This window comes from Paenibacillus marchantiophytorum (assembly GCF_014640555.1).
Lineage (GTDB): Bacteria > Bacillota > Bacilli > Paenibacillales > NBRC-103111 > Paenibacillus_E > Paenibacillus_E marchantiophytorum.
In genome coordinates this window covers 173015-230685 of the sequence record NZ_BMHE01000005.1, presented here as the reverse complement: position 1 = coordinate 230685, position 57671 = coordinate 173015, and the positions used below count along the sequence as shown (strand labels likewise).

The window sequence follows — 57671 nt, the reverse complement described above, 5'->3', positions numbered from 1 at the left end:
GTAAAGTTAAAGAATGAGAGGAAGTATATGTGGAATATTCTCGTAACAGGTTCAACTGGATTTGTAGGAGCAAATTTAGTTAGAGAATTAGTTGAACAGCCTAACACTAATGTTTCAATAATCATAAGAAAAAGCTCCGATATCTGGCGAATTAAAGACATTATGCATAAATTTCATAAAATATTTAATTCAGACTTAGATGATACAAAACACGTGGAGGAAGCATTTGTGGAAATAAATCCTGACTATGTCTATCATGTTGCGACATATGGAGGATTTCCAGGCCAAGTGGATACTCAGCAAACCATTAAATCAAATTTGATTGCAACAATGACTCTTATAGACCTCTCAGTAAAATATGATGTGAAGCAATTTATTAACACGGGGAGTTCCTCAGAGTATGGAATAAAAGATGCACCTATGAAAGAATCTGACTACTGTGAACCAGTTAATTTTTATGGTATAACGAAACTTGCCGCAACAAATTATTGCAGTATGATTGGAAGACAGCAAACGAACCTGAAAACATGTACTTTGAGGCTTTTCTCACCATACGGGGATTATGAAGATGACTCAAGATTATATCCAAGTATTAAGAGCTCATTGATGAAAAACGAATCGCCACGGTTATCAAGACCTTATTCCGTTAGAGATTTCATCCCAATTTCTAATGTAATTAATATTTATCTTGAAATTCTGAAAGTCAATTACCAATCTGGTGATATAATAAATGTAGGATCCGGCAAGCAGTCTAACATTGAGGATTTTTATTATCAGATTGCAAAAGAACTAGATAAAGAAAATATCATACCAATATGGGGCGAGGCTACATCTAGAGCAAATGAACCTAAGTCGTGGGTTGCAGATATTTCTAAATTAAAATCGTTAATTTCGATTGATTAAAGAGGGATTATATGAACGATATATCAAAAAACATAAGAAAATCGATATTGCACATGGTACATTATTCAAAATCATCTCATGTTGGTACATGCTTATCCATGGTAGATATTCTAGCTGTGTTATATTTCAAGTTTTTGAGAATTGATCCTACAAATCCTAAATTAGAAGGCAGAGATAAATTTATTCTTAGTAAAGGTCATGGAGGAGCTGCTTTATATGCTACGCTAGCAGAACGGGGCTTCTTTCCAAAGGAATATTTAAATAAATATTATGTTGATGATGGTATCTTACCTGGGCATTTGGATATGACAGCTGTGCCTGGAATTGAAAGTTCAGCAGGTTCATTAGGACATGGTTTGTCAATTGGGATTGGCATGGCTTATGCTAATAGAAGTAGCAATATTGCAGGTGAAGTAATTGTTTTATTAGGAGACGGAGAATGTAACGAAGGATCCGTCTGGGAAGGGATTATGTATGCTTCATCTGCCAATTTAACTAATTTAACAGCTATTGTTGATTACAATAAGCTTCAAAGTTTTGGAAGAACGAATGAGGTTGTAAATCAAGAAAACATGTCAAAACGATGGGAATCTTTTGGCTGGCATGTGATTGAAATTGATGGACATAATCATGAAGCGATTGAGCAAGGTTTAAATCATAAAGCATTAAAACCTAAAGTTATTATAGCACATACAATTAAAGGTAAAGGCGTTTCATATATGGAAGATAGGTTAGAATGGCATTACAAATCTCCGAGTGATGAGCAGTTAAAAATGGCTTTAAAGGAATTGGGAGAATAGTATGAGAAATACTTTTATTGATACTCTAGTGGAAGAAGCAAAATTGAACGAAAATATTTATATAATAACACCCGATTTAGGATTTTCCGTATTGGAAAGGTTCGGTGAACTATTTCCTGACAGGCTTATAAATGTTGGGATAGCTGAACAGAATGCGGTTGGTATAGCAGCTGGGTTAGCTTTGTCTGGTAAAATTGTTTATGTTTATAGTATCGTTCCTTTTGTTACAATGCGATGTTTTGAACAAGTACGTGTTGATGTTGCATATATGATGACTAACGTAAGACTAGTTGGAGTGGGAGCTGGTCTTTCTTATGGTCCAGCAGGGGCTACTCATCATTCAATTGAAGATATAGCTATTATGAGAGCACTGCCTAATATGACCGTATGTTGCCCAGGAGATCCAATTGAAGTTAGAGAGATTATTAGACAAAGCGTGACCTATCAAGGACCGATGTATATTCGTTTAGGAAAAAACGGCGAACCCAAAATTCATAATGAACAGACACGTGTTCAAATTGGTAAAGCAATTGAAGTTGTTGCGGGAAAAGATGTAGCGATTCTAACAACAAGTAATATGCTTGAAGCTGGATCTGATATAGTAAAAAAATTAGATATTGAATATGGAAAAAGTGCTACTTTAATAAGTGTAGCAACAATTAAGCCTCTAGATTTAGAAGTTATTACTAGGTTAATTAATACAAGTATTCCAATAATCACTTTAGAAGAGCATAACATTATAGGCGGGTTAGGAAGTGCTGTTTCAGAAGTAATTGCAGAAAGTGGAAAAGCGGTTCCTTTTAAAAGGTTTGGTATCAAGGATGAATATTCCCACTATGTAGGAAGTCATTCTTATTTGCGAGAAAAATTTATTTTTGATTCAGGTTTTTTAGATGCAATCTTAGCACTGATTCAAGATAATGAGGTGATGCAATAATGAAACTTATAAGCATTGTTACACCTTGCTATAATGAACAAGATAATGTTGAAGAATTATACAAACAAGTAAAAGCAGTTTTTGATAATTTTTCTGATTATGAATATGAGCATATATTTATTGATAATGCATCGAAAGATAAAACGGTATCTATTTTGAAGAAACTTGCATCAACTGATCCAAATGTCAAAATTATTGTAAATTCTAGGAATTTCGGACATATTCGATCTCCTTATCATGCTTTGCTCCAAGCAACTGGTGAAGCTGTAATACTATTAGTTGCTGATTTACAAGATCCTCCGACAATGATTAAAGATTTTCTCGTGAAATGGGAAGAAGGTTATAAAGTTGTACTTGGGGTTAAGTCTCAAAGCGAAGAATCATCTATCATGTTTGCAATACGAAAAATGTATTACAATTTTATAAATCGTGTTTCCGAAATAGATCTAACGAAAAATAATACTGGATTTGGATTGTACGATAAAAAAGTCATTGAAATATTAAGGGGTATTGATGATCCTTACCCATATTTCAGAGGTCTCATATCTGATATTGGTTTTGAGAGTTATAAAATAGAATATATTCAACCTGTAAGAAAGAGAGGAATAACTAAAAATAATTTCTATACTTTGTATGATATTGCAATGTTAGGTATAACTAATCATTCAAAAGTTCCGTTACGCTTAGCTGCAATGCTTGGATTTGCTATGTCAGCAATTAGTTTACTTGTAGCAATTATTTATTTTTTGGCCAAAATGTTTTTTTGGAATTATTTCTCTGTAGGTGTTGCTCCACTCGTAATCGGTCTTTTTTTCTTTTCATCTGTGCAATTATTTTTTATAGGTATTATTGGCGAATACATTGGTTCTATTCATACTCAGGTTTTAAAACGGCCGCTAGTAATTGAGAAAGAAAGAATAAATTTCGAGAAGAATCAACTTAATTTATTGTATAATTTAGCAAAAAATGAGGTAGCGATATCAACATCAGATTAAAAAGTAATTTATTTTGGAGGTCATATGAAAGGTATTATTTTAGCAGGGGGAACAGGTTCTCGACTGTTCCCATTAACAAAAGTAACAAACAAACATTTACTTCCTGTCGGTAAGTACCCTATGATCTTCCACGCTGTGGCCAAGCTTAAAGAAGCTGATATCAACGATATTCTCATCGTCACTGGCAAAGAGCATATGGGCGACGTAGTGAATCTATTGGGGAGCGGCCGAGAGATGGGGGTAACTTTCACGTATAAGGTTCAGGATGAAGCTGGTGGTATTGCTCAAGCACTAGATCTCGCTGAACACTTTGTAGGAAATGATCAGATGGTCGTTATTTTAGGTGATAACATATTTGAAGAAAGTATCGTTCCATTTGTAAACAACTTTAGGGTTCAACACAATGGGGCGAAAATCCTTATTCAAGAAGTTCAAGACCCACAAAGATATGGTGTTCCAGAGTTGCAGGGAGACAAGATTATCTCTATTGAAGAAAAGCCTAAACAACCTAAAAGCAGCTACGCGGTAACTGGGATCTATATGTATGACAGTTCTGTATTTAAGATAGTTAAGACACTGAAGCCATCAGGACGCGGCGAGCTTGAGATCACAGATGTTAATAACGCATACATTGAAAAAAATGAACTGACTTACGATGTTCTTCAAGGTTGGTGGACCGATGCAGGTACACATGCTTCATTATCAAAAGCCAATGGATTGGCGAAAGATTTGTATTTCGGAGATGATTTTGGAAAACTCAAACTGTAAGAGGTGTAAAAACCGATGAACATCTTAACAACTAAGCTAGAAGGACTATTCATTATAGAACCCGATGTCCACGGTGACAATCGGGGCTTTTTTATGGAAAGCTATAGCAGTGCAAAGTTTGCAGAACTAGGCATTGATTTCCCTTTCATTCAAGACAATCATTCTTTATCCGTGGAAACAGGTGTGTTGCGGGGGCTGCATTATCAGTTGAATCCCAAGGCACAGACGAAGCTTGTTCGAGTAACTGCTGGTGCAATTTACGATGTAGCGGTAGACATCCGCAAAGAATCCTCCACGTTTGGTCAATGGGTGGGAGTTATCCTTAGTGAAGCCAACAAGCGGCAACTCCTTGTTCCTCAAGGTTTTGCACATGGTTTTTATACGATTGTGCCTAATACGCAAGTTCTCTATAAAGTAGATGAGTATTACTCACCTGAACACGATAGGGGCATACTTTGGAGTGATCCTGCGCTTGGAATTGATTGGCCAACATCTAAGCCTATTCTTTCCGACAAAGATCAAAAGCACCCGCTCCTCAAGGATGCGGAAATAAACTTTTACATGGGAGCTATACAATCATGAGAGTGCTAATCACTGGCGGGGCCGGCTTTATAGGCAGCAACTTCGTACATTATATGCTTGACCGATATCCGAACTATCAAATCATTAATCTCGATGCTCTGACTTACGCGGGAAATTTAGAGAACCTAACATCCATTCAGGAAAATAGCCAGTACACTTTCATTAAAGGTGACATCACAAATGAAGAGTTAGTAAGCAGCATTTTCGCTCAGGGAATCGATAGGGTCGTTCATTTCGCTGCTGAATCCCATGTGGACCGTAGCATCCTTGAGCCGGATATTTTTGTGAAAACCAATGTCTTAGGTACACAAGTTTTACTGGAAGCAGCTAGAAAGCATGCAGTTAAGAAGTTTGTTCATGTGTCCACAGATGAAGTCTACGGCTCACTTGGCGAGACTGGCTTTTTTACGGAAGAAACACCTTTAGCACCGAATAGTCCGTACTCAGCTAGCAAAGCGGGATCTGACCTTTTGGTACGTGCTTACCATGAGACATTTGGATTGCCAATCAATATCACTCGTTGTTCAAATAACTACGGACCTTATCAATTTCCTGAGAAGTTAATTCCGTTAATGATTGCGAATGCTTTAAACGATAAATCTCTCCCTGTTTACGGTGACGGCCTTAATATTAGAGATTGGTTATATGTCGAGGATCATTGCAGCGCGATCGATCTTGTTTTGCATAAAGGCGTTAATGGAGAAGTTTATAACATCGGTGGAAATAACGAGAGAACCAACATTCAAATCATACAAACGATTCTTCGGGAGCTGGGTAAACCAGAGTCATTGATGCAATTCGTAAAAGATCGTCCAGGGCATGACCGCCGCTATGGGATTGATGCAACGAAGATTACGAATGAGCTTGGATGGAAGCCTAAGCATAATTTTGAAACAGGCATACATGAAACTATTCGGTGGTATTTGGAAAATCAGGATTGGTGGAAACGAATTCAGACGGGTGAGTATCAAAAGTATTTTAATGAACAATATGGGGCACGACTAGGTACTAAATAATGATAATATTAGTAACTGGAGCAAACGGCCAGCTAGGACAAGATGTTGTTAGATCACTTGGAGCTGATCACGAAGTTCATGGTTATGGAAGAGATCAACTAGATATTACGAATGAGAGTCAATGCATAGAGGTCATTATGGCCTTAAGACCTGATGTTGTTATTCATAGTGCGGCTTATACAGCGGTTGATCTTGCAGAAACAGAAGTAGAGAAAGTTTACATGGTTAATGCAGATGGAACGAAGAATCTTGTTCTAGCGGCTGAGGCTCTTGGGGCGAAGTTCTGCTATATTAGCACGGACTATGTTTTTGACGGTATATCTGTTACCCCCTACAAAGAAGACGATCTGACTAACCCGCAAAGTGTCTACGGGAAGTCCAAAAGGGCCGGTGAACAGCATGTAGAATCGCTGTCCTCGAAGTATTTTATCGTGAGAACTTCTTGGGTATATGGCATTTATGGGGCTAATTTTGTAAAAACAATGTTGAATCTGGTGAAGACCAGGGATTCATTGAAAGTTGTTAGTGATCAGTTCGGATCACCGACTTATACGGTCGATCTTGCTTTGTTTCTTGGTCAGCTTGTGCAAACGGAGAAGTACGGAATTTATCATGCATCTAACTCTGGGGTATGTTCGTGGTATAATTTTGCATGCGCTATTTTTGAAGAGAGCGGTTCGAAGGTAACGGTTGATCCTTGCTCGACGGAAGAATTTCCACGGCCAGCTCCAAGACCAAGAAATTCGGCTATGGCACATGGAGCGATTCTTGCTAATGGATTTGATGACTTACGGCCTTGGCGAGAAGGACTTAAAGCATTTTTGAAGGAGCAAGGTGAGAGCAAGGATGAAAACGGTTAGTGTTCATATTGTTACATACAATAGCTCCGAGCATATCGACGATTGTTTGCAAGCGGTATTAAATCAATATTATCCGATTAAAGAAATCGTAGTGATTGATAATGCCTCTAAAGACAGCACATTATACGAATTAGAAAAATGGTTCCAAAATTGTACGCTTATTCGTAATGCCATTAACAATGGATTTGCTGGTGGTCATAATCAGGCAATACGAATGACGGACTCCGATTTTTGTCTTATTTTGAATCCTGATGTGGTTCTCGATACAGACTATATTCGAAGAACCATAGAGATATTGACTATGAATCAACAAGCCGGCGCTGCCACAGGAAAACTACTTTTCAAAGCAGATCCAACCCAAATAGATAGCACAGGGCTCATCATTAACAAAGCACGCAGAGCCTTTGACCGCGGAGCGCATCAGTCGAGCGATCAGTTTATGCAAGCAGAAGAAGTATTCGGCGTGTCAGGAGCCGCGGCGATGTATTCACGCGAAATGATTAATGACATTAGTTTAAATGGAGAGTTTTTTGATGAGGATTTTTTTGCGTATAAGGAAGATGTGGAAGTGGCTTGGCGGGCGCAGTTGCTAGGTTGGAAAGCTTACTATGAACCTTCTGCAATCGCTTATCACGAAAGAGGCTGGAAGGAAGGCGGACGGAGCAGCAAACCGCTTTTTGTTAGACGTTTATCCTATATAAATCGTTATAAAATGATGATGAAAAATGATCGGATTTCGATGATTCTAAAACATATCATTTCATTGTTAGTTTATGAATTTCTCAGTTTTGGTTTTGCTCTCTTACGTGAGCCTAAGCTTTTGGGTGCATGGTCTAGTTTCTTTCATTCATTTAAGGAGCTTCGGCAAAAAAGGGCCTTAATTAGAAGTAAGCAAAAAACCACAATTTCAGAAATCAGTCGATGGTTTCGGAATAAATAAAGGCACTTACCCAAACTCGGTAGGTGCCTTTACTCTATTTTGCGCTTATCTTCCCCGCGGATATACTTGGCAATCGTCAACACCCGTCTTTCCTTATCGTAAATAATTGTTCCTTCTTGAACAGCTTTGCGATATTGGGATCGGGCAAGATAATTAAGAGCTTTAATTTCATCAGGATCTCTGGGTTTCATTCGTTTCATTGTCCAGCCTTGGTCTCTGGTTTTTCCGCGAAAGACGTTAACTGCGTAATCTACATCTGGTCGACCTTCAGCAATCTTGGATTGTATGTCGCTTAGTGAGATTTTTCGCACGGAGACACCTCCAGTTCTTATTCTAATTATATCCTAGAAAAATTGTATTTAACATACAGCAATGACTAAAAACCTTATTCCGATTAAATTAACGGAAAATAATTAAAATTTCACCACATTAATTCTCCCATGTTATAATCAAAGTAACGAAATCAATTTAAATGAGGTTTTCAAGTGGATTTAAGTATTATTGTACTAAATTATAAAACACGTGAACTGACGCTAGCTTGTTTAGAATCTGTTTTTTCGTCGTCTACATCATACAACTACGAAATCATCCTAATCGACAACGCATCCAACGACAGCATCATCCAAGCCATCAACGAGCAATACCCGCAGGTCGTCACTATCGCCAACACAGACAACGTCGGCTTCTCCAAAGCCAACAATCAAGGCATCCGAGTCGCCAAAGGACGCTACGTCCTGCTCTTGAACTCCGATACCATCGTTCAACCAGACACGATGGACACGATGCTCCATTTCATGGACGAGAACCCACCTGTAGGAGCCAGCGGCTGCAAAATCGTCCTGCCAGACGGTTCCCTAGACAAAGCCTGCAAGCGGGGCTTCCCGACGCCCTCAGCATCCTTCTACTATGCGTTTGGCTTCTCGAAGTTATTTCCCAAGAAGCCGCGCTTCAACCAGTACCAGCTCGGTTACTTGAATCCGGATGAGGAATATCCCATCGATTCGCTCGTTGGAGCCTTCATGTTGATTCGCCGCGAAGCGATTGAGCAGGTTGGCATGCTGGATGAGGAATTTTTTATGTATGGTGAGGATATAGATTGGTGTTATAGAATTAAACAAGCGGGCTGGGTGAATTACTACTATCCGCGCACTCACATTGTTCACCACAAAGGCGCCAGCAGTCGTAGGAAGCCTTTTAAAATCATATATGAGTTCCATAGGGCAATGATCCTGTTTCACAATAAGCATTATCGACAGAAGTATTCCTGGTTGACCAATGCCATCGTCTATTTAGGCGTCGGCTTGAAATTTGTTCTATCTTTAGCACGAAATAAACTGCGTCCTGCGAGGTGATGTCCATTGATTCGACAGAGTCAAGGTTTTTTGACCCAACTTTATGCACTGGCCGATTTCATATGTATTCAGCTCGTGTTTTTACTTTCCTGGTGGCTTAAGTTCAGAAGCGGATGGATTCCATTCGATCCTCCACTGCCATTCAAGCATTATTTGATGTGGAGCATAAGCTACGCCATAATTGCTATTGTGATCAGTTATATGGTGAACTTTTATACACCCAAAAGAAGGAAGCAGTTTTCCTTCGAGGTTTTGAAAATTATTCAGGTGCATGCCATCAGTTTATTATTGCTATTAAGTGTTCTGTTTATTTTAAAAGAGGTCGACGTTTCCCGTTCTTATCTGTTATTGTTCCTAGTTAACAATATTCTTTGCATCAGCTTCTACCGTTATATGATCAAGGTTTCGCTGAAGCGCGTCCGGCAAAAAGGCTACAACAAGCAGTTCATTCTTATTCTCGGTGCGGGATCCCTGGGCCGCCAATTTTACTCGAAGCTCAAGCAGCATCCGGAGTTAGGATATGAAGTTGTCGGTTTCCTTGATGATTATCAGGAGAAACATGATTTAACATACCAGAGCTATAAGCCAATTATAGGGAAAATTGATGATCTGGAATCCATTCTGAATGATCTCATCATCGACGAAGTAATTATCGCTCTACCTTTGGATGCTCACCGCAAGTTCGGCAGCATTATTAATGTTTGTGAGAAAATCGGTGTCAAAACGCTTATTATTCCGGATTTTTATGATTTCTTGCCGTCTAGGCCTTATTTTGATAATTTTGCGGATATGCCGCTGATTAATGTGCGTGATATTCCATTGGATGAATTCAGGAATCGGTTGTTTAAGCGGGCTTTTGATATTATTTTTGCTTCCGTGGCCATTCTTATTACGATGCCGGTGATGCTGGCCTCTATTATTGCGATTAAGCTGACTTCGGCTGGGCCGATTATTTTTAAGCAGGAGCGCGTTGGACTCAATCGCAGACGTTTTATGATGTACAAGTTCCGCAGTATGAACGTGCTCGCAGAGAGTGCCTCGAATACGGAATGGACGGTTGAAAACGACCCGCGTCGCACGAAGGTAGGAACGTTCCTGCGCAAAACAAGTCTGGATGAGCTGCCACAGTTTTTTAATGTGCTTTTTGGGCATATGAGTGTTGTGGGACCGAGGCCGGAGCGTCCTTATTTTGTGGAACAGTTCAAGGAAGAGGTTCCTAAGTACATGGTGAAGCATCATATTCGTCCGGGGATCACCGGATGGGCGCAGAGCAATGGGCTGCGTGGTGACACGTCGATCGAAGAACGGATTAAGCATGATATTTTCTACATTGAAAATTGGACTTTTTTATTCGATATTAAAATTATTTGGAGAACGATCATTAACGGGTTTATCAATAAGAACGCCTATTAAAAATTTTTTCCAAGCAACCGCATGATTCGCCAACATCTTCCCCATACTAATGCATATACTTAAGTATGCGGGGAGGTTATGGTATGTTCGATCATGAAGACGCTTACCAAGAAGACCATTTGTCGGTCGGCAAAGGCTTGATTGTTGGTGTGCTGTTCGGCTCCCTGATCTGGGTCGGCATAATTGCAGGCATCGTGTATATGTGGTAAATCAGGTTTGATTCATAAAAGAGGCTGCTGGTGCTGTGAAAAGCTCCTGGCAGTCTTTTTGGTTTGGATGGGGTGTCTGTCCGAGACAGTTTGAGCGGAGGACGCATATGTTGGCAATAGAGGTGATTAAGCGAATGAAGGTTGTACCTACGAAACTGGATGGGCTGCTTATTGTTGAACCAGATGTATATGGGGATCATCGGGGTTTTTTTATGGAAAGTTATCATCGATTGAAAATGGCCGAGCAAGGAATCGACATTGCTTTTGTCCAAGATAATCATTCTTTGTCGAAGGATGTAGGCGTGCTGCGGGGGCTTCATTATCAGTTAAATCCAAGGGCACAAACGAAGCTGATCCGAGTTGTGAGCGGGGCGATCTATGATGTGGCGGTTGATATTCGTAAAAGCTCCGCTACGTTCGGCCAGTGGGTAGGGGTCGTGCTAAGTGAGGAGAATAAGCGGCAGTTGCTTGTTCCTCAAGGGTTTGCTCATGGTTTTTGCACGATCGAGCCTCAAACGCAGGTGCTGTATAAAGTGGATGAGTATTACTCTCCGGAAAATGATCGGGGTATCCTGTGGAGCGACCCGGCGATTGGTATTGATTGGCCCACGGCTCATCCGATTTTGTCGGATAAGGACGGGAAGCACCCGCTTCTGAAGGATGCGGACATTAATTTCTAGCATGGATTTGAGCGAAATCTAAGCTATAATGAAAGAAGAAAACTTCTTATGGCTTGGAGGTTGTGTCATGGCTGAATTGACAGATCGTGAGTTCCTAAGCGCTATGCTCGGAAGGATCAATGAGATAGGTGCAGATGTGAAGGTCATCAGAGATCGATTGGACAGCATGGATCGGCGCATGAGTAATATGGAAGAGCGTATGTCTTCTATGGAAAAATGTCTGGAAAGGATAGTCAAATAAAAGGCGACATTGGCAAGCAGCCGTTGTCGCCTTTTTATTATGAGATGGGGACTGATGATTTAGCAGGCTTTGAATTCATAGCGTTTTTGAGCCCTGCAACTAGCTGTTTTTCAGCCAGACTGTATACGATGTAACACAAGGGAATGGTCAGTGCCACCACAAGTAAAGCAGTAAAGAAGAAGCCGATATAGTCCACTAGATGTGTAGCAACACTTAATTTCATTAGAATGGAAATGAAAATGAGATGCGTAAGCAAGATTGTATACGAAGCATTTCCCAATTTATTTAAATGCTGTACCCAGGTTGGAAGCTGTGATTTTTCTGGTATGGATGAAGCGCCTAGTAGCACTAGCACAGCTGGGATAATGTAGAACAGGTAATTATGATACATGATGAGATTGTACATGTTGTTGACCCATATGAAGAAGAAACCCAATGCCCCTACAATAATGAAAAATGTATAGTACCTAGTTTTATGATGCTGTACCCATTTGGCCAGTAGGCAGCCTGCAATGAATTCCAAATTAACTTCGCTAAAAATAAAATTTAAATACACATGACGATCCATATCGGCACCAAGGATAGGAACGTGGAAGACATGACAGATTGTTAATAGCAGCCATAAGCCTGCAAAGATTTTTGCGGGCTTTTTGCCAATGGCCATGAGAAAACTGAAAATCACATAAAAGAGAACAAAATAGCTTAACGACCAAGCGACAGGTAGAACAGGCCCGTGTGTTTGAGGCAGAAGCAGGAGCGATTTGATGATTGTATCTTTGTAGGTTTCATAGCCATAACCAAAACTAGGCACCACAAAATAAACGGGTAAGACGATGAGTGTAATTAACCAGTAGAAAGGATAAATGCGGATTAGTCGATTCGTCAAAAAGGGAATAACGGTCATTTTAGTTCCGATTTTATGTCCATATGTATGATAGAGCAGAAATCCTGTGAGCAGGAAAAAGAAGTCAACACCACCGGATCGCCCGATGCCGCTGATTCCCAGAAAATCGTAGTGAAAGTACTTGAATGACATGGCTGATGTATGGAACAGCAAGACAAAAAAGGCCGCCGCTCCTCGTGAGGCTTGAAGTACAATTCTTTGATTTGGATTCAAAAATAAACTCCTCCGGTTCATAGATACTTACCTTTACAGTCCATCGTGCCAGAAAAGTGTGAATAAATAATGTACACAAGCTGAATGAGCGCTGAAAATGCTAAATATTTCATCGGTCCGACTAAATTTAGCCAAGCCCCAACTCGTCTGCATAATCGGCCAAGTCCCCTCATATGCATGTACTATGTTGATGTTAATCATGAGTGAGGGGATGATCGAATGCGCCGGGTCACATGGATGGTAGCAGTGGTGATGTGCTTAGCATTGGTTCTCGCAGGATGCGGGATGGGCAAGAAAGATGCAGGATCTATCGTAAAGGATTTGGATCATGTGATCAGTAAAGCGAACAGCTATCAGGCTTCTGGTAGCATGATACTGAACACAGGGCAGCAGCCGCAGGAGTATCAGGTTGAGGTGGCTTACTCGCCTGATCATTTTTACCGGATTTCGCTAACGAATGCGACGAAGGATGTCACACAGATTGTGCTTCGTAATGAGGAAGGTGTGTTCGTACTAACACCGCATTTGAAGAAAAGCTTCCGATTCCAAAGCGATTGGCCGGAGAATCAAGGACAAGTGTACTTGTTCCAATCTTTGGCGAAGAGCATTATCGCCGATAAGGATCGTCAGTTTACAACGGACAATGATGCTTATGTGTTCGATGTAGCGGCCAATTATCAGAATGAGCAGCTGTCCCGCCAGAAAATTTGGCTGAATAAGAAAACATTAGCGCCTAAGCAGGTTCAAGTTTCGGATGCGAACCAAAATGTGCTGGTGCAGGTGAGTTTCTCGCATTTTGAGTTCGACGCCAAGTTCGATAAGGATTATTTCCAAATGGAGCGCAATATGACCAGCTGGAATATGAGCACACTGCCAACGATGGCAGATGTGGCCTTATCGGATGCGAATCATCCGGCAACTGGTGAGAAGTCTGTCACAGACAAAAACTTGACTGCTACTGGCGGCCAATCCGATCAAGCAGCAGGTCAAAATGGTCAGAAGGCAACGACTAAAGCGGATACGACGAAGTCGAATGCCGCGGCGAGCAAACCGCAAACGATCGGTATCATTGAGCCGTCCTATTTGCCCAAAGATGTGGTGAAGCAGGACATCACGGATATGAAGTTAGGTGAGGATGCTGCTGTCCTTTTGAGATATAAAGGGAAGTATAGCTTCAGTATTGTTGAAGTAAGGCCGCAAGCCAAGTCCGTATCTTTGCAACCTGGCGATATTGTGGATCTAGGATTCACGATCGGTGTGATCACAGGGGACGCGAAGAAGACGCTCACTTGGACGAATGATGGGGTTGAGTTCCGCTTATCCACAGGTGATCTGCCTACGAGTGAAATGATTAAAGTCGCGATGACGACTGAGGGTCAGTCTGGGAAATAGAAGTGTATTCAAAAAGGGAAGCACTGTTCAATTAGGGCAGGTGTCTTCCCTTATTTTAATTGGTAAGAACAAGAAGATTTAACCAACTCCCCCTAATGGGAGTTTTTTTGGTATAATGTAATTTTGAGTAAACCGGTATTGGAGTGTCTTTGATGAAAAAAACAACGGATTTAACATGGGAAGAAGAAGTGCAATTCTGGCAAGATGAGTTAGATTTGTTCAACAACGAATTGACGAATGAAGGTAAATTAAAACAAGAAACGATTCGGAAGCATTTGCGTAACATCGATTTCCTGACGACGGAGTTTTTCATCCGCTATGAATTTGATTACGAGTCGTTAACGGGTGAAGCAATTGTAGAATTCCTGGGCTATTTCTATATCAGTAAAATGATGAATAGCTCAAAATCTGATATTATCAGCTATCTGCCGTCTATCAAAAAGTGGGCGCAATTCCTTAAGGCAAATGGAAGAATATCACCAGACCAATGTGCAGAAGTGCTGGAGGTTTGCAAACATAAGGCCTACTTTACAGAACGATTTGACCAATACATGGATGCTCATAGTGAAGCAAAGCTATTCAAATGGTCTCAATCCAATGATATTGCGGCTTATTTAAATCGAGAAGAAGCAGTAGCACCAGTGAAGCTTCAATTAGTAAAGCCTATTGCAGTTAACCAAAAGCTGCTCGGGCTTTGGACGGATGGGACTATCGCAGTTCCCAAAATTGTTAGTGATTTTCAAGCTTTTTTGGCGATGCTGCAAACGACGAAAAACACGAAGTTAACGACAGCCCGCAAGCATTTGCCGCGGAGCTTCTGGAAAGAGATTGATGAAGAGCTGAATTGGCAGCTGTTCTACAAACCGACACTGAATCAAGATCAGATGCCGTTGTTTCAGTTTTTTTTCTATGTGGCGGTGGAACTGGGGTTGCTAGATGATAGCAAGCAGAAAGCTTCGACAACCCACCAACTTTCAAGTTATCTGGCTCTAACAGAGCAGGAGCAGACGGCAGTCCTCTTGGATACACTTTGGAACAAAGTGCAGTGGGTGAATTTGCAAGAAACGAATGAAGCGGGTAGTCCTATATACCAGACAGGCAGAAAAGGGATCGCAAGTGTTTTGGCAGACTGGGCAGTAGGTCAGGATCAGAATGTTGACCAAGAGTGGAAACGGCACACAAGATCCGGCAAAATCGTTGAATACGGTGCTGATTTGTTCTTGATGTGTCTGGTGTCTATTTTGACACGTTTTGATTTGCTCACAGCGACGTTTCCGGCGGAATCGGAAATTAAGTACGCATTTCAAAGAACACCGATTGTCATGGCAACAACGGAGGCAGGCAACCGGGTGTTCCGTCATTTTGCTGGAAAAGAAGCCACAGAACCGAAGAAAACGCCCCTCATCGGAAGCCTTCCTCTGGCTGCTGCGCCTCAGGCTATCCCCGTTACAAACAAAATCGGCCGGAATGATCCATGCCCGTGCGGTAGCGGGAAGAAATACAAGAAGTGCTGTCTGTAATCAGCTGAAAGCAAGGTTGACAGTTTTTTGTGATTCGGATTAACATAGGTTTATTAGTTTGACTGGTATGAAATGAGGGAGGGGGGAGTCCTGCTCGGAAGGAGCGGGCCTTCCCTTGTCCATTGCATTTGGAAAAAAGAGGTGAACGCTAGTGGATGCTTTTTATCGTCCTACGTGGGTTGAAATTTCTTTGGATGCTCTGCGAAGCAACATTGAAGGTTTTCAGAAGGTACTGCCGGCAGGAATGAAACAGATGGCAGTCGTTAAAGCGGATGCATACGGACACGGGGCAGTTGAAGTATCCAAAGAGGTTATCGCGGCCGGTGTGGATTACTTAGGTGTGGCGTTTTTTGATGAAGCGCTCGAGCTAAGGAATGCCGGTATTACAGCGCCGATTCTGGTTCTAGGGTATACGCCGCCAGAAGGGGTGGAGAAAGCCCGCGAACTGGATGTAACGATTGCTGTTTATAGTCATGATGTTCTCAAAGAGCTGCAGGAACAACAGAATCAGAAGAAGCTGAAAATCCATATTAAACTGGACACGGGTATGGGTCGGCTTGGCTTGCATACGGAAGCGGATGCGATACCTTTTATCGAGGAAGCTTTGACGCTGACCAATGTGGAAGTTGAAGGGTTGTTCACTCATTACGCGAATGCGGATGAGGTGGATAAAACGTATACATGGGAGCAATACCGCCGTTTTGAGCGGATTGTGAGTTATTTTACGGATAAAGGTGTAGCATTTCCTTATATTCATGCTGGGAATAGCGCGGCCGCGATTGATTTGCCGGGATTAACGTATTCCATGGTACGGCTCGGAATTTCGATGTATGGGTTGTACCCGTCAGAAGATGTGGACCAAACCAAAATTGCGTTAAAACCTGTGCTAAGTCTCAAAACGGGGATTGTTCATCTCAAAACGCTGCCCCCTGGTTCGGGTGTAAGTTATGGGACGATTTATCATACGCAAGGTGAAGAGCGCATTGGAACGCTGCCGATCGGCTATGCGGATGGTTATTCACGTATGCTGTCGGGCAAAGCCGAGGTTCTGGTTCGCGGAAAAAGGGTTCCGATTGTAGGCAGAATTTGTATGGATCAATGTATGATTCATGTCTCTGACGTGCCAGATGTGCAAGCGCTCGATGAGGTTGTACTCATTGGAGAGCAGGATGGAGAGCGTATTTCCGTGGAGGATGTGGCGCTTCAGCTGGGGACGATTAATTATGAAGTTATTTGTATGATTTCGCATCGGGTTGCTCGCGTGTATGTGCGCGGCGGGGAACGTGTGGATGCTATTAATCCTTTAATGCGGCATCGCTATTAAGGATCGTGCATAATTTACCATGTAAAATTTATCGTTCATTTAGAGGATTTTTGAAATAGGGTCACGAATACTAGGTGTAAGATTCTTATATCCAGTGATGTAACATATTTGATATACTGGGTGCATATATCTATTGTATAAATTGGTTATCAAGATGACATACTGGTAATATTGTCTTTGTATCGTTTCTGGGGGTGCGAGAGTGTGAGCAATGCGCATAATACGAAAAGGATCATGATTAGTTTGCCTGACAATCTGTTGCAGGAAGTGGACGGAATTGTCGAGAAGGAGAATTCCAATCGCAGCGAATTTATTCGCCAGGCAATGAAGCTGTATTTAATTGAACGCAAAAAGCGCAGTCTACGCGAATCCATGCAGCGTGGGTATATGGAGATGGCAAAAATAAATCTCAGCATGGCATCTGAAGCTTTTCAAGCGGAGGAAGAAGCGGACGGTACGCTTGATCGCTTAGTAAGCGGGGTGTAAGCAGTGATTGTGAAACGTGGCGATGTATTTTTCGCAGATCTTTCGCCGGTAGTAGGGTCGGAGCAGGGAGGAGTTCGTCCTGTTCTAGTGATCCAAAATGATATCGGCAACCGCTTTAGCCCCACCGTGATTGTTGCAGCGATTACAGCTCAAATCCAGAAGGCTAAGCTTCCCACGCATGTGGAAATCGATGCGGAGACGCACGGTTTCGATCGAGACTCGGTGATTCTGCTTGAACAAATCAGAACGATCGATAAGCAACGGCTTACGGACAAAATTACGCATTTGGACGAAGAAACGATGCGGAAGGTTGACGACGCTTTGCAAATTAGTGTGGGACTGATAGAATTTTGAATAAGATCTGGAACGGACGAGGGCGGTAATTTCCCCTCGTTTTTTGGTTTGTACATACATAGGGATAGAAGTGAGGAATGACAGTGACCTTGAATGCCGAAGAGACGATGAAAAGTAAAGACGTTAAGAACAAGTACGAAGAAGACGCGAAGGAGAAGCTTGTTCTCTCTGAAGAAAAGAAAGCAGAGATTCGGGAACGAATCCTGAAACAAATCTCTGCTGAGTTGCAGCTTCCTACTGGCAAAGTGAAGACGACGATGGAGCTGCTTGATGAAGGGAATACGATTCCTTTTATTGCTCGTTACCGCAAAGAGATGACAGGCGAGCTGGATGAAAATCAACTGCGAGATATCGAAGATCGTTTGCAGTACTTGCGCAACTTAGAAGATCGTAAGATTGAAGTTGTCCGTTTGATTGATGAGCAGGGCAAGCTGACTGATGAACTGCGCAAATCGATTGAAGGCGCTGCAAAGCTGCAGGAAATCGAAGATCTGTACAGACCGTTCCGTCAGAAGCGCAAGACGAGAGCCAGTGTTGCCAAAGAGCGCGGCTTGGAGCCGTTAGCGGAGTGGATTTGGAAGCAGCCGCGTCAAGGCTCGCTAGAGCAAGAAGCAGAGCGCTACATAGATGCCGAGAAGCAGGTAGGAAGCATTGCTGACGCTATTCAAGGCGCGATGGACATTCTGGCGGAGAATATCGCGGATGATGCCAAAATTCGTGCATGGGTGCGCAGATACACGCAGGATCAGGCTATTATGCGAACCGAGGCTAAGGATGCGAAGCAGGAAACTGTTTATGAAATGTACTATGCGTATCAGGAGCCTATCAAACGTCTGCCGCCTCACCGGATTCTCGCAATTAATCGTGGGGAGCGGGAGGAAGTTCTGAGGGTTGGACTTGATATTGCGGCTGATAAAATTCATGACTTTATGTCGCGTCAAGTTATTAGAGGACAGTCGGTTGTGCAAGATGTGCTTCGTGCTGTGGTTGAAGATGCGTATAAAAGGCTGCTGGCTCCTTCGATCGAACGCGAAGTTCGCGGAGAAATGACAGAGGCGGGCGAGGAGCAAGCGATTAAGATTTTCGCGGAAAATCTGCGTAATCTGCTGCTCCAAGCACCGGTCAAAGGGCACGTGGTTCTCGGTGTCGATCCGGCTTACCGGACAGGCTGTAAGCTGGCCGTCATCGATGACACCGGTAAAATGCTTGAAATCGCCGTGACCTACCCGACGCCACCGAATAATAAGGTGGCGGAGGCGAAGGCGAAGTTCAAGCAGATGATCAGCAAACACGGCGTGAGTCTGATCGTGATCGGGAATGGAACGGCTTCCCGTGAAACGGAGCAGTTTGTTGCGGAGCTGATTGGCGAGATCAAGGAGCAGAAGCTGAAGTACTTGATCGTGAGCGAAGCGGGGGCGAGCGTATACTCCGCGTCGAAGCTGGCGCAGACGGAGTTCCCTGAGCTCGACGTCGCCGAGCGCAGCGCGATCTCGATTGCGCGGAGGCTGCAGGACCCGCTCGCGGAGCTTGTGAAGATCGAGCCGAAAGCAATCGGCGTTGGGCAGTACCAGCATGACGTTTCGCAGAAACGTCTGGACGAGAACTTGAAGGCCGTCGTTGAGTCGGCCGTTAACCATGTCGGCGTGGACCTCAACACCGCGTCCCCGTCACTGCTCTCGTATGTGTCCGGCGTGAACGCGACACTGGCGAAGAACATCGTCAAGTATCGCGAGGAGAACGGCAAGTTCAGCTCCCGACAGGAGCTGTCGAAGGTTCCGCGCCTTGGCGCGAAAACCTTCGAGCAGTGTGTCGGGTTCATGCGGATCGCGGGCGGGCGGAACCTGCTCGACAACACCCCGATCCATCCGGAGTCTTACGACGTGGTGGATCGGCTGTTCAAGGAGCTGCGCCTGGAACTGGCGCAGCTGGGCTCACAGCAGCTGCTATCGCTGCTGCAGACGCTGGAGCCAGCGGAACTGGCTCCTAAGCTGGGCGTAGGTGTCCCGACGCTACGGGACATCCTAGACAGCCTGCAGCGGCCTGGGCGAGATCCGCGGGAAGAAGTACCCGCGCCGATCTTCCGCACCGATGTGCTGCAGCTCGAAGACCTTGTGCCGGGTATGGAATTAACCGGCACGGTCCGGAACGTTATCGACTTCGGCGCTTTCGTCGATATCGGTATCAAGAACGATGGGCTCGTGCACATCTCCCAGCTTAAAAATGGCTTCGTCAAACATCCGATGGATGTTGTCTCCGTTGGCGACATCGTACAAGTCTGGGTACTCAGCGTGGATGAGAAAAAAGGTCGCGTCGGCTTGACCATGAAGAAGCCTCAACAATAAGATCTAGGAGCAGTTGGCAGCATAGCATGCCAGCTGCTTTTTTATTAGTCTGGGAACGACGATGCGTTATTTGTGACAAATCGGCCATTTTAACGGTTTCGAGGACCGTAGACCTCCACATCATCCTCTCTTAAATTACTCTTCCGTCAACCCCACATCATCCTCTCTTAAATTACTCTTCCGTCAACCCCACATCATCCTCTCCTAAATTACTCTTCCGTCAACTCCACATCATCCTCTCCAAAGTTACTCATCCGCAATTTCCACATCACCCTCCCCAAAAGTATGTGTCTTACTCCTGCTCCGGCCGCACATCCTTGATCGCATAAACCATGGTACTCCGATGGCCGGCGACAAAGGAGAGTGCGCCTTCCATCGCTAGCTGTTTGAGCCAATTTCTAGCGATACGGATACTAACGTTGCATTCGGCAGCGACATCCAGTAAGCGGATTTTTCCATTGCGACGCTGGGCTAGTTGAAGGATCAGCTGTTTTCTGGACGTCCATAAATCCGATTCTTGCTTAGCTGATGGTAGGTGTCTCTTCCAGGCATGCAGCGCAATTACAGAATTCCTTGGGATGGAATGAGCTTTCTTTTGCATAAACAGTTGTCGCTGCTCAATCAGCTCAGGTCCGCTTAGCCATTGGTTTGCCACTTGATGAATCAAGCCGAATTCTTTTAATTGCTTTAACCAGTTTCTTGTTTTACGATGCATACTATCGCCTCCTAGTGTTGAAATACGAAAAAGCACACCGAACCGCAGAAATTTCCTGCTGGATCGAGTGTGCTTCACTCTAAAAAGTATACCAATAATTTACAGTATATAGGGCTCATTTCGAATATGCAACTATTATTTAACAAATGTTTACTTTTTATCAATTCGAAAGGCAAAAAAGCCAGCACCCGCAATCGCAGATACCAGCTCCTTTATCAAAATTTACGTTTGCCCGGTCCGTCCGTCGATTGGGTGTCAGGCCACTCCTCTTGTGAGCGGCGGGTGCGGTAAAAGTACCAGCTATCATTCAGCAATCGGATTTGTCTGCGGTTTTTATTCTGGAAGGCCCGCATTAATTGATTACAGAGCCATTGCGGCATGTGCCCATCCCCTTCCTCGCTATGTACTAATAGCATATGAAGGTTTGCTCGATAGGGTGCAGGTCCTCCTGCATGCGGAGCTCTATTACTTGGGCTTTTTTTGGAGGTTAGCCTTCGAATTCATCTTCATACCATTGTTCCAGCTGCGCTTGAAGGGCGCGGATCTCTGTTAGTAAGGAAATAAGCGGGTAGGATTTTTCTTGAATGCCAGCGAAGGATTTTTCTAAGCCATTGATGTAATCCAAGCCTTGAGTAAATGTGTGCGCTGTACCGACCAGTTCCAAGTCATCGCATTCTGCAATAACGCGTGGAAGCTGGGGGACTTCTTGAGCGGTTAGTTTCTCTAATTCTTTGTGCAGCCTTTGATTGAGTGCAGTTAATTGATAGGCGTGGGATGAGGGCATTTGTACGAATTCCAGCTGTTGTTCGAGCTTGAGAATGACGTATCGCATTTGTGGCATAAGGTTGTTCCAATCCTTTCTGTGGCAAGCTGACGATTCTTCTTTTCTACTTGACAGTATAGCGGTACATACGGTACAAATTCAAGTGAGAACTTGTCAAAGGAGTGCACAGACATGGAGGATCAGGAACTGCAGCAATGGATCGAGATGATCTCTCTGGCATCATTTGGAAGGCCTTTTGTCCATCAGGCGCGTTTTAATCGGAGATTGCGGTCAACGGGAGGGCGCTATTTTACGAAATCCCATGATATTGAAATCAGTTGGATGCAGTGGGAGACGTTTGGCCGAGATGAGATTGAGAAGATCATTAAGCATGAACTTTGCCATTATCATTTACATATACTAAAGCGGGGCTATCAGCACAAGGATCACGATTTCAAAACATTGCTGGCGCAAGTGGGAGGAACCCGGTTTTGTCGTTCATTGCCGCGTGCTCCGCAGAAACAAGCCTATAAGTACAGACTGGAATGCGTCAACTGTAAAACGGAATATTTTCGCAAACGCAAAATGGATGTTCGGAAATACGCATGTGGCCATTGCAAGGGGAAGTTGAAATCGTATACACTTGACTTACGGTCGCCTTCATAATAAAATAATACTTGTTCATTCCCTGATAGCTCAGTTGGTAGAGCACTCGACTGTTAATCGAGTTGTCACAGGTTCGAGTCCTGTTCGGGGAGCCAGATTTGGAGAGATACCCAAGTGGCTATAAGGGGACCCTCTGCTAAGGGGTTAGACTGCGTAAGTGGTGCGAGGGTTCGAATCCCTCTCTCTCCGTCCTATAATTAGCTAATGATAAGCTCAATGGCATTCATGCCGTTGGGCTTATTTTTGTTAGGTAAATACATCTATTTCTAACATTTAGCTAATATGAATCAAATTATTTTCTTTTATAGTAAGATTAAACTTACTTCTAGGGGGAGCTAACCTTGGCCAAAATATTTTCGATCCGTGTACGTCTGATTTTATTAGTATTAGTTCCTTCGATTCTGTACTTGGGCACCAGCATTTATTTATTGCAGCATAGCAAAACCAATACAGACGTATTGGCCTCATCTCTTTATGAGACAACAGACAAGAGCACATCACTCATTCTCAATGCGGACCGTGATATGTATCAAGCATTAACCGCTTATCAACTTCTGGTTTCGGGTACTTTGGGCCCTGAGGAGAAAACGAAACAGCTTAAGGACTTGAAGGATAACATTGATCAAACGAATTCAAGAGTAGGGCAGGCCTATGATATTCTAAAAGGCAAGGGTTTGCTTGCGGTCGCGCATACGGAAACGAAATCGACGATCGAGCAGAACATGGCAGCGTTCCATACTTCATTTGACCAGTGGGCCAAAGAAGCGAACACCGTTGTTCAATCAGGAGCCGCAGGCAAGGGCGTAATTAATGATTCGAAGTTAAGTGCGACGTTTGAAAAAGGCCGGGAAGGCATGAATCTAATCGGGGAGATTCTCGATATATATGCGAAAACGAGCATTGAAGATATTCGGGATCAAAATAATAAAACCGCGAAGACGATCTACATTTCGATTGCAATTCTTATCATTTTGCTGGCAGTTTCCGGTGGAGTTGTGATTAGTATCATCATGAAAACGGTTAAAGCCATTATGCTTGTGACCAGTCGAGTTGCTGCAGGAGACCTGCGCCACGAGCCAAAACAGACATATGCGAATGATGAGTTCGGCAAAATAACGGAATCTGTCGATTCGATGGTGTTCAAAATAAAAGGGCTGATCACAACGATCGCTAACAATACCCAATTCGTGCAGGATGCCTCGGTTGAGCTGTCAGATAGCTCTAAGGAATCCGCGTCAGCCGCTGAGCACGTTGCAACCAACATTCAAGAGATGACGCATGACGTTGAAGTGCAAGCAAGAAGCAGTGAAGAAACAAGCAGAGCTATTGAAGAGATGGCGATCGGCATTCAACGTGTTGCGGAAAACTCTTCTGTCATGGCAGATCATTCCTCGCTTACGTCCAGACATGCGACAATTGGGAACGACTTGCTTGGCAAGCTGCAGCAGCAGATCACTAACATGCTTGCGTCTGTGGAACAGCTTTCGCTGACTGTACTGTCTTTGACACGCAAATCCGATCAAATCGGGCTTATTGCTTCGAGCATCACGACGTTCGCTAATCAGACGAATCTTTTGTCTCTGAATGCTTCTATTGAGGCGGCGCGGGCGGGCGAGCACGGCAAGGGGTTCAATGTCGTTGCGAATGAAATCCGCAAGCTGGCGGCGCAATCCATCGAATCGGCAGATGGGATTAATCAGCTCATTCATGAGACGAGAGTCGAGATTGCCAGCGTATCTGAGTCGATGAATGCGACTAAGCAAGAAGCGAGCACGGGCTCGGTGATGATGCAGGAAGTGAATCAAAGCTTCCACACGATTATGGCATCCGTCACCCACATTGTGACGCAAATTCATGAAACATCAGCGATTACGCAGCAAATGTCGGCCAGTTCGCAAGAAATATCGGCGACGATGGATCACTCAGCATCCAGTACATCGCATATCCTTATGAAATCACAAAACGTTGCCGCTGCAACCGAAGAACAGCTAGCCATGATGCAGAACATAGCCGCTGCGTCAGAGCAGCTCCGCTCGGTTGTGAATACGTTGAACGAATCCGTCGCTTATTTTAAAATCGCATAGCGCTCATACGACAAGAGGCACCTACGTGAAAGATCACAGTAGGTGCCTTTTGCTTGTTAGAACCAATGCTTACGCTTAAAGAAGTACCACATGCATCCACTAGTGAGGATCATGACAATCCAGACAAAGACGTAGCCATAATGCCAATTAAGCTCGGGAATTAGTTTGAAGTTCATGCCGTAAAGGCCAACAATGAAAGTGAGAGGCAGAAAGATAGTGCTGAAAATCGTCAGCGTCTTCATGATTTCATTCATTCGGTCGGACTTCATACTCATTTGGAGTTCGAGCAGCCCAGTCAGCGATTCCCGGAAGATATCGAGTGAATCCACGATTCGTGAGATGTGGTCCATAATATCTAGGAAATAAACATCATCTTCTTCACGTGTGTAGGGGAAGGAGTGATGTGTGATGGCGGATAGCGTAATGCGTTCCTCGACGATGACTCGGCGCAGTTGGTGCATGGATCTTTTGAGCTGGAAAATATCCTGTGCGATGCGAATGCCAGGGTTCTGATACACGGCTTGTTCCATGCGGTCGAGGCGATCGTCAAAATGGTCCACAACGACGGAGTAGTCATCGACGCATCGGTCTAGTATCGCATGCAGAATCGATCCGGGGTGGCGTAAACGATCTTCGACCTCTTGACAGGTGTGATACAACTGATCCAGGAAGGGAAGAGGGTCCTTGTAGATGGTTATGACAAAATTGGCACCGATCACAATGCCGATTTCCCGCGGTTCCAGCTCTTCAGATACGGCGAAGAAGGTTAGAAAAATGTGATTCTTATACACATCCATCTTAGGTCTTTGATTCAGTTTAATCGCATCTTCAATGAGCAGGGGATGGCAGTGATAGAGGTCTCCGAGCACATGCTTGAGTTCCTTGGCAGATGCATTCTCCATGCGTATCCAAGCGACTTCGTTGGGTTCAGGAAAGCGAGCGGCCTGCTCACGGACAAGGCCGTGGGTAGTGTCATAGATGAGCATGAATAGCTTGCACCTCGAATAATTTGAATTGGTCTCAGCATACCATATTTCATTGGATGTGTTCCAGATTTTGTGCTTGTCAACGGCGCAAGAATCCATTATAATAACAATTGTCGTCAAAACGGGCTGATCAAGCTCAGTGACATGCATGGCCCGTTGGTCAAGTGGTTAAGACACCTCCCTTTCACGGAGGTAACAGGGGTTCGAGTCCCCTACGGGTCATTGTTTTATACCTCGCGGTCGTGGTGGAACGGCAGACACACCATCTTGAGGGGGTGGCGCTCACAAGGCGTGAGGGTTCAAATCCCTCCGACCGCATCCTATGATCAACCCTTGAATGACCTATCAAGGGTTTTTGTTATGTTCAGACGCTCTGCTTTCTTAAGTGAATCGTTAATAAGTGTATCGTCATACATAGTGCTTAGTCTCCTTTTGAATAAAATATAAACAGCCGAACACAAGGGATTTGTTCGGCTGTTTGCAGTGATAGGTAATTGTTAGGATTACCTATCGACTTGGTATCAAGTGTATAATGTATAATCTTCATTGAATGTTTTACTATATAATACTAAATATCTGTAAAAATAAAGAGCCTACACTTGAGAGTGAGGCTCTTTGTCGTTAATTAAGCATCTTCAAATGCTATTTTTTATTTCTAGTGTTTATAATTTGCGTTTCTTTTCTTATTCTTGGCAGCAAAAGATACTTCTTTCATGAAAGTATCTAAATTTGAACCTTTAAATTTCAGCAAATGCTCTGATTCTAATTTAGATGACACTTTTCCGTCCTTTATATTCCATATGCCATCATCGAAGTTATAAGACCAATAATTTCATTCATCTGTTTTGACAAGCATTAAAACTACTTCTTCGCCCTTTTTAACATGGTTCTTACTTTCTAATGAATTTGATGAGGAACCATGTTGTAAATAAGTAATTGAATTGGTATCAATAATTCCATAAAGAACTTTATCTACTTTTATATTTGCAGGTGTCACATCGAATGAAAAATTTTGTTTGCCTTGAATGCCAGCATCCTTCTTATAGGTATTACCCTCATTTAATACTGTTCCTTTTATAATTAATTCAACATTCCAAAGAGCTTCCTCTAAGTTATCGTTAATTGAATTGACACTATGACTACCTTGCTCTATAGTGTGATCTTGTTTATTAATATAGACTAATGCTAATGAAGAACCCACTATTATACTCATTGATATAGATAAAGTTGCAATTAACATCTTTTTTTCATTTTATATCCCTCAATTATTATTTCTAGTATTTACCATTAAGTTCACCTACATCATAGGCGCTAGGGGTGTATCCACCCTTTAATCCTTTGGTCATTAGAGAAGTTGCCTGAGTAGATATAAACTGTGTATGTGCTAATCCGACAGCATGACCTAGTTCATGTGCTATTACTGCTCTGCGTCTGCTATCGAAAAACGAAACATTACCACTATGCAGATAGATTGCTGCATAACTAATAGTATCACTTGAGCCACAAATATCAGTAACATCTGAAGGAGAACTTACGCATGCTCCATTAGTAGAAGAGTAGGGCTGTGTCCATCCTTCACCATCTCCCCAGCCATTTGAATTCCATGTTGATGTAGTTACAGAGTATAAATCTACGTCAGAACTAGAGTAACTAGCAGAATTGATTTGAATATCAGCAGCACTATCATTCCATTTTGCAAGCCCTTCAGTGAAATTTGAATCTTCGGTATAATCATAGCGCAAGTAGAAATTAATGTTTTCTTTCCAGCATTTTTCAGTATTTTCATGTTATCCTCCATTTGGATGAGTAATGTTACACCCTGTTCTATTAAATGCTGTCCTATAAGACCGCTCAGGGGACAAGTTTTTAATGCTTTTGCCCATCGAGAGTGATGGAAGTAAGATAAATCCCAAATTTCATTTCAAACTTACCAATGATGATTGAGAGTCCGGCAATTACGGACGTATTAACATTGGATAAGTCGAGATTAGACATGAGGATGCATATAATAATGACCTTAATATGTAATCACTCACTTCTGTGTGGATGATATCGGCTGCCAATGCAGCTTTTTTAATTTGTCTAGCGAGTTGCTGTTTGCTCGTTACTTGGTTTCTAAGTACTTTCTTGACAGCATCACCTAACAGGCTTATAGCTGGCATTTTCTAGCTATTCGGAAATCTGTTCATTTGCAAAAGTAATGAAGTATTCAATGTTCCTCCCGATTAAGCCACGTTCACTACGGTTCTTTGACTTTTGGGACAGCCTAACGTTGGAAAACAGCATTAATAGGCAGAGTTAAGCATGGCTGATCCGCCGCCGCACGCGCCGCTGCTCTAAAGCCCCACCCCACCGCCTCAAAGCCTGCTCCCCCGCACAACCAATCTATCATCCTAAAGAACCATACGAAGCCTATATACGAAAAATTAGCTACTTTGAAAATCTAATGAACCGAATTGTCGTTATCAAGCAGTTTTTAGGCGGAATGGTGATCATTTTCATGAAATAGCGCATCGGGAGTTCGTTAGATTTTCAAAACACCCCATTTTGACCAAATAAGGGGTAGGGAGTTCGTTAGGGGCCACCTAGTATTTCTCATGTATTTTGAATAAACACATAATTCTGACTAAAAACACATGTGAATTTATTGTAAGTGCCAATATAATAAAAACAATCATGGGCCCATGATAATAAAAGTATCGAGAGAGGGGCTACTTCATTTGAAAGCAGTTTCATATAACTCCCGTTTCCTTCGCAAACGGAGCACGGTCACTATGGTTGGCGCTTTGATGGCTGTTGTCTTGTTAGCTGGATGTGGGAATTCCACCAATGCACCAACAGCAACTTCGTCTTCGAGTGCATCCGCTTCTGAGCCCATTCATATTCTTTTGTCTCATTCGGAATTTGCCTATGCCAAACAAGCGAAAGAAGACGATATCTACAAGAAAGAACTGAACCGACTATCCGGCTTCAATGTGAAATATGATTTCTTGGGACATAGTGATTATGCCCAGCAGCTATCGCTTAGGTTTGCTTCTGGTGATCTTGCGGACCTGATCCGGACGGACAGCGTAGTTTCTACTATGCACAGTGGTGCTGTGGATCAAGGCGTGTTTCTTGAACTCGGCCCTCTCATTGACAAATATGCACCTACGCTAAAGAAGAAAATACCCGCAGAATTCTGGAAAAGTCCGCGCATTTCCAAGGACGGTAAAATTTATGGCATACCCGTTACCCGTGGGGTACCGGCCGATCGTTCCATCTTTATTCGCCAAGATTGGTTGGATAAGCTGAAAATGGATGCCCCTAAGACACTTGATGAGTACTTAGCTTTCTTCGAAGCGGTTAAAAAAGAAGATATGAACGGCAATGGCGATCCAAATGATGAATATGGTTTAGGCATGTTCAACAATATTATTTGGACCGATATTTTCACTCCAGCGTTTGGTGTTCATACGAACAAATGGAGCCTCAAGAATGGGCAGCTCATGCCTGATATTATCGACCCAAGAATGAAAGAAGCGATTGCTTTCTACAAGCAGCTATACGATAAAGGTTATATCAATCCCAATTTGTTTGTGAAAAAAGAAGATGAACAGAATGCTTCTATCGCTAAGGGGGAAGTTGGCGTATGGGGAGCCGCGGTTTATCAATACCTGGCTGGGTATGGGAAGGATAACGCCCAAAAAACGTTTCTTAATCAACCTAATGCCTCTGTTAGCATGATTGCACCTCCACAAGGCCCTCGTGGTGACAAAGGCATGGCGCTGCAATCGGATGAGATATATTTCGTCTGGGTGATACCGGCCAAAACCAAAAATCCAGAGAACATCATTAAGTATCTGGAGTGGGCTTACAGCAGTCCTGATGCTGATCAATTTTTCGCCTATGGCATAAAAGGACAAAACTTCACGGAAGAAAATGGACAGATTAAATACGATATTAATCAGCCTGTCAATGTAGAGAAGAATGCCTTCCAAATGTATCAGGTTTCACTCAACCCTCGTGAGATCGGATTCGCAGCACCGCTGGTGCTTAAGGCTCTGCCGGAATCAGCCAAGATTACAAAGGGTTATGCCACGTCCAAAGAAAGTCTAATTCCGAATGAAGCGAAATATATGCCTCGTTTGGAATCGCTTGCAAGCCATCCGGAATTAAATATTGGCGCTGCGCAAGGCACACTTTTCCTGGACATGTTTGCCAAGGTGCTAACGGGACGGGAACCGCTTGACACCGCGTTCGACAGCTTTGTGGCTGATTGGAAAAAACGCGGCGGCGATGCTGCCATTAAAGAAGCGACGGAGTGGTATAACAAATTTAGTGATAAGAGATAAGGGGGAGAACGCCCTGTTTGCACAGATCCGATTCAAAGAATCCTGGGTGCTCATTCTCATGGCAATACCCGGCTTGGCCTACTTTTTCACCTTCAAATATATCCCGCTGGTGGGCAACATCATTGCTTTTCAGAACTACAACCTCTTTCAAGGGCTTTTCCACAGCAAGTGGGTGGGGTTGGATCATTTTCTTACTTTGTTTCGATATGATGATTTCTGGATTATCATGCGCAACTCCTTAAAACTGGGCCTTTATTCCATATTTTTTGGATTCCCGGCCCCTTTGGTACTAGCCTTGCTGCTGAATGAATTGCGGGCTATGTGGTTGAAACGTCCGCTTCAGACGATGCTGTATTTACCTCATTTTCTGTCCTGGGTCATTGTAGGCGGCATTTTTTCCAATCTTCTTGACGTTAAAGGCTGGATGAATCAAATGCTGCATAACGTTGGCCTAGGGCCCTATGATTTTCTGGGGAATTCAGCGACGTTTCTTGGAACGGTTATATCCATTAGCATTTGGAAAGAAATTGGATGGGGGACCATCATCTATTTGGCCGCGCTAGCCGGGATCAATCCGAGCTTATATGAAGCTGCTACGGTGGATGGGGCCAGTCGGATTCGGCAAATATGGTCGATTACGCTGCCCTCGCTTATGCCGGCAATCATTGTCCTGCTGCTTCTAAGAGTCGGGAATTTACTGGATGCCAACATTGAACAAATGCTAATGTTCCTAAACCCGCTTGTGCGAGATGTCGGTGAAGTATTTGATACGTATATTTATAGGGTTGGTTTACTGGACAGCCAATATAGTTATTCCACGGCAATCGGTGTGTTTAAATCAGTCATCGGATTAATTCTATTGACGCTGGTTAACACATTGAGCAAGAAAACAACCGGTGAAGGTGTTTATTAGACATAGAGGAGGGGATTGACCTGAGAAGCGCTGGTTCCTTTCCATGGTTTTCAGTTGCCAACATCGTTGTATTGACGGTTACCAGTCTGAGCATGATCGCGCCGCTTATTCATTTATTGGCTGTGTCGCTAAGCCTTCCGGAATATGCGAATGCCAAATTGGTCGGGCTCTGGCCCAAAGGCATGCAGTTTAATGTCTATGGATCCATTTTTGCATTAGACGATATTTGGCGTGCGATGGGTGTGAGTATTTATATTACAGTTATCGGAACAATCGTGACGCTGCTCCTTTGCTCGCTTTTGGCTTATACGCTTACAAGGCCGATGATGCCTGCGCGGAAAATCATTATGAAACTTATTGTCGTTACATTCGTTTTCCCCGTACCCTTAATACCAAGTTACTTATTGGTCAAGCAGCTCGGCATGATTAATTCGCTATGGTCACTCATTATTCCTGGGGCGATGAGCGCCTTTTATGTCCTCATCATCCGTACTTTTTTCCAAGGTGTTCCGGGGGAGTTATTTGAGGCTGCGAAAATTGACGGTTGCGGTGAACAGCGCATTTACACGCGAATTGTATTGCCGTTATCTTTGCCTGTACTAGCTACAATTACCTTATTTCATACGGTCAGTCAGTGGAATTCCTATTTCTCTGCAACTATCTACATTCGTTCGCGAGAGCTGTATCCGCTTCAGGTTCTGCTGCGCAATCTCATCGTAGACAATGGAGCCAATACGGGAATGAGTGATTTTCAGCTCAGTACACAGTTTACGCCAGAAATGATGAAAGCGGGCATCGTATTGGTGGCTACCTTGCCGATTCTGATTGTATACCCGCTCCTTCAAAAGCATTTCGTTAAAGGCGCTATGCTGGGGTCGGTCAAAGAATAGCAAAGGGTTTCCTGATTACGCTAAATAAGCTAAGCTTATACTAACTATCTCAGAGGCACAGACGGAAGAAGAAGGGGAATGTGTTATGCGAATCAAGACGATGACGATTAAGTTAAAGCTGGTTCTGCTTTTCTTCGGCTTCTTCTGTGTGCCCTTTCTAGTTCTCGGCAAGTTCTGGTATGATCGCTCCATGGAAACCATTGAGGATAACGCGATTAACAATAGTCAACAATTGATGCGCCAAATGAACTATAATCTCGATGTGTACTTTTCCGACATTAAGAAAGCGACGCTCCCTCTTCTTGCCCATCCTCTCGTACAGCAGTTTGTCAAAATAGACCCTAATAATCAATATGATTATTACGATTTAAGCTCCCATATCCGATCAGATCTCATTCCTAACACCGTGTATAATCGAGATGATATCTATGGACTTTCCGTCATTTCCCTTAAAGGGCCTTATTATAGCAATATAGCTTTCTCAGATCGTGTAGATAGGTACAGAAAAGAATTCGCAGAGAACTACGAGGATAATTTTCGGATTCTAGGCATCAGCAGGACGGGAGACGGTACGGAGGTTATTACAGTCTTTCGAAGAATCATAGATAATGAAACGTATGTAACAGCAGGTTATCTGATCATTGATTTATCCCTGAACCGAACGACGAACATCATTAACCAAGCTGAACTTGGCAAAACAGGGATGATCTCCATTGTGAACACGGATGACCGCTATTTGTACCACCCTGATTCGCAAAAATGGCAGCAGCTTCTGCCGGATAGGTATAAGCGCAGCTTTGAACATATAAACGCTCCTTACTTTACGAATGGAACAGGAGCAGGCAAGACAATTGTTGTATATAACCGTTCTGCAGCAACGGGGCTAACGATTGTGTCGGAAGTTCCGCTGCGGGAACTCATGGAAGATCTGATCTATTTTCGCAATTTAACGCTGGGCTTTGTCTTACTGCTGATCGTTCTGGCTTTTGTGACTATTTTCAGTTTTTCACTGTCCATCACGCGTTCTCTGTCGCAATTAATGAATTTAATGAAAAAAGTAGAGATGGGTGACCTGAGCATACGCGCTCCGCTGCGCAGGGATGAAATCGGAAGTTTGAACAGAGGATTTAATCTCATGTTAGAAGATTTAAATCGGCTGATTGAAATGATTCATACTTCCCATCTGAAGGAAAAAGAAATGGCTATTCATCAAAGAGAATCGAAGCTGCAAATGCTGCAGGCGAGAATTAATCCCCATTTTCTTTATAATACGCTGGGGGTTATTAATGCCTATGCCATCATTGCCAAGGTTAAACCAATTAGTCAGATGACGGTATGGTTGTCTGATATATTCCGTTATAGCATCGATAATGCGGAGGATACCGTTTCGCTTGCGGAGGAAATCCAGCATATGTTCAACTATATTCACATCCAGCAAGAACGTTATCAGAGTTTGGAAGTAGATGTGGATCTGAATTTTGATCGGCTGAAGGATATTCATACGCTTCGTCTCACCGTGCAGCCGATTGTTGAGAATGCCTTTATTCATGGCTACGAGGATTATTCCATCAAGCCTGAGTATATTGGTCTTCGAGCAAGTTTCGATGATTCTGGCGTAAAACTTCTGATTATTGATAAAGGCAGGGGAATGCCGCCAGATCTAGTTGATACGTATAACCATGCTTTTGCCCAAATGTCAGAAGAACAAATGCTGCAAGCGAGTGCTCCATTTGGAGGTATTGGCATGTGGAATGTCCACAGTAGGCTAAGACTCGAGTTTGGCGAACCTTACGGTCTTTCCATTGTGATTTCTGAAAGCTTTGGAACCATTGTAGAGATTAGAATGCCGTATCGGAAGGAGCAATCTGAATGATGACCGTCGTTGTTGTCGAAGATGAACCTATTGTAAGAATGGGGCTCATTGCACTTATGGAGTCGGAAGCCAAGGGATTCCGGATTGTGGGGGAAGCAGAGGATGGGCAGCAGGCACTAGCACTGGCCAGACTGCATGTGCCAGACATCATTATTACGGATATTCGTATGCCTGTGATGGACGGATTGAGCTTTATGACGGCTCTTAGGAAGGAAGGGATTTCTTCTTCGGTCATCGTAGTTTCCGGTTATGGGGAATTTGAATACGCTCAACAAGCTATGCGTGCCGGTGCAGCCGATTATTTATTAAAACCGATCAACGAGGATAACCTGCTGCCCACATTAAATGCCTTGCGGGAGAAGATACAGCTAGAGAAAGCACGCATTGTTCATGATAATAAGGAGCAGTTGTGGTCTTTCAAGACAAGTGCCAAACAGTTGGCTAATGATTTATGGAATCTTAGGGAGTTGGAGATTGAGAAAGAATTGACCTCGTTACAGCATAAACTTTCAGCAAACAGACTGTCGGCCTACGATATGGAGCGAAAACTTACTGGATATATCGCATTATTGGAAGCGGAATTCCATTATGCTGCGGGGCAAGAATTACCGTTTCCGCGAGGTTTAGGCACAATCACCCATCACTTCGATACATTCACTGCTCATATGTATGCCGCAATGAAAACAATTCGGGGAATAAGGAACTGGGGATACGGCAAAGTAACTCAAGCCGCAATTGCCTATCTGGAGCAGCATTTTGGCGATCCTGATCTTACGCTAACGAAGATTGCGCAGCAGCTTGAGGTGAAGCCCGCTAACTTCAGTCATATGTTTAAATCGGAGTTTGGCGTTCCGTTCAGCCAATATCTGATTCGATTGCGAATGGATAAAGCGGCAGAGCAGCTCTCTGAATCAGCTAACAAAGTTTATGAAGTGAGTGCTGCGGTTGGCTTTTCTGATTACGTGCATTTTTCCAAAATGTTTAAACGGCATAAGGGTTTTACGCCAACCGAATATCGACAAAATAAATGGAAGTAATAAAAGCCTGCGATCCCATGCAACACATGGAATCTCAGGCTTTTTTTTGTGAGAATTTATATGTTTTGGAGTGAACGTGGAGTTACTCCAGCTGCCAACGCGAGAACAGGGAACGTCTTGCCGCGATTCTAGCGAATAGTGTGGTTATAGCGAGAGGGAGGGAACTACAGTACGCTATTCTAGAAAAAAGTGCCACTATTGCGAGGTTGAGGGAACTACAGTCCGCTATTTTGCTGTTTTGTGGGAAATTCAGCGCTTATCACGGAAATAAGACCCTGTAGTTCCGCTAACACGCTAGCATCCCCGCTTTTTGCCTAAATAGCGAACTTGAGTTCCCTTAATAGGATTTGTCGCTTGTAAGAAGTTAAACTCAAACCGGCGAAGCCATGGTTGTCCTGCTTCCTAATTTAAACCGGAATCAGCTCATAAGCCAATCGTTTAATAATCTCTTGGTGCTGAGGATACTGCGCCAACAGCTCATCTTGCGTGAACAACTCAAAATCCTGAAAATCAAATCCAGGAGCAACCATACAGCCAACCAGGGAGAACGTGTCCTTTTCCATAACGGAGGAACCAAAGATGGAATTCTTGGGAACCAAATATTGCAGCGATTCCCCTTTGTCCAAATTCATTCCTAGCTTGACTTCCTCATAGCTGCCATTTTCGTGAATGACGTGAATGGTTAATGGGCTTCCAGCATGAAAGTACCATAATTCATCTGATTTCAAGCGGTGAAAGTGCGAAACATCATGGGACTGCAGGAGGAAATAGATGCTTGTATACAGCAAGCGTTGACCATTAAATTGAACAGATAATTCCTTGTCTGTAACGGTTTCCTCGGCTTGATACGATCTTTTATAATAACCGCCTTCGGGATGAGCGATTAATTCAAGTTTGGAAATCCAGTATTCAGGACTTGTTGATACCATAGGATCATTCCTTTTTTTGTGAGAATTAGTGTTACCTTTTGCCTAGCATCCAACTATTATAAACGATTCTATGAAAATACAGTGTGAAAGTTTCATTACATTTTCATAGGCTAGTAGAGTTCCGACTTATGCTATGATTATGTCAATTATGGGGAGGTCGCGCGTATGAAGCTATTGAAAAAGCCATGGAGAACGTCGACGACGTTATATATTTTATTGTTTACGATGGTAGTGCTGCCGATTCTCACTATCTCTACGATGATTCTGCAAGTCTACAAGCGAGATCTCATTCAGCAGACGACGGATCGAACGCAGCAGACGCTTCACGCCGTTAAATATTCGATTGAGCAGGAAATCAATAATGTCGTCACCTTTTCGGCGGCTGTTGGCATGGACACCGAGGTGCTAGAAACGGCGACCTTGCTGCACGAGTCCAGCTCGAATGAACGTCAGCCCTATTACAATGACCTTTCGAAGGCGCTTGGCAAATACAGCTCATCCATGTCAGGGAGGGTACAGTCGGTCAATTTCTTCTTCAAGGGCGGAGGCAGCTATTCGTATCTGAAGGATTTGGCAGTCAGCGATATGACGCTGCGCAAAATGGACTGGTACCCCGCTACGATCACCGAGCAGGACCATGTGCATTTCATAGGCAAGCAAATGGGTGTGCTGTATGGTTCACCGGATGCGGCCAGCATTGTGACGACGATTAGACCGAGTTATTATCAAATGCTGCATGATATCGATTTTATTTATTTTGTATTCAGCAGGGACTATTTCGAGAAAATGCTGTGGCAAAATCCGATTAGCGGCTCATCCGCTTTTCGAATTCTTACCGCCGAGGGCGAAGTGATCGCTTCAAGCTACAATATTCCTCCAGATGAGCAGGAACTAGATGCCTCGCTGATGAGCCGGATCAGTGCGCAGCGTGAAGGCAACTTCGTCGCGACGATTCGCGGAGAGAAGATGCTGGTCACTTATGCGACGGTTGGCATTGCCGACTGGAAGGTGGTCTACAAGATCCCATACAGTGAGTTGACGGCCAATTATCGCAGCATTTATCAATTGATTTTATTCGCAACGGCTGTTGTCATCGTTGTATTTTTGTTCATTTCTTTTTATCTGCTGCACAAGTTAATGAAGCCGATCCACGTGTTAGTGGTGAAGATGTCCCGTGTTATGGACGGCAATCTCAATACGAAGATCGAGGCGTCCGGCAGCGCGGAAACAGTGACCCTCGGACGTACGTTCAATCATATGATGGATCAAATCAAGCTGCTGATTAGAGAAACGGAGCTGCAGGAGAAAGCGAAGCAGAAGGCGGAATTTGCTGCTATGCAGTCGCAGATTAATCCTCATTTTCTCATTAATACGCTGAACTCAATCAAGCTTATGGCGATCATCAGCGGCGTGGACAATATCCGCAATATGACGCAGGCGCTCATTCGCCTCGTGTCTTCGTCTTTCAATCGCGGGGGAAGCTTGACCTTGCTTGCCGATGAAATCGAGAATTTGAAGCAGTATATTTTCATCATGGAAACGCGTTACGGCAATAAATTCGAAGTGCAGTGGGTGGTCGATCCAGCCGCGACGTCCTTCTACATTTTGAAGCTGCTGCTGCAGCCGATTCTGGAGAATGCGATTACCCACGGCTTGGTAAGCAAAGAAACGAACGGGATGATTACGATCGAAATTCATAAGCTGGGAGAGCGTCTTGGGATCGTTATTGCCGACAATGGCATGGGGATTTCGGATGAACAGATCGAGAAGCTCGCGTCCTCGGATCAAGATTATACGTTCAGCGGCATGGGGATTCTGAATGTTCATCAACGGATTGTTCTGCACTATGGAGCGGAATACGGAGTGACCATCGAACGTCTGGAACCGACCGGGACAAGGGTGGAAATCGTCGTTCCCGTTATTCGCAGTCAGGATGAAGCGTTTGATTTTAGTTCAAAATAGATCAAGGATTGGGCAAAATCGATCATTCGGCTGTCGGTATTCATCGATTATGATTAATCCAAGGTACAAACAACCTAATCTTGCAACACGTGGAGGGTCAAGCGATGCGTAAACGAAAATGGGTAAGTTCATTGGCTTTGATTGGGGTCGTAGCGATGACGGCATTGACAGGTTGCGGCGATAAACAGACAGCAACATCAACGCCGGCGAGCGCAGCTCCCGATGCGACGAAAGCCGCACAAACAGTGAAGCCGGCAGAACCTGTGAAGCTGAAGCTGGCAATGTGGGACACCAAGGCGGACCTGGAGTTCTGGACGGAGAAGGTCAAAGAGTACACGAAGGTGAAACCTAACGTCTCCGTTGAAGTGGAGAAAGTGCCTGACAATGGAGGGCAATACCTGAAAGTTAGATTGGCGGCTAACGATTTGCCGGATCTGATGTATTTAAAGCCTGTGCATTTCCAAATTTACAAGCAAGCTTTGCTGCCTTTGGATGATTTGAATGCGGTGAAGAACAACAAGTATCCGACTAAAGTGGATGGCAAAGTGCTAGGTGTGCCGCTCGTTTCCTTCTCGGAATTCGTGTACTACCATCCAAGTATGTTCAAGGAATTAGGCATTGAAGTTCCGAAAACGTTTCCAGAATTCATGGCGGTCTTGGAAAAGGTCAAAGCAAGCAGCAAATACACACCGCTCGCGATCGGCGGCAAGGATGATTGGACCTTCTATCCGCTGATGGAGTTTGGCCCGCATATCTTATCCGGTGATGAGCAGTATTTGGCTAATCTAGCCAAGAATCCGGCGCCGTTCGCTGCTGGCAGCACATTTGATAAAATAGGCAAAGTCATCAAGGAAATCGCAGATAAGAAGTATGCAGGTCCAGACGCTCTTTCCGTCTCTTTCGACCAATCGACGCAATCGTTCGAAGCCAAGCAATCTGCAATGATCGCCTTGGGCCAATGGTATTATGCTTCCTACATGGAAAAGGTGAAAGCGGACGACGATTTGGGCGTATTCCCACTGCCATTCAACGACGCGAAAAGCGCGGATGTACAATCGATTATGATGTCCGACATGAACGTCGGGATCAACAAGAATTCCAAGAACGTGGAAGAAGCGAAAGCATTCTATGAGTGGATGTTCAGCAAAGACGTGTATACGCCGTTTATTAATAAATTACAACAGTTCTCTACGGTGAACGGTGTGACAGCGGAGCTGCCATTTTTCAATAAATGGACGACGACGAATCCGTACAAACCATTCATTTACTATGGAACCGATGAAACATACGCGAAAGTGAGCGCAGCAGCGCAATTCGATCCGAAAAAAGCAGCTCAAAGTATCTTTGCAGGCAAACCGCTTGATGGGGTTGAGAAAGAATTAAACGATAAGTGGAAGAAAGCGATCGATTCCGCAGCGAAGTAAGGACCATAGAGGGTACTATTTGAGCAAGACGGAATAGTACCCTTTTGTCATCAATAGAGAGTTTAGGAGTGAGTGAAATGAGTTACACCTTGCAGAAAAAAATTATTATAGGGTCATTCTTATTTGTTCCTGTAGCGCTCATGCTCTTATTCCTGATCTATCCGACGTTTCAACTGTTTCGGTACAGCTTTACGAATTGGGATGGATACAGTGAGAGCTTGAAATATATAGGTTGGGATAACTACAGCAAGTTAATCTTTGATTTTCCGGATGCTTGGAAAGCGATCGGCAACAATGGGATTTATTTTGTCATCCATCTCCTCTTCATTCCTGTGGAATTAATGACGGCGGTGCTGCTCAATCGCACCATTCGTGGAAGCTCGTTTTTTCGCTTTACGGTGCTTATGCCCTATATCATTAACGGTATTGCTGTCGCCTATATGTTTAGCTACATTTATAATCCGGTCAATGGGCCGCTTAATGAGCTGCTCAAAGCAGTGGGGCTGGAGTCGCTCATCACTGGTTGGCTAAGCAACTTGAACGTTGTCAATTACTCGCTGGTCGCCGTATCGGTATGGCGCTTTAGCGGTGTTCATATTATTCTCATGCTGGCCGGTTTGCAGTCGATTCCGACAGATCTATATGAAGCAGCTAAGATGGATGGAGCTGGTTTCTGGACGCAGCTGCGCCACATTACACTGCCAGGCATTCGTCGCGTGATGGAAATTATTCTGTTCCTGAACATCTCGGGCGCACTGCTGCAGTATGATATTCCTTATGTCATGACAGGCGGCGGGCCAGGAACAGCGAGCTCAACGTTTGGTTTATTTTCCCTGCAAACCGCATTTACCTACAATAATTACGGTCTCGCTTCAGCGATGGCGGTTAGTCTTCTGATCCTGATCATCGGATTCTCATCTTTGCAAAATTGGATCATTAAAGATCGGAGCGAGTCATAATGGAAACTTCACTTGCGGCAAGTAAACGTCAATTGCTCAGTAACGTGCTCTACTATATACTCTTTATTACGATGTGCTTGATCGTGTTTATTCCGATTCTTCTCGTTGTTTTCGGTTCGTTCAAGACGAATGCAGAGCTGGGAGCCACCTCACCATTTTCATTGCCAAAAAATTTCTTTCATTTCGAGAATTATGTCAAAGCCTTCAATGAAGGTCATATTTTGCTCGGTTTGCGCAATACGTTTGTTATGGTGGTCGTAAGTATGGCAGGGAATGCCTTGCTCGGCACGATGACGGCCTTTGTGCTCAACCGATTCGATTTTAAATTTAAAAAGGTCATTCTCCTGCTGTTTCTCGTTTCGATGATTATCCCGACCTACACAACGGAAATTGCGCGCTTTCAGCTCATTCATTCGATGCATTTATACAATACGCTGGGGGCTCCGCTGATTATCTATGTAGGTACGGACATTATGCAAATCTATATTTACATTCAATTTCTCGAAAAGATATCGGCACAGCTCGATGAAAGCGCAATGATGGACGGGGCTTCGTACTTCCGTGTGTTTTGGTCAATTATTTTCCCGCTGCTGCTGCCAGCAACGGCAACACTTGGCATTCTCAAAAGCGTGACGATCATGAATGATATTTATTTGCAAAATTTATATATGCCCAAGAAGGAATTGGCGACATTGCCGACGGCTTTAATGGCTTTTGTCGGTGAGAGAACGTCCGATCTCGTAGCGCTCTGTGCGGGAATTATTCTTGTCCTGCTGCCTAGTGTGCTGTTCTATATCGTGTTTCAGAGATTCATCTTCAAAGGGTTAATGGATGGCGCCGTGAAAGGGTAGCCGTCAGGCAATTAGACAGACGAACTTCTGTATGAGGGGGGACTTCCGTGTACAAGATGATGATTGTCGATGATGAACCGTTAGTTCGCTTAGCCTTGCATCATTTAATTGATTGGCAAGCTTTCCATATCGAAATTGTCTGTGAAGCGGGTGACGGTGTCGAAGCGTTCGCGCTGCTGAAGCAGCATGGCCACATCGACCTGCTCCTCGTGGATATCCAGATGCCCCGAATGAACGGCATTGAGCTTCTGAAAGCGGTGCGTGACTCGATCTCTCTGATGAAGCGGCCAATTCCTATTACACTGAGCGCCTATAGTGATTATAGCTATGTGAGGGAAGCTTTCCTCTTGGGAGCGCTCGATTACATCGTCAAAGTGGATATGGATGAGGAGCATATCGCCCCCGTTATCGCCAAGGCAGTCAAGGAATTAGAGCAATTGGGCGGGGAGCCGTCGAGCGAAATCATGGGGCAGACGGGCCTGCACGCTTTGTCTTTTCCAGATAAGGATGCTTTATTGCAAAAACTGCTTGATCCGCATCAGGAGAAGAAGGCGGAGGCGTTCGAACACTTGGCCGCTTCGGGCAGCGAGTTGTCACAGGAAACGAATGAGATGGCAATTGTCATTCAGACGGAAAGAGGAAGCGATACGACCAAGACCCATGGTTTTATCCAGCAAACGATGCAGACGGTGCTTCAGGAAATGGCGATTTCTCATGAAATCGTTCGCCGGGAGGCAGGTGAATATGTGCTGATGTGCGTGTTCCCGCAAGAACGCAGCGAATCAGCGATAAGGGCCAAAATTCACAGCGCGCTGACGATGATTCAGACGCGCTTGCTGCAATATGTGAATGCCTCCGTTTCGGTGGGCATTAGTGACCTGGCCAGTGGCTTCCTACAGTGGAGCCGCTTGTATGTTCAGGCCCGTCAGTTGGCTGGGCGGAGTTATTATGAGGGCTTGGGCAAGCTCTTTTACCGGGAGTCCGCGATGACCGCTGCGCACGGCTTGAAGGAGGCTCGGCATCAAGCATTGTGGGAGGATTTGAAGGCTGACAGGCTGGCATTGCTGCCAGCTTTGAGGCAGGCGGACGGAAGCCAGTGGGTTCATGTGTATGAGCAATTAACGAAGCGATTGCAGGGGGCGAGGCAGGAGCTTCCTGAGAAGCTGCGATCTTACTTTGGAGATGTGCTGTGGGAATTGGGGGCGATTCTGTATGCCAAAGACATTCGCATTGAAGAAGTACAGCCCTCGCAGCTAAATCCCTTCGAGGCCATTAAGCAACTGGAGACGCTCGACGAGACACTTCATTATGTCAGTCAGCTTCTTATGCGGTCTCACAAGGTTATTCACGGCAATCTCGATGTTCATGCAGTTCGTTTCAGCACGCCAATTGCCAGCGCCAAGAAGTTTCTCGACATGCATTATCGCGAGGAGGTCAACCAGTCGCTGATCAGCGAGATGGTGGGTGTGAGCGAGAGTTATTTGAGCAAGCAGTTTGTGAAAGAAGTGGGCTGTAATTTCATCCACTATTTGACGAAGCTGCGAATCGATGAAGCGAAGCGACTGCTGGAGATGGGGAGCCGGATCTCGGATATTTCCGAGCAGATCGGGTATCTCAATCCTGAGCATTTCAGCCGCATTTTCAAAAAAATGACGGGACATAGTCCCAAGGCCTACCGGGAGAGTTTGAGAAAAGAGTAGGTATGGGCTCCAATAAATCAGTCAAAAAACATCAAGGAATAACAAAATGTATCAATTATTTGTCCATAAAATCAGTGATATAGTAAGGGGGAAGTCGATCATAGTTGAAAGGGAGGATGAATTAATGAATCAAAAAGGTCGAAGAGGTCGTTTAACCTGGAAAATGAGTTTGGCCCTGTCTGCGCTGATGGCGCTGCAGGTTGGATCTGCCGGGATTGAACCCCTTGCCAAAGTGGTGTACGGCACGGCAAGCGCAGCTTCACAATCGATCACCTCATCGGTGCTTAGCGTGGAGGTGGACACGACGTTCCCCAAGGTAAGTCAATACACGTGGTTGGCTAATGGCGCTATTCTCTATGGGTCGGAGGACACGTTGAATCAGATTTACATCAATGGCACAGCGTACACGCCAACGGTTTCCTTTTCTTCCCCTTCAGCAGACACTGCTTTGTATACGCTTACAGTCGCTTCGCTGAATATTGATCTTACGGTACAAATGAAAGTGGCTGGCAATACTTTGCTTTTCGATGTGACGAATATTGCGGAGAATGGCACGACCAAAGTGAATACTTTGGAAATTCGCAATCATAATTTACTCTCGGTTAGAAGCACCCAAAGTGGCGCAACTTTCGCTGGCAACAAGATGTACACGGCTGTCACGGGCACAGGGGATACGATCAAGTCGGTAGCCGGTACGCCATCTGCGGACGCTGCATCGGTCGATTACATGTATGGCTTCGTCAATACGAATCAGCTTGCTGGCGGCCTGTGGACGAATTCCGTTTATGAAAGTGCAGACAATAACGGACGCGTGAAGGAGCAAACTGTCGCCAAAACAGGCTACTCGCGTACGGGGCTATGGAGCGGTGCCTGGATTTACCGCGCGAATGTCATGACGACGACGGACCCGCTGCCGAGCGCTAAGGTCGTCATTACCGGCGACGCCAATGCGGACAGCCAAGTCGATTGGCAGGATGGCGCGATTGCGTATCGCAGCATCATGAACAATCCAGTTGGGGCTGACAAGGTGCCGGATCTGGTGGTTCAGCGTATTCCGATGAACTTCGCCAGTCAAGCAACGAACCCGTTCACGAAGACGCTCGATGAGACGAAGAAAGTATACAATGCGACAGATGGCCTCGGTCAAATGGTCCTGCTCAAAGGCTACGGTTCCGAAGGCCATGATTCCGGGCACCCGGACTATGGAGATATCGGTCAGCGGCAAGGCGGAGCGACTGATTTGAACACGCTAGTAAATGCAGGCAGCGCTTATAACGCCTTGTACGGTGTACACATCAATGCTACTGAATCCTATCCAGAGGCGCAGGCTTTTAATGAAACGCTCGTCAATAAAAATTCGGCAGGCTGGGATTGGCTGGACGCGTCTTATTACATCAATAAACGCTATGATTCCACCTCCGGCAGCCGTCTAGCCAGATTGCAGCAGCTCAAAAATCAAGTGCCGAATTTGGGTTACATTTATATCGATGTATGGCAAAGCAATGGCTGGGATTCCCGTCAAGCCGCCCGCGAAGTGAATTCGCTGGGGTGGCCGTTAGCGACGGAATTCCCATCCGACCATGAATACAACAGCATTTGGAACCATTGGGCAGTGGACTACAACTATGGAGGTTCCGATACGAAGGGCTTTAACAGCCAGATTGCCCGTTTCATCCGCAACCACCAGAAGGACACCTGGATTGCCCGCGATCCGCTGCTCGGGGGCACAGAGCTATCCGCTTATGAAGGCTGGCAAGGGAAAACGAACTTCGACACAATGATCAATATGACGTTCGCGACCGATTTGCCGACGAAGTATTTGCAGCATTTCAAAATGTTGAAATGGACGACGAACACGATTAATTTGGAAAATAACGTGTCCGTCAGCAACGCTGGGGGAACACGCGTGATTACCAAAGACGGTCGTACGATACTGAATGGCGGCGCTTATCTATTGCCTTGGAATCCGGCAACGGAAGATAAGCTGTACCACTGGAATGCCGCTGCAGGCAGCACGACATGGACACTGCCCGCAAGCTGGGCGGGGCTGAGCACCGTGAAGCTGTATCAGCTTTCGGATCAAGGCCGAGCATTCGTCAGTGACCTCGCTGTGAGCAGCAATCAGATCACGATTCCGGCAAGTGCGAATAAAGCTTACGTGATCTACAAAGGAGCAGCATCAGCGAATGCTGCAGTGAATTACGGCGAGGGGGCCGGTATCGCTGACCCAGGATTCAATAACGGCAACCTGACTGCGTGGACGGTTGCTGGCAGTGGGGCATCTGTCGTGCGCAACACGAATGGACAGTATGAACTGCAAGTCGGCAGCAGCACAGGCGCGACGACAGTCAGTCAAACCCTTACCGGGCTCACGCAAGGCACTTATTATGCCTCTGTCTATGTGGCAACGGGCGGCAGCCGCAAAGCCTACTTGGGCGTAAGCAACTACGGCGGTGCCGATGTTAGCGCTTATGCGGACAGCTCGCTGTGGAAGAACTACATCGCAGCCGATTCCAAGCATGATACGATGATGCAGCGCATGTACGTGTGGTTCGATGTTCCTGCGGGCGCGACAACAGCAACGCTGTATTTGAAAACGGACGCAGGCACATCAGCAGCGACCTTCGATGATGTGCGCTTGGAGAAAATGACGAGAACAGCGAACCCGAATAATGATTATTTCGTTCAGGACTTCGAAAACGTGCCTGATGGCTGGTATCCCTTCGTCAAAGGCGCTGCGGGCGGTGTCAACGATCCCCGCACGCATCTGATGAAGCTGCATGCCCCTTTTTCACAAAAAGGATGGAATGGCAAAGCGATTGATGATGTGTTAAGCGGCAATTGGTCTCTCATGGCACACAAAGAATCGTCTGGTTTATTGTACCAAACGATTCCGCAAACCTTGCGTTTCGCACCGGGAACGACGTATACGGTAACGTTCAGCTATGAGAATCAGGCAGCTGGCGATTATGCTTTTCTCGTGGGCGATGGCACCTCGATTGTATCGACAACGAGCTTGGGAACGGTGACGACGCCTACGACTTTCTCCAAGGTATTCACGGCTGGCGCTTCCGGCAACAGCTGGATCGGCATTCAGAAGGTGACGAGCAACGATACGGACTTCATCATGGACAATTTGAAAGTAACGGTGGGAGGCACGGTTCCTGTAGATCCAACAGTAATTCCCCAATCCCAGATGACGGCTGCGGCAACAAGTCAGGAGACCGTGAATGCGAGCAATGCCGCAGCGAACGTGCTGGATGGCAACATGTCAACCTTCTGGCATACCAAATGGGATTTATCCAACCCGCTTCCGCAGTCAATTACATTGAATTTGGGTGGCAGCTACATGATTAATCAGCTCAAAATGCTGCCAAGGCAAGACGGCGGAGCTAACGGGAACATTACGGGATACAAAGTTTACACAAGTACGAATGGAACAACCTTTACGCAGGCAGCGACAGGCACATGGGCCAATGATGCTTCAGAGAAAAGCGCAGCGTTCACAGCAACAACGGCAACATATGTACGATTGGAAGCTACGGCTGGAACTGGCGGCTGGGCTTCAGCAGCAGAGATTAATGTATACAAAGCAAGCGGCAGCGGTTCGGCGTATACGCAAGATTTTAACAGTGGAATTACAGGTTGGAATCGGGTTGTCGGTACGGGAACGGTCGGCGCACTCTCTGGTGGACTCAATATTAACGCGAACAGCAGCAGTACTGTTGCCATAGACAGCAGCTCCCCGGCGAAAGCCGACGGTGTCTACACGTTTAAAGTGACACCGCAGAATGCCAATGGGCGCTTCCAGGCTGTGTTTCGTTACACGGGGACTAGTGATTGGGCAGCAATCGGCTATGATCTTGGCACTTCATGGGCCTGGTCGAATGGAGCGGGGCAATATGGCAATTTCACGGGACCTGCGCTAGCGAGCGGGACGACTTATTTGATCAAGGTACAGTTTACGGGTTCAACGGTTACCGTGTGGGTAGATGGCACACAAATATATACAGGCATAGTAGCCAACCTGCCAACGTCAGCAGGACAAATCGGTTTCCGCAGCTGGAATTCGGGCAACATGCTGTTTGACGATGTAAGCTACTCGGACAACTAAATTTCGAGAAGCCTCTAGACCACTTTGTTAAGTGGATGTAGAGGCTTTTTTTTGTCTGCGAAATCAATACAATTCGAACCATTTCTCGGAATGGCAACAGTAAGCGTCACTCAACGGGTTTACGGAGGTCAGTGGAACTTGCTTGGCTCGTATCCTTTCGTGGCGGGAACGGGCGGGAGCGTCACGGTTCGCACCGATGATACCGATCGGTTTGTAACGGTTGACGCGGTGAAGTTTGAACTGATACCTTAGAGCGGACTCCTCATCTTTCAACTAGCTAGATTTTCCGCGTATGTACCACAGATAAGAGCCTCCAGAGGCTCTTATTCCCCGCCAACACCCATATTCCGCGCAGATAGAAGTCTCCAAAGGCTCTTCTTCCACATCAAACCCCACATTCCGCACAGAGCAGCAAAGTTCAGCACCGCCAGGTCGTTGCCTAAGCATTCTGCATTCTAATGAACTGGATGATGCTTATAGACGAAAAATTGGCTGCTTTGGCGATCTAATGAACTGAATTGGGGTTATCGAGCAGTCTATAGGTGCAATGGTGGTCATTTGCTTGAAATAAGGTTTCGTGAATACATTAGATTTTTAAAGTGAACCATTCTGATCGAATAGAGGTTATTGAGTTCGTAAGGGGAATAGCCTCAAAATTCCTTGTCTTGCAGCAGCCACATTCCCCGCAGATAGCAGTCTCCAGAGGCTCCTATTCCTGCAACAAGCTGGATTTTTCACACCAAACCACAGATAAGAGCCTTCAGAGGCTCTTATTCCCCGCCAACACCCACTTTCGGCGCAGATAGAAGTCTCCAAAGGCTCTTATTCTTTCAACTAGCTGGCTTTTCCGCACCAAAACCACAGATAAGAGTCTCCAGAGGCTCTTATTCCCCGCCAACCCCCACATTCCGCGCAGATAGAAGTCTCCAAAGGCTCTTATTCCTTCAACTAGCTTACTTTCCACACCAACCAAAACCAATTGATACTAAATTTAAAGTTTTCTAGAAATAATTTGATGCTAAAATTACATGTAGAGGTAAGGGGGAATTTAAAGTTAATAGTTCGGGGAATGGAATGTCGCAAACCAGCTGGAGAGGAGTTCTAGCCCATGCTTCGCATACTGCTTGTAGAGCACGAAACGAATCTGCGCTCCTGATTCCGCAAGCTTGCTGGAAGAAGTGATCGGCAGTTGTAAGGTGGTCGGTGAGGCGGCTAATGGTTTGGAAGCTTTGGAATGGCTGAAAACGAATGCCGCTGATGCCGTGATTACGGATATTAGGATGAAAGACATGAATGGGATTGAATTGACGAAGCGACTCAAGTTACAGATGCCTAATCTGCCGGTCATTATTGTTAGCGGCCATAGTGACTTTGCTATCGCCTTGGAGGCGATTCGTTATGAAGTTACGAGCTACAGAAACCGGTGTTAATCTTTCCGATTACGTCGCGCAGTGCCGGATGGAGAAGGCCAAGAATTTCTTGCAAAATTCGCAGCTGAAAATTCAGGATATTTCCCGGCTGTCCGGTTATCCGAATGCGAAGTATTTCATGTCTGTGTTTAAGCAGCTGGTTGGCTGCACCCTCAACGGAATACCGCGATCATGCGTCTGAAGTTTAATGACGCAAGGAACCCTAGACAAGCCCAATGAATCAGGCTATTATCTTTACTATATCTGTTGATTAAATTGAGGTGTAGGCATGCCGGGGGTTCATAGCAATCTGAAAGAAATGATGAGAGAAAAAGATCCTAAGCTATCGATTCGTCAGCTGGCCAAAGATATTGATTACCATTTTGATTCGGTTCGAAAGATGTACAAAGATGAGATGGTTCAGTATCCGAGGGACTTGGTATGGCGGCTTTGCAAGTATTTTAAGGTGACTCCAGGGCAGTTGATCATTGTCGATTATGGAGAGGAAGACCAGTCAAATTAAAAAAGGGAACCCTGCACAATGTGTAGGATTCCTATTTTTGTTTAGGCTGGAACGACGGCTGGTTCCTCTGCGTGGGCATGCGAGATTTTCACTAACATGGCCGTGGCGTCGGACAGGACTTCAATTCCTTCGTGAAAGGAAAGATCAGAAACGAGCAGATGATCGCCAATACCAAGTCCGCTAATATCAACTTCAAAAGCGCTAAGCAACTTATCAGGCATGCAGCGAACTTGAACTTCGTACAACTCCACTTGAAGAATTCCTCCCTCTTTAACGCCAACAGGCTCACCAGAGAAATGAATGGTAACTTTGGAGTCCATGCTTATATTCATATTCAGTTGATAGAAATCGACGTGAACAATCTTGTTGGAAATAGGATCTCTTTGAACATTTTGAAGGAGAACAGGCTTGCTGCCGTTTTGTGGAATAGCTGCATGAAGTATAGCACGGGGATTCCGTTTCAAGGTGGAAAGGATGTCCTTTTCGCTTACCGTAACGGAGATACTGCCAACGTCAGTGCCATAAACAACGGCTGGCACCAGACCCTGTTTTCTCAATAGATTCATTTGTGACTTGCTTAGTTGGTCCCGTTCGCTTAACTGGATAGAATTGCTCATCAGTGTGTTGCCTCCTAATCGAATGGGAAAAGATCTAAAAGACCGATTAACCATAATATGTTTAATCAGCCGAGGGAATGACCATATTTTCTTGTCATATGTTAATTTTATCACAAGTTTCCCGCATGTCAAACGGCATGCCTGTTTACCGAGCTCGCATTGACAAGAAAATAAGGTCGTGCTAAGGTTTAAGCAGCAGATAGGAGCGGAACGGCAAGAGCAAGGGAAGTTAATTGGATAGCGATTTACGTAGGAAATAAAGTGATCTTTATTTCTTTTTTTGCACTCATTTGTAATAATTTATAAAAAATAGGAGGAATTTCAATGATTTTAAAATCCATTAAACGCAATGTCGCTTTTTTGGGAACAAGCCTCCCCAGAGAGTGCGGGTTAGCTACATTTTCACAGGATTTGATGAACGAAATTGCACGGATCGAAGATTTTAATTCACCCCGTATGATTGCCCTTAACAATAACAAATCGTATGTGTATGGCAGCCAAGTAATGGGACAAATTAGCCAGCATCAACGAGCAGATTATAGTAAGACAGCACTGGATTTGAATCGTTCTGACATCGATTTGCTTGTCATTCAGCACGAGTTTGGGATTTATGGCGGCGAAAGCGGCGAGTATGTGCTGGATCTGGCTGAGAAATTAAAGATTCCATTCGTTGTCATTTTCCACACGGTCCTATCGGAACCTAGTGATAAACAGCGATTGATCATGAAGCGGCTTGCCGAGCTAAGCTTTAGAGTGATTACAATGGTTCAAAATAAAGTGCAGGATTTGCAGGACGTCTACGGCATCGAAAATGCGAAGATCACGATGTTTCATCATGGTGTTCCTTTCGTGGATACGGCCTCAAGAGATGAGCTGAAAGACCGCTATGGGTATGCGAACAGGCAGATTCTATCGACTTTCGGATTTCTGAGCCCAGGCAAAGGGATTGAATATGCCATTGAAGCGATGCGTGGCGTTGTCGCCAAACACCCTGAAGCGCTATACATCATTTGGGGCAAAACACATCCAGTCGTGCAGCAGGAAGTTGGAGAAGTCTACAGACAGAAGCTGATGGATTTAGTGTCGAAGCTTGGACTCGAGGCGCATGTCACTTTTGTAGATAAGCTTTTGACACAGGAGGAAGTCGTTGAATCACTGGTCTTATCCGATATCTATATGACTCCTTATCTGGGCAAGGATCAAGCTGTAAGCGGAACGCTAGCCTATGGTATCGGTTATGGCCGGGTCATTATCTCAACCCCCTACCGCTATGCGGTGGAAATGTTGGCAGACGGCCGCGGACTGCTGGGCAATTTCCATGATTCAGCCTCGCTCGAGCAGCACATCGTGAATGTTCTGGACCATCCGGATTTGAAGCTGGAGATGGAGAGCAGAACACAAGCGCTTGGAAGCACGATGATGTGGAGTGAAGTCGCCAAGTCTTATGCGGCGCTGTTTCGTGAAACGATCGCGAGCCGGATTGTGATCAAAGGGAGTGCGGTTTGATGGGGAAGCTGACGGTCAAGCCGTTCACAGCGGATTATTTGTATCGCTTAACGGATGATACCGGCATCTTTCAGCATACGAAATTTGGCATCCCTGATCGTTCCAAGGGGTACACGTCCGACGACAACGCGAGGGCTCTAATCGCTGCAGTCATGCTGCACAAGAACAATCAAGATAGCAAGGCGCTAAATCTAATTTCGATTTATTCGTCCTTTCTTCATCATGCGCAAAATGAGGATGGCAGCTTTCGGAATTTCATGGATTATCAGCGGGCATTCATTGAACAGGTAGGCTCGGAGGATTGTCTGGGCCGTTGTTTATGGGCGCTCGGATTTACCTTGTCGGAAGCATCTGTCCCGGATAATATCCAGAATACTTGCCGATATATGATCAATCAGGCACTCAAGCATGTGAAAGGCTTATCGTCTCCGCGGGCCATGGCCTATGCGATGATTGGTTTGACGTATCTGCTCGAAACGCCGCAAGCTTTCACGTATCAGTTCCCTTATCCGACTAAAGAACAAGGAGATTCCGCGTTTCTTCCACAAGCGCAAATAGCTTCCTTAGTTGAGGAGCTGGCAATGTGGCTGCATACTCAATATCAAGCGAATAAAGGCGATGGCTGGCTGTGGTTTGAGGACAGTATAACCTATGGCAACGCGATGCTGCCTTGGGCGCTTTTCAAGGCCTCGCAGCTTACATCGCAGTTGCAATACACAGAGCAATTCCGACTAACGGCTAAGGAAAGCTTGGACTATTTGGCGTCCGTTACCTTCGCTCAGCAAGGTTATTTCAAGCCGATTGGCAGTCATGGTTGGCTGACGAGAGGTCAGGATGCCGCTCTGTTTGACGAGCAGCCGATTGAGGCATGCGAAATGCTCTTAGCCTGTATGGAAGCGTACAGAGCGTTAGGGGATCAGACCTATTATATAAAAGCGTTGCTCTGCTATGACTGGTTCCACGGGCATAACTCAAGTCAACTTTCCTTGATTGATGCTCAGACCGGTGCCTGCTACGATGGCATTCATGCTTCCGGATTGAATCTCAACCAAGGCTCGGAAAATATCGTCTCGTACTGTATGGCTAGGCTGGTGATGCAGCATGAATAAATTCGCAACGATACTTGCCGGCGGCGGGGGAACCCGCTTCTGGCCGCTTTCCAGGCAAGAGCTGCCCAAACAGCTGCTGAATATCAGCGGCAATGATATTATGCTCAATGATACGATTCAGCGGTTCAATGGGGTGATCCCTATGGAGAATACGATCGTAGTTACGAATCGTTCCCAAGCTGTTTTGCTGGAAAGCATCATGCATACGAGTGTCCAGCCCGGCAATATTTTAGCGGAGCCTGTGGCCAAGAACACAGCGGCAAGCATTCTTCTGGCTGCCTTATTTATTGAAAAGCACCATGGCGATTCGCTTATGGTCGTTTTTCCTTCCGATCATCATATTACCGAAGAAGATAAATTCAAGAAGACGCTGGATCATGCCTGCCAAATTGCGATAGAAACCGGTAAGCTCGTGACCATCGGAATCAAACCTACGTTTCCCTCGACAGGCTATGGCTATATTTCTTGTCAAAATGAAGCCTTTATGAGCAAGCCATGCAGCGTGTATGAGGTTGCTGAATTCGTAGAAAAGCCTAATTTTGCGAAGGCCCAGTCCTATCTTAGTTCAGGCCACTACTTGTGGAACAGCGGGATGTTTATTTGGAAAACGTCCAGCATTCTCGATAATTTCAAGCGATTTTTGCCGAGGCTATATAAAACGATGCTGCCTTTGATGGCCTACATGGGCACAAGCCAGGAAGTAGAAATGATTAACGCCATTTATCCTTCGCTGCAAAACATTTCAATTGATTACGGCATCTTGGAGCGCTGCGACGAGGTTGTCGTGATTGAAGGTGATTTTGGCTGGAACGATATCGGAAGTTGGGATGCGCTCGGGGCTATCTTTCCTCCAGATGTAGACGGGAATATTGTGAAAGCGAACTACGTAGGGATTGAAACGCGAAATTCCATTATTTATGGGGAAATAAGATTAATTACCACGCTTGGTATCGATGGCTTGATTATTGCAGATACCAAGGACGCGCTGCTCATCTGTTCGAAGGAGAAAGCGCAGGATGTCAAGGAAATCGTTGCTATGTTGAAAGAAAAAGGCATGCTGGAATACACCTGAGAGAGGCTGAATGTCACCTATGATGAAACTGGAATGGCAAACGAAGACATGCAAAGAACTCCTGCTGGATTATCAGCCTGCTCGGCACAAAGGCCGCAAACTCCATTTTGCCGGAGTCGGCGATCGGGATGTCTACAATATTACGGCTCCTTTCATGAATGAAGGGGAGCTCTACATCGCAGGCCGGGTCGAGGCGCGGGATTCAGAGGAATCCGAAATTATCTTCTTTACATGCCGGGAGGATATATGGACACCCAAGCTGGATTTGCCCAAATTTCAGCTGCAAGATCCATTCATTACCCAGATTAATGGCGAATGGATTTTCGGTGGCGTCGAGTTGTATTTTGACCAGGTGACGAAAAGAGCGATTATCGGTTGGAAAACCGTGCTCTACCGAGGGAAGAACCTGCATGAACTCAAACATGCCGCTTCGGGTCCATGGAATATGAAAGATATCCGGCTGACCGCACTATCGGATGGACGGATTGGCGTATTTTCGAGGCCGTTCGGCATCGAGGGCACACGAGCTGTCATCGGATTCAGCATCCTCGATTCGTTCGATGAATTGTCGGAAACAGCGATTATCCAGGCTCCCTTGTTCCGCGATCAATTCCTGAAGGACGAATGGGGCGGCGCAAATGAAATCCATTTGCTGACAAATGGGTTTCTTGGCGTGCTGGGCCATATCTCGTATACGGATGACGAAGGACGGCTGCATTATCATGCCATGTCCTTCGTCCTTAATCCTTGGACGAGGGAGAAGTCACCGGTCAAAATCATTGCAACCCGCAGCGACTTTCCGGACGGACCGGCGAAGCGGGCAGATCTGGCAGATGTGATCTTCAGCGGAGGTTTGGTCCGAAAGGCGAACAGTTTGGCGGACTTATATGTCGGAGCCAGCGATACCGAAGCCCATTATATGGAGATTGCGGATCCTTTTACGGCGTATGAGCAGATGGCTTGATGATAAATGCGTATCAGCCCCCGCCATGATGGCGGGGGCTGATACGCTGAGAATAAGCTAGCCGAACGTGCTTATTTGTTCGAATGGAAAATTTAACAAGTAAATGCGTCAATAAACCGCAAATCCATGCCGAAGTACATCCAAGAGAAACCATTCCAACGGAAACCGCCTATGGACGTTGAGCCCACGAAGATAGGGAAGTACCAGAAGGACTGGCCGTTGCGCAGCCACACGTAAGTGAAATTAAACAAACAGCGAGCGATGCCGCCAGGATTAATGGCGAAGGCCTCGCCGCCAGCTGCAGTAAGCGGCTTTTGCGGAGTGAAGGCTGGTGGCGGGGAGGTAGGAGCCTGCTGGCCGCCTCCTTGCGGTGGTCCTGGCAAGCCTGGACCTGGGAAACCACCGCCAGGGAAGCCAGGCTGCCCAGGGAACCCGCCAGGTTGCCCGGGGAACCCGCCAGGCTGCCCAGGGAATCCGCCAGGTTGCCCAGGGAATCCACCAGGCTGCCCAGGGAACCCAGGCGTCATCCCGCCACCGGGAAAGCCGCCGCCGCCGCCGGGAAAGCCTGGGATGCCAATCATGCCGCCCAAGCCGCGCGGATCATAAACAGGCACCCAAGCGTAGGCTTGCGGTACGGGATAGCCGTATGGATAAGGCGCAGGTTGCTGATAGGCTTCATTTAAAGATTGTTCCGTCTCAGGCTGCTGCACGATTTGGGTATCTTGATCCAAGTCTCTGAGCTCTTGTTTTTTCTTTGCTGTCATAGTAAGTAAGTTCCTCCTTAGGTTAAAGCGGAATTGTCGATACTTACTCTATGCAGATGACTAGACGGATGTCACGGGGTAGGATAGAATGAATTTCATGTCATGACCAGACCAATAGTCCTATTATGGATTATGGTTTTCCAGTCTATAGGCTCTTTATCCTAGTTTATATGTTTAAATACGGGCTATCTATCCCATAGATGGAAATAAATTTGTCGTATATAATTGAAATTGGTTATATTTTGAAAATAATTGGGGCGAGCTTCTTTGAGAGAACTATTGGGTAAGAAGTTGAAATACGATGTCACAACAAGTTATGGACTTGTACTAGTACCAAGTCAATCCGTCCTCACGCAGGAGCACCTGGATTTATTCCAGCAGCATCGTATTGACTTCATGGACATCATGACGACCGTGGAAGAAGAAGAAATTGAATCCGAATCATCCATTAATTCCTCCGAACACCTTGTCCAAAAAGCTTCTCAATATGCCAAGGATTTATTCGAGCGTATTCAATCACAGAAGAAAATCCCCTTGCTAGAAATCAAGAATGATTTGATTCCTATTGTTCAGCAAGCGGCAGAGAACCCCGATTTATACGAGTTGTTTCAAGCTGTCAAAGCGAAAGATGAATACACGCATCAGCACAATATTGGTGTTGGGATTCTGTCAACGCTGATCGGGAAATGGTTAAATCTCGATGATAAAGAAGTGGCGCTGCTATCTCTTGCAGCTACCATGCATGATGTAGGGAAGATTACGATAGCAGAAGAAATTCTGCTGAAGCCAGGTAAGCTGTCGGACGATGAATATGGCGAGATGAAGCAGCACACGGTTCGAGGCTACAATATGCTGAGAGAAACTGCGGGGATTCATTATAGGGTTGCCCTAGTCGCGCTGCAGCATCATGAGCGGGCTGATGGCACGGGGTATCCGCTAGGTCTCAAGGATTCACAAGTAGATCGCATGAGCCGTATCGTAGCCGTTGCAGATGTCTTTCATGCTATGTCCTCGAAGCGTCCTTACCATGAGATGATGCCGTTTTACGAAGTTGTTAATCGGATGAGGGAAGGCTTTTTCGGTGAATTAGATCCTCATATTGTCGCTGTTTTTCTGAATAATATGATCCAGAATTTAGTTGGCAGGAAAGTGAAGCTTACTGATGGTCGATGGGGAGAGGTCGTTTATATTAATCCTACGGATGATACGAACCCCCTTGTTAAGATTGATGATATCTTTGTAGATCTTAGTCGAGAACGACATATTCATATAAAGGAAGTTGTTGTATGAAGGAAATAATGGTAGAAGACAGCCAGTTATTGAATCAATTTTTCGCTAGTTATGGTTTAACCCAGCGTGAATCAGAGATTCTCGGTCTAATCGCTACACATGGTTACACGAATCGGGAAATTGCTGAAAGCTGTTGTATTAGCGAAAAGACGGTAAAGATTCATTTAGCGAATATCATGAGTAAAATTGGGATTGGATCGATGCGCAGATTGTTAGCCCTGCTCCTGCAACAGGCACTGACGCTCTCGAAACGATCAAATGAACTTAGTCGAATACAAGCCTTAGGCAATTAAAACGATGAGAGAAGTCTCCGGAAGCGGGGAGTTTCTCTCTCTTTTTTTTGCGATTAATGCGTGATACGATTTGGAACTTAATCGCGAAAAATTGTATTGACATGATACAAAAAGTATCTTAAAGTATACCTATAACATGATACAAATAGTATCAAAGGTTAGTTGAAACGGAACATCAAGCAAAGAAGACTTCTTTGGAGGGGAATCATGGAAATCAATGTGAAAGAGTACTTAATTATTATAAAAAAGCGTATGTGGCTAATTGCGATATGCGTGCTGGGGGTAACTATTCTCACAGCCCTGTATACCTCATCCAACTATCAACCTATCTATCAAGCATCCACGAAATTGATTGTAAATAAAACTGTTGAGCAGGATCAATTAGGTAAAGAAAGAATTGATTATGGCGCCATAGGCGTTAATCTTGCCCTCATGAACACATTTAAGGAAATTATTAGAACTCCTGCTATTATGGATAAAGTCGTTCAACGTTACCCCGATTTAAATGTTTCCACGGATCAACTCATATCCATCGTTAATGTGTCTAACCTCAATGAAACGCAAGTGATGACCATCAGTGCTCGACACTTCTCGCATGAGAAAGCTGTGAAAATCGCCAATGCAGTTTCCGATGTCTTTCAAGTGGAAATTCCCAAGATTATGAAAGTCGATAATGTCACGATTTTGAATAGGGCCAAAAGTCAGGATTATCCGATTCCTATCAATCAGAAGTCTAACCAATATATTATTCTAAGCTTTATTGTGTCCCTCGCTGGTATGGTTGGCTTAACGCTTCTCCTAGACGCCTTGGATGACACGATCAAAACGGATGAGGATGTCCGCGATATTTTCGCAGCACCAACAATGGCCTACATACCTAAGTTCAAAGACAAGGATAAAGAACCGCGAACCAAACGGAGTTATAAATCCAGTAAAAAAACAGGGGAAACGCCATATGCCAAAACCATCCACTAATGTTCCGATTATGATGCAAATCAACCCGCATTCTCCGGTATCAGAGGCCTATCGTTCCTTACGCTTTAATATTGAATGTTCGGCTTTGGGACAGGAAGTCAAAACCATTACGGTGACTTCGGCAAGTCGCGGTGAAGGTAAGACGACGACTGCGATCAATTTGGCCGTAGCTTACGCACAGATTGGCAAGAAGGTCCTTTTGCTGGATGCCGATTTAAGAAATCCTTCCATTCACATGGTATTTAATAAGGAAAATACAGTGGGATTGACGACTTATCTAGGCAGCGAGACCTCTATGGAGGAAAGCATTCAGGACTCATTTATCGAAAATTTATGGATCATGACCTCAGGTGCCGGGCGCCAAAATCCTTCTGAGCTATTAGCCTCCAAACGAATGGCTGCGCTTCTAACAGATTTCAAAGCCGGTTATGACTTGGTGATTGTAGATACGCCTTCGGTGCTGACCTTAACGGATGCCAAGCTCTTGGCAGCGCAATGCGACGGGGTTCTTCTCGTTGTGGAATACGGCAAAGTGAAGCGCAATATGGCCAAGAAAGTGAAAGAAGAGTTAATGATGGCCAACGCTAAATTGATCGGTGTCGTCTTAAACGAAATCAAAGACTATCGTGCAGATGCTTATTTATAACAGTCCGTTAACAAAATCAAAGTAAGGGGAGCGAGTTTATAGCAAATGAGACAAAAAAGATGTAAGCCGCGT

58 protein-coding genes and 4 tRNA genes (2 of these 62 running past the window's edge) are annotated in these 57671 nt (G+C 44.9%); 51 read left to right on the top strand and 11 right to left on the bottom strand.

Features of this window, described 5'->3' with window-relative positions; genetic code table 11:
• The 10 genes in view from rfbG to IEY34_RS07935 are tightly spaced (at most 24 nt apart) and all read left to right on the top strand, a layout consistent with a single transcriptional unit that may run on beyond the window.
• Positions 1 to 17, top strand: the end of a protein-coding gene (gene rfbG / locus IEY34_RS07980; RefSeq protein WP_229757514.1) for a CDP-glucose 4,6-dehydratase. 1084 nt of this gene lie to the left of the window's left edge; the window shows 17 of its 1101 coding nt (coding positions 1085-1101); its start codon lies off the left edge, out of view; its stop codon occupies positions 15 to 17.
• Positions 18 to 27: 10 nt separating this feature from the next.
• Positions 28 to 903, top strand: coding sequence for an NAD-dependent epimerase/dehydratase family protein (locus IEY34_RS07975; protein WP_189010049.1), 876 nt, complete (start codon positions 28 to 30; stop codon positions 901 to 903).
• A gap of 11 nt (positions 904 to 914) precedes the next feature.
• The gene (locus IEY34_RS07970; RefSeq protein ID WP_189010047.1) at positions 915 to 1703 is read left to right on the top strand and encodes a transketolase; all 789 of its coding nucleotides are present in this window, start codon (positions 915 to 917) and stop codon (positions 1701 to 1703) included.
• Position 1704: 1 nt separating this feature from the next.
• The gene (locus IEY34_RS07965; protein WP_189010045.1) at positions 1705 to 2640 is read left to right on the top strand and encodes a transketolase family protein; all 936 of its coding nucleotides are present in this window, start codon (positions 1705 to 1707) and stop codon (positions 2638 to 2640) included.
• On the top strand, positions 2640 to 3635 hold the full coding sequence (locus IEY34_RS07960; protein ID WP_189010043.1) for a glycosyltransferase family 2 protein: 996 nt from the start codon (positions 2640 to 2642) through the stop codon (positions 3633 to 3635). Before IEY34_RS07965 ends, IEY34_RS07960 begins: the two co-directional genes overlap by 1 nt.
• A gap of 24 nt (positions 3636 to 3659) precedes the next feature.
• A complete protein-coding gene (locus IEY34_RS07955) occupies positions 3660 to 4403 on the top strand; it encodes a sugar phosphate nucleotidyltransferase (RefSeq protein ID WP_189010041.1) in 744 nt (247 codons plus the stop codon).
• Positions 4404 to 4418: 15 nt separating this feature from the next.
• Positions 4419 to 4985, top strand: a complete 567-nt coding sequence (rfbC, locus tag IEY34_RS07950) for a dTDP-4-dehydrorhamnose 3,5-epimerase (RefSeq protein WP_189010038.1) — start codon at positions 4419 to 4421, stop codon at positions 4983 to 4985.
• A complete protein-coding gene (rfbB, locus tag IEY34_RS07945) occupies positions 4982 to 6001 on the top strand; it encodes a dTDP-glucose 4,6-dehydratase (protein WP_189010036.1) in 1020 nt (339 codons plus the stop codon). The genes rfbC (IEY34_RS07950) and rfbB overlap by 4 nt, the downstream gene beginning before the upstream one ends.
• Complete coding sequence (gene rfbD, locus IEY34_RS07940) at positions 6001 to 6861, top strand: dTDP-4-dehydrorhamnose reductase (protein WP_189010034.1); 861 nt, start codon at positions 6001 to 6003, stop codon at positions 6859 to 6861. Before rfbB ends, rfbD begins: the two co-directional genes overlap by 1 nt.
• Positions 6848 to 7801 (top strand): glycosyltransferase family 2 protein, encoded by a 954-nt coding sequence (locus tag IEY34_RS07935; protein ID WP_189010032.1) that lies wholly within the window; start codon positions 6848 to 6850, stop codon positions 7799 to 7801. The genes rfbD and IEY34_RS07935 overlap by 14 nt, the downstream gene beginning before the upstream one ends.
• 29 nt (positions 7802 to 7830) lie before the next feature.
• On the opposite strand, the gene IEY34_RS07930 is transcribed toward IEY34_RS07935, so the two are convergent.
• Positions 7831 to 8112, bottom strand: coding sequence for a hypothetical protein (locus IEY34_RS07930; protein WP_189010030.1), 282 nt, complete (start codon positions 8110 to 8112; stop codon positions 7831 to 7833).
• Positions 8113 to 8286: 174 nt separating this feature from the next.
• On the opposite strand from IEY34_RS07930, the gene IEY34_RS07925 reads away from it, so the two are divergent.
• From IEY34_RS07925 to IEY34_RS07910, 5 genes are all read left to right on the top strand, one after another.
• Positions 8287 to 9153, top strand: coding sequence for a glycosyltransferase family 2 protein (locus tag IEY34_RS07925; protein WP_189010028.1), 867 nt, complete (start codon positions 8287 to 8289; stop codon positions 9151 to 9153).
• Positions 9154 to 9159: 6 nt separating this feature from the next.
• A complete protein-coding gene (locus IEY34_RS07920; RefSeq protein WP_189010026.1) occupies positions 9160 to 10566 on the top strand; it encodes an undecaprenyl-phosphate glucose phosphotransferase in 1407 nt (468 codons plus the stop codon).
• 83 nt (positions 10567 to 10649) lie between these two features.
• Entirely contained in the window at positions 10650 to 10775 is a 126-nt protein-coding gene (locus IEY34_RS37255) for a hypothetical protein (RefSeq protein WP_268240111.1), read from the top strand.
• Positions 10776 to 10909: 134 nt separating this feature from the next.
• Positions 10910 to 11455 (top strand): dTDP-4-dehydrorhamnose 3,5-epimerase, encoded by a 546-nt coding sequence (rfbC, locus tag IEY34_RS07915; RefSeq protein WP_189010141.1) that lies wholly within the window; start codon positions 10910 to 10912, stop codon positions 11453 to 11455.
• Positions 11456 to 11522: 67 nt separating this feature from the next.
• The gene (locus IEY34_RS07910; RefSeq protein ID WP_189010015.1) at positions 11523 to 11696 is read left to right on the top strand and encodes a hypothetical protein; all 174 of its coding nucleotides are present in this window, start codon (positions 11523 to 11525) and stop codon (positions 11694 to 11696) included.
• A gap of 37 nt (positions 11697 to 11733) precedes the next feature.
• Here IEY34_RS07910 and IEY34_RS07905 read toward each other — a convergent pair whose 3' ends face one another.
• A complete protein-coding gene (locus IEY34_RS07905; RefSeq protein WP_189010013.1) occupies positions 11734 to 12813 on the bottom strand; it encodes an acyltransferase family protein in 1080 nt (359 codons plus the stop codon).
• Between the two features lie 219 nt (positions 12814 to 13032).
• Here IEY34_RS07905 and IEY34_RS07900 point away from each other — a divergent pair, with 219 nt between their 5' ends.
• From IEY34_RS07900 to IEY34_RS07875, 6 genes are all read left to right on the top strand, one after another.
• On the top strand, positions 13033 to 14205 hold the full coding sequence (locus IEY34_RS07900; RefSeq protein WP_189010011.1) for an outer membrane lipoprotein-sorting protein: 1173 nt from the start codon (positions 13033 to 13035) through the stop codon (positions 14203 to 14205).
• Between the two features lie 152 nt (positions 14206 to 14357).
• Positions 14358 to 15725: a YecA family protein gene (locus IEY34_RS36600; protein ID WP_229757513.1), complete on the top strand. Its 1368-nt coding sequence runs from the start codon at positions 14358 to 14360 to the stop codon at positions 15723 to 15725.
• Between the two features lie 151 nt (positions 15726 to 15876).
• Positions 15877 to 17049 carry an alanine racemase gene (gene alr, locus IEY34_RS07890; protein ID WP_189010009.1) on the top strand — a complete coding sequence of 391 codons (1173 nt, stop codon included), beginning with the start codon at positions 15877 to 15879 and terminating at the stop codon, positions 17047 to 17049.
• 204 nt (positions 17050 to 17253) lie between these two features.
• On the top strand, positions 17254 to 17535 hold the full coding sequence (locus IEY34_RS07885) for a CopG family ribbon-helix-helix protein (protein ID WP_028553892.1): 282 nt from the start codon (positions 17254 to 17256) through the stop codon (positions 17533 to 17535).
• Between the two features lie 3 nt (positions 17536 to 17538).
• The gene (locus tag IEY34_RS07880; RefSeq protein ID WP_028553893.1) at positions 17539 to 17889 is read left to right on the top strand and encodes a type II toxin-antitoxin system PemK/MazF family toxin; all 351 of its coding nucleotides are present in this window, start codon (positions 17539 to 17541) and stop codon (positions 17887 to 17889) included.
• A gap of 77 nt (positions 17890 to 17966) precedes the next feature.
• Complete coding sequence (locus IEY34_RS07875) at positions 17967 to 20231, top strand: Tex family protein (protein WP_373291188.1); 2265 nt, start codon at positions 17967 to 17969, stop codon at positions 20229 to 20231.
• Positions 20232 to 20523: 292 nt separating this feature from the next.
• On the opposite strand, the gene IEY34_RS07870 is transcribed toward IEY34_RS07875, so the two are convergent.
• The 3 genes from IEY34_RS07870 to IEY34_RS07860 all read right to left on the bottom strand — a co-directional run bounded on the left by IEY34_RS07870 (position 20524) and on the right by IEY34_RS07860 (position 21787).
• Positions 20524 to 20946: a hypothetical protein gene (locus IEY34_RS07870; RefSeq protein ID WP_189010007.1), complete on the bottom strand. Its 423-nt coding sequence runs from the start codon at positions 20944 to 20946 to the stop codon at positions 20524 to 20526.
• Positions 20947 to 21161: 215 nt separating this feature from the next.
• Positions 21162 to 21326, bottom strand: a complete 165-nt coding sequence (gene cmpA / locus IEY34_RS07865) for a cortex morphogenetic protein CmpA (protein WP_090818813.1) — start codon at positions 21324 to 21326, stop codon at positions 21162 to 21164.
• A 107-nt stretch (positions 21327 to 21433) separates the two neighbouring features.
• A complete protein-coding gene (locus IEY34_RS07860; RefSeq protein WP_189010005.1) occupies positions 21434 to 21787 on the bottom strand; it encodes a hydrolase/acyltransferase in 354 nt (117 codons plus the stop codon).
• A gap of 114 nt (positions 21788 to 21901) precedes the next feature.
• Between IEY34_RS07860 and IEY34_RS07855 the strand changes: the two genes are divergently transcribed.
• The 4 genes from IEY34_RS07855 (at position 21902) to IEY34_RS07840 (ending at position 24459) form a co-directional block, all read left to right on the top strand.
• Complete coding sequence (locus IEY34_RS07855) at positions 21902 to 22375, top strand: SprT family protein (protein WP_189010003.1); 474 nt, start codon at positions 21902 to 21904, stop codon at positions 22373 to 22375.
• Between the two features lie 19 nt (positions 22376 to 22394).
• Positions 22395 to 22470: transfer RNA gene (locus IEY34_RS07850), tRNA-Asn, on the top strand.
• 5 nt (positions 22471 to 22475) lie between these two features.
• Positions 22476 to 22564 (top strand) — tRNA-Ser (locus tag IEY34_RS07845).
• A 152-nt stretch (positions 22565 to 22716) separates the two neighbouring features.
• Positions 22717 to 24459, top strand: a complete 1743-nt coding sequence (locus tag IEY34_RS07840) for a methyl-accepting chemotaxis protein (RefSeq protein WP_189010001.1) — start codon at positions 22717 to 22719, stop codon at positions 24457 to 24459.
• A 56-nt stretch (positions 24460 to 24515) separates the two neighbouring features.
• Here IEY34_RS07840 and corA read toward each other — a convergent pair whose 3' ends face one another.
• Positions 24516 to 25445, bottom strand: coding sequence for a magnesium/cobalt transporter CorA (gene corA, locus IEY34_RS07835; protein WP_189009999.1), 930 nt, complete (start codon positions 25443 to 25445; stop codon positions 24516 to 24518).
• Positions 25446 to 25595: 150 nt separating this feature from the next.
• On the opposite strand from corA, the gene IEY34_RS07830 reads away from it, so the two are divergent.
• Together IEY34_RS07830 and IEY34_RS07825 are read left to right on the top strand one after the other, a co-directional pair.
• Positions 25596 to 25667, top strand: a tRNA-Glu gene (locus IEY34_RS07830).
• A gap of 14 nt (positions 25668 to 25681) precedes the next feature.
• A tRNA-Leu gene (locus tag IEY34_RS07825) sits at positions 25682 to 25763 on the top strand.
• Between the two features lie 514 nt (positions 25764 to 26277).
• Here the strand turns inward: IEY34_RS07825 and IEY34_RS07820 are convergent.
• Positions 26278 to 26685 carry a hypothetical protein gene (locus tag IEY34_RS07820; RefSeq protein WP_189009997.1) on the bottom strand — a complete coding sequence of 136 codons (408 nt, stop codon included), beginning with the start codon at positions 26683 to 26685 and terminating at the stop codon, positions 26278 to 26280.
• A 34-nt stretch (positions 26686 to 26719) separates the two neighbouring features.
• Positions 26720 to 27187 (bottom strand): zinc-dependent metalloprotease family protein, encoded by a 468-nt coding sequence (locus tag IEY34_RS07815; protein WP_189009995.1) that lies wholly within the window; start codon positions 27185 to 27187, stop codon positions 26720 to 26722.
• Positions 27188 to 28165: 978 nt separating this feature from the next.
• Here IEY34_RS07815 and IEY34_RS07810 point away from each other — a divergent pair.
• From IEY34_RS07810 to IEY34_RS07790, 5 genes are all read left to right on the top strand, one after another.
• Entirely contained in the window at positions 28166 to 29779 is a 1614-nt protein-coding gene (locus IEY34_RS07810) for an extracellular solute-binding protein (RefSeq protein ID WP_189009993.1), read from the top strand.
• Positions 29780 to 29837: 58 nt separating this feature from the next.
• Positions 29838 to 30692: an ABC transporter permease gene (locus IEY34_RS07805; RefSeq protein ID WP_229757512.1), complete on the top strand. Its 855-nt coding sequence runs from the start codon at positions 29838 to 29840 to the stop codon at positions 30690 to 30692.
• A gap of 71 nt (positions 30693 to 30763) precedes the next feature.
• Positions 30764 to 31582, top strand: coding sequence for a carbohydrate ABC transporter permease (locus tag IEY34_RS07800; RefSeq protein ID WP_229757511.1), 819 nt, complete (start codon positions 30764 to 30766; stop codon positions 31580 to 31582).
• An 85-nt stretch (positions 31583 to 31667) separates the two neighbouring features.
• Complete coding sequence (locus IEY34_RS07795) at positions 31668 to 33455, top strand: sensor histidine kinase (protein ID WP_189009982.1); 1788 nt, start codon at positions 31668 to 31670, stop codon at positions 33453 to 33455.
• Complete coding sequence (locus tag IEY34_RS07790; RefSeq protein WP_189009980.1) at positions 33452 to 34492, top strand: response regulator transcription factor; 1041 nt, start codon at positions 33452 to 33454, stop codon at positions 34490 to 34492. The genes IEY34_RS07795 and IEY34_RS07790 overlap by 4 nt, the downstream gene beginning before the upstream one ends.
• A 407-nt stretch (positions 34493 to 34899) precedes the next feature.
• On the opposite strand, the gene IEY34_RS07785 is transcribed toward IEY34_RS07790, so the two are convergent.
• A complete protein-coding gene (locus IEY34_RS07785) occupies positions 34900 to 35421 on the bottom strand; it encodes a cupin domain-containing protein (RefSeq protein WP_189009978.1) in 522 nt (173 codons plus the stop codon).
• Positions 35422 to 35586: 165 nt separating this feature from the next.
• On the opposite strand from IEY34_RS07785, the gene IEY34_RS07780 reads away from it, so the two are divergent.
• From IEY34_RS07780 to IEY34_RS07735, 10 genes are all read left to right on the top strand, one after another.
• Positions 35587 to 37383: a sensor histidine kinase gene (locus IEY34_RS07780; RefSeq protein WP_189009976.1), complete on the top strand. Its 1797-nt coding sequence runs from the start codon at positions 35587 to 35589 to the stop codon at positions 37381 to 37383.
• A gap of 104 nt (positions 37384 to 37487) precedes the next feature.
• Complete coding sequence (locus IEY34_RS07775; RefSeq protein ID WP_189009974.1) at positions 37488 to 38807, top strand: ABC transporter substrate-binding protein; 1320 nt, start codon at positions 37488 to 37490, stop codon at positions 38805 to 38807.
• A 77-nt stretch (positions 38808 to 38884) separates the two neighbouring features.
• The gene (locus IEY34_RS07770; protein WP_189009965.1) at positions 38885 to 39766 is read left to right on the top strand and encodes a carbohydrate ABC transporter permease; all 882 of its coding nucleotides are present in this window, start codon (positions 38885 to 38887) and stop codon (positions 39764 to 39766) included.
• Positions 39766 to 40617, top strand: coding sequence for a carbohydrate ABC transporter permease (locus tag IEY34_RS07765; protein ID WP_189009963.1), 852 nt, complete (start codon positions 39766 to 39768; stop codon positions 40615 to 40617). The genes IEY34_RS07770 and IEY34_RS07765 overlap by 1 nt, the downstream gene beginning before the upstream one ends.
• A gap of 56 nt (positions 40618 to 40673) precedes the next feature.
• Positions 40674 to 42317 carry a helix-turn-helix domain-containing protein gene (locus IEY34_RS07760; protein WP_229757519.1) on the top strand — a complete coding sequence of 548 codons (1644 nt, stop codon included), beginning with the start codon at positions 40674 to 40676 and terminating at the stop codon, positions 42315 to 42317.
• Positions 42318 to 42441: 124 nt separating this feature from the next.
• Positions 42442 to 46431 (top strand): endo-alpha-N-acetylgalactosaminidase family protein, encoded by a 3990-nt coding sequence (locus IEY34_RS07755; protein WP_189009959.1) that lies wholly within the window; start codon positions 42442 to 42444, stop codon positions 46429 to 46431.
• A 51-nt stretch (positions 46432 to 46482) separates the two neighbouring features.
• Positions 46483 to 46683 (top strand): golvesin C-terminal-like domain-containing protein, encoded by a 201-nt coding sequence (locus IEY34_RS07750; RefSeq protein WP_189009957.1) that lies wholly within the window; start codon positions 46483 to 46485, stop codon positions 46681 to 46683.
• A gap of 968 nt (positions 46684 to 47651) precedes the next feature.
• The gene (locus IEY34_RS07745; protein ID WP_229757510.1) at positions 47652 to 47861 is read left to right on the top strand and encodes a response regulator; all 210 of its coding nucleotides are present in this window, start codon (positions 47652 to 47654) and stop codon (positions 47859 to 47861) included.
• On the top strand, positions 47830 to 48042 hold the full coding sequence (locus tag IEY34_RS07740; protein WP_189009953.1) for a helix-turn-helix transcriptional regulator: 213 nt from the start codon (positions 47830 to 47832) through the stop codon (positions 48040 to 48042). The genes IEY34_RS07745 and IEY34_RS07740 overlap by 32 nt, the downstream gene beginning before the upstream one ends.
• Before the next feature lie 87 nt (positions 48043 to 48129).
• Positions 48130 to 48363 (top strand): helix-turn-helix domain-containing protein, encoded by a 234-nt coding sequence (locus IEY34_RS07735; RefSeq protein WP_189009951.1) that lies wholly within the window; start codon positions 48130 to 48132, stop codon positions 48361 to 48363.
• Between the two features lie 41 nt (positions 48364 to 48404).
• Here the strand turns inward: IEY34_RS07735 and IEY34_RS07730 are convergent, their stop codons facing one another.
• A complete protein-coding gene (locus IEY34_RS07730; RefSeq protein ID WP_189009949.1) occupies positions 48405 to 48980 on the bottom strand; it encodes a 50S ribosomal protein L25 in 576 nt (191 codons plus the stop codon).
• Between the two features lie 324 nt (positions 48981 to 49304).
• On the opposite strand from IEY34_RS07730, the gene IEY34_RS07725 reads away from it, so the two are divergent.
• From IEY34_RS07725 to IEY34_RS07710, 4 genes are read left to right on the top strand one after another with little or no spacing between them, the layout of a single operon-like run.
• Entirely contained in the window at positions 49305 to 50486 is a 1182-nt protein-coding gene (locus IEY34_RS07725) for a glycosyltransferase family 4 protein (protein WP_189009947.1), read from the top strand.
• A complete protein-coding gene (locus tag IEY34_RS07720) occupies positions 50486 to 51595 on the top strand; it encodes a glycosyltransferase (RefSeq protein WP_189009945.1) in 1110 nt (369 codons plus the stop codon). Before IEY34_RS07725 ends, IEY34_RS07720 begins: the two co-directional genes overlap by 1 nt.
• Positions 51588 to 52667 (top strand): mannose-1-phosphate guanylyltransferase, encoded by a 1080-nt coding sequence (locus IEY34_RS07715; protein ID WP_189009943.1) that lies wholly within the window; start codon positions 51588 to 51590, stop codon positions 52665 to 52667. Before IEY34_RS07720 ends, IEY34_RS07715 begins: the two co-directional genes overlap by 8 nt.
• A gap of 19 nt (positions 52668 to 52686) precedes the next feature.
• Positions 52687 to 53631, top strand: coding sequence for a DUF1861 family protein (locus IEY34_RS07710; protein WP_308422989.1), 945 nt, complete (start codon positions 52687 to 52689; stop codon positions 53629 to 53631).
• Positions 53632 to 53723: 92 nt separating this feature from the next.
• Here the strand turns inward: IEY34_RS07710 and IEY34_RS07705 are convergent, their stop codons facing one another.
• Complete coding sequence (locus IEY34_RS07705) at positions 53724 to 54395, bottom strand: hypothetical protein (RefSeq protein ID WP_308422988.1); 672 nt, start codon at positions 54393 to 54395, stop codon at positions 53724 to 53726.
• Positions 54396 to 54662: 267 nt separating this feature from the next.
• On the opposite strand from IEY34_RS07705, the gene IEY34_RS07700 reads away from it, so the two are divergent.
• The 5 genes from IEY34_RS07700 to IEY34_RS07680 all read left to right on the top strand — a co-directional run.
• Complete coding sequence (locus IEY34_RS07700) at positions 54663 to 55685, top strand: HD-GYP domain-containing protein (RefSeq protein ID WP_189009941.1); 1023 nt, start codon at positions 54663 to 54665, stop codon at positions 55683 to 55685.
• Entirely contained in the window at positions 55682 to 55978 is a 297-nt protein-coding gene (locus IEY34_RS07695) for a helix-turn-helix domain-containing protein (RefSeq protein WP_189009939.1), read from the top strand. Before IEY34_RS07700 ends, IEY34_RS07695 begins: the two co-directional genes overlap by 4 nt.
• A 207-nt stretch (positions 55979 to 56185) precedes the next feature.
• Entirely contained in the window at positions 56186 to 56953 is a 768-nt protein-coding gene (locus IEY34_RS07690) for a YveK family protein (protein WP_189009937.1), read from the top strand.
• On the top strand, positions 56934 to 57599 hold the full coding sequence (locus IEY34_RS07685) for a CpsD/CapB family tyrosine-protein kinase (RefSeq protein ID WP_189009935.1): 666 nt from the start codon (positions 56934 to 56936) through the stop codon (positions 57597 to 57599). Before IEY34_RS07690 ends, IEY34_RS07685 begins: the two co-directional genes overlap by 20 nt.
• Positions 57600 to 57644: 45 nt before the next feature.
• Positions 57645 to 57671: the beginning of an efflux RND transporter periplasmic adaptor subunit gene (locus IEY34_RS07680; RefSeq protein ID WP_189009933.1), read on the top strand. It continues 1257 nt past the right edge of the window; 27 of the gene's 1284 nt are visible here — the first part of the coding sequence; its start codon is at positions 57645 to 57647; the stop codon falls past the right edge of the window.

Bases quoted from the DNA above. Each gene is read 5' to 3' on its own strand.
- IEY34_RS07975 (WP_189010049.1), top strand. From the start codon at position 28: ATGTGGAATATTCTCGTAACAGGTTCAACTGGATTTGTAGGAGCAAAT.
- IEY34_RS07970 (WP_189010047.1), top strand. From the start codon at position 915: ATGAACGATATATCAAAAAACATAAGAAAATCGATATTGCACATGGTA.
- IEY34_RS07965 (WP_189010045.1), top strand. From the start codon at position 1,705: ATGAGAAATACTTTTATTGATACTCTAGTGGAAGAAGCAAAATTGAAC.
- IEY34_RS07960 (WP_189010043.1), top strand. From the start codon at position 2,640: ATGAAACTTATAAGCATTGTTACACCTTGCTATAATGAACAAGATAAT.
- IEY34_RS07955 (WP_189010041.1), top strand. From the start codon at position 3,660: ATGAAAGGTATTATTTTAGCAGGGGGAACAGGTTCTCGACTGTTCCCA.
- rfbC (WP_189010038.1), top strand. From the start codon at position 4,419: ATGAACATCTTAACAACTAAGCTAGAAGGACTATTCATTATAGAACCC.
- rfbB (WP_189010036.1), top strand. From the start codon at position 4,982: ATGAGAGTGCTAATCACTGGCGGGGCCGGCTTTATAGGCAGCAACTTC.
- rfbD (WP_189010034.1), top strand. From the start codon at position 6,001: ATGATAATATTAGTAACTGGAGCAAACGGCCAGCTAGGACAAGATGTT.
- IEY34_RS07935 (WP_189010032.1), top strand. From the start codon at position 6,848: ATGAAAACGGTTAGTGTTCATATTGTTACATACAATAGCTCCGAGCAT.
- IEY34_RS37255 (WP_268240111.1), top strand. From the start codon at position 10,650: ATGTTCGATCATGAAGACGCTTACCAAGAAGACCATTTGTCGGTCGGC.
- rfbC (WP_189010141.1), top strand. From the start codon at position 10,910: ATGAAGGTTGTACCTACGAAACTGGATGGGCTGCTTATTGTTGAACCA.
- IEY34_RS07910 (WP_189010015.1), top strand. From the start codon at position 11,523: ATGGCTGAATTGACAGATCGTGAGTTCCTAAGCGCTATGCTCGGAAGG.
- IEY34_RS07900 (WP_189010011.1), top strand. From the start codon at position 13,033: ATGCGCCGGGTCACATGGATGGTAGCAGTGGTGATGTGCTTAGCATTG.
- IEY34_RS36600 (WP_229757513.1), top strand. From the start codon at position 14,358: ATGAAAAAAACAACGGATTTAACATGGGAAGAAGAAGTGCAATTCTGG.
- IEY34_RS07875 (WP_373291188.1), top strand. From the start codon at position 17,967: ATGACAGTGACCTTGAATGCCGAAGAGACGATGAAAAGTAAAGACGTT.
- IEY34_RS07870 (WP_189010007.1), bottom strand. From the start codon at position 20,946: ATGCATCGTAAAACAAGAAACTGGTTAAAGCAATTAAAAGAATTCGGC.
- cmpA (WP_090818813.1), bottom strand. From the start codon at position 21,326: ATGCCGCAATGGCTCTGTAATCAATTAATGCGGGCCTTCCAGAATAAA.
- IEY34_RS07860 (WP_189010005.1), bottom strand. From the start codon at position 21,787: ATGCCACAAATGCGATACGTCATTCTCAAGCTCGAACAACAGCTGGAA.
- IEY34_RS07855 (WP_189010003.1), top strand. From the start codon at position 21,902: ATGGAGGATCAGGAACTGCAGCAATGGATCGAGATGATCTCTCTGGCA.
- corA (WP_189009999.1), bottom strand. From the start codon at position 25,445: ATGCTCATCTATGACACTACCCACGGCCTTGTCCGTGAGCAGGCCGCT.
- IEY34_RS07820 (WP_189009997.1), bottom strand. From the start codon at position 26,685: ATGTTAATTGCAACTTTATCTATATCAATGAGTATAATAGTGGGTTCT.
- IEY34_RS07805 (WP_229757512.1), top strand. From the start codon at position 29,838: ATGGCAATACCCGGCTTGGCCTACTTTTTCACCTTCAAATATATCCCG.
- IEY34_RS07795 (WP_189009982.1), top strand. From the start codon at position 31,668: ATGCGAATCAAGACGATGACGATTAAGTTAAAGCTGGTTCTGCTTTTC.
- IEY34_RS07790 (WP_189009980.1), top strand. From the start codon at position 33,452: ATGATGACCGTCGTTGTTGTCGAAGATGAACCTATTGTAAGAATGGGG.
- IEY34_RS07785 (WP_189009978.1), bottom strand. From the start codon at position 35,421: ATGGTATCAACAAGTCCTGAATACTGGATTTCCAAACTTGAATTAATC.
- IEY34_RS07780 (WP_189009976.1), top strand. From the start codon at position 35,587: ATGAAGCTATTGAAAAAGCCATGGAGAACGTCGACGACGTTATATATT.
- IEY34_RS07775 (WP_189009974.1), top strand. From the start codon at position 37,488: ATGCGTAAACGAAAATGGGTAAGTTCATTGGCTTTGATTGGGGTCGTA.
- IEY34_RS07770 (WP_189009965.1), top strand. From the start codon at position 38,885: ATGAGTTACACCTTGCAGAAAAAAATTATTATAGGGTCATTCTTATTT.
- IEY34_RS07765 (WP_189009963.1), top strand. From the start codon at position 39,766: ATGGAAACTTCACTTGCGGCAAGTAAACGTCAATTGCTCAGTAACGTG.
- IEY34_RS07760 (WP_229757519.1), top strand. From the start codon at position 40,674: ATGATGATTGTCGATGATGAACCGTTAGTTCGCTTAGCCTTGCATCAT.
- IEY34_RS07755 (WP_189009959.1), top strand. From the start codon at position 42,442: ATGAATCAAAAAGGTCGAAGAGGTCGTTTAACCTGGAAAATGAGTTTG.
- IEY34_RS07740 (WP_189009953.1), top strand. From the start codon at position 47,830: ATGAAGTTACGAGCTACAGAAACCGGTGTTAATCTTTCCGATTACGTC.
- IEY34_RS07735 (WP_189009951.1), top strand. From the start codon at position 48,130: ATGCCGGGGGTTCATAGCAATCTGAAAGAAATGATGAGAGAAAAAGAT.
- IEY34_RS07730 (WP_189009949.1), bottom strand. From the start codon at position 48,980: ATGAGCAATTCTATCCAGTTAAGCGAACGGGACCAACTAAGCAAGTCA.
- IEY34_RS07725 (WP_189009947.1), top strand. From the start codon at position 49,305: ATGATTTTAAAATCCATTAAACGCAATGTCGCTTTTTTGGGAACAAGC.
- IEY34_RS07720 (WP_189009945.1), top strand. From the start codon at position 50,486: ATGGGGAAGCTGACGGTCAAGCCGTTCACAGCGGATTATTTGTATCGC.
- IEY34_RS07715 (WP_189009943.1), top strand. From the start codon at position 51,588: ATGAATAAATTCGCAACGATACTTGCCGGCGGCGGGGGAACCCGCTTC.
- IEY34_RS07710 (WP_308422989.1), top strand. From the start codon at position 52,687: ATGATGAAACTGGAATGGCAAACGAAGACATGCAAAGAACTCCTGCTG.
- IEY34_RS07705 (WP_308422988.1), bottom strand. From the start codon at position 54,395: ATGACAGCAAAGAAAAAACAAGAGCTCAGAGACTTGGATCAAGATACC.
- IEY34_RS07695 (WP_189009939.1), top strand. From the start codon at position 55,682: ATGAAGGAAATAATGGTAGAAGACAGCCAGTTATTGAATCAATTTTTC.
- IEY34_RS07690 (WP_189009937.1), top strand. From the start codon at position 56,186: ATGGAAATCAATGTGAAAGAGTACTTAATTATTATAAAAAAGCGTATG.
- IEY34_RS07685 (WP_189009935.1), top strand. From the start codon at position 56,934: ATGCCAAAACCATCCACTAATGTTCCGATTATGATGCAAATCAACCCG.